The following is a 56831-nucleotide window of genomic DNA, read 5'->3' as shown; positions in this document are numbered from 1 at the left end:
AGCGCGGCCAGGCTGTCGGCGCGCGCCTGCGGCACGGCCGCGCCGGGGAACAGGTGGACCAGGCCATCGGCGCCGGCTTCCAGGACGGCGCGCGCATCCTGCTCGGTGCTGACGTGCACCACGGCCAGCTTGCCGCGCCGGTGGGCTGCCGCGATCACCGCTTTCACGGTGGGCAGGTCGAGCGTGTCCAGCTTGCGCATGCCGTGCCCGCCCGCCTCCATCACGATCTTGATGAAGTCCGAACCCTCGGCGATGCGGGCGTCGACAAAGGCCTGGGCATCCTCGGCGCGGGTCAGGGTCGGGATCGCCATGCCGAACTGGGTGCCGTGGCCGCCGGGCGCGGTCACCAGGGTGCCGGCCGAGAACATGTCGGCGCGCGTCTTGTTCTTGCCGGCCTTCATGGCGGCCTGCATTTCCTGCATCAGGGGCACGCCGGTGAACATGTCGACCTGGGTCGTAACGCCGAACATCAGCGGCAGCTCCTGGTCGCGGAAGGCGTGGGTATGGGCATCGATCAGGCCGGGCAGCAAGCTGCGCCCTGCCCCGTCGACCATGCGTGCGCCAGCCGGAACCGGTCCACGGAAATCCGCGTCGACGACCACGCCATCCTCGAACAGGACGGAGCGGCGCGCATGCGCGCTCTTGCCGTCGAAGACGCGGACGTCCTGGACCAGGGTGGCGGCGGCCAGTGCGGCGCCGCTCAGGAGGAAGCCGGCGGCGGCCAGCACGGCTTTCAGGGATGTGATGTTCATGGGGTCCTCGCAGGGTGGATAGTGCAGCCAGTATGCGAAGAAAGGAAAGCGCAAAATAGAAGCGGCTGCCATCAAAGCCGGATGACAATTGTCACAATGGCAGCTGCTCAGCCTTACCTATTAATTAATATTTAGTCAATATATTTCAAGCGTACTGTGGCGCACGAACTACAGGCCATGTGAAATCGAATATTGTCTTTATGCTATCTTCCACAGACTTGCCAATCGGGCAGGCCTATCATCTTTCAGCACCATTCCCATGAACGTCATCGAATTTGTTGCTTTAATGCAGGAAAAGGAGCGGCCATGATTTTTGTGCGCCTGCTGTGTTTGCTTGCCGGGATCATGATCCTGGTGGCCCCGCCCGTCATGCTGTACCCGAATGGCAACGTCATGCCGGACGCCTTCAGGGCCGCCGGCGTGCTGGTGGGCCTGACGCTGGCATCCTCGGGTTTCTTCCTGATCGGCATGGCGGGCCACCGCATGCGCCGGTCGCCGCAGCTGCGCTCGCTGGCAGGGCTGCTGCTGGCGGCGCCTTTGCTGGGCAGCCTGGCCATGATGTGGCGCGGCGGTTCGCCATTGATGCTGTGGATGTGCAGCGCGATGCTGAGCCTGACGATCGTGCTCTACATGACCTTCGTCATGCCACTCATGAGCGCGCAGGGCCACCGCCGCATGCGCGAACGCGAAGTCTGCGAGCCGCATTTCTGAACAGGCTTTCCGACAAACGACATCGACGGCGGCGCGGTCACTGATCCGCTGCCGCCGATGCGTACCCGCTGCATGGCGGCGCTTCCTCTCCGTTCCCCTGTCCTCCGCACCAGCATCTATCGCAGGATCGAACCGCGTATGACCCGCTTAACCGCCTCCCTCATGTCTTGACCCGATAAAGCACCGCTTTTGTAGCGTGCGCGTTTGAGATCGCGGTTCACTCGAACTATATTCGGCACCAGGCATGCATGAAACCGGACATCTCACACTTCGGAGGTTGACATGAACGTAAGGCATTTTCTGAAACTTGGGCTGGCTGCTCTGGCGCTGGCGACGGGACTGGCCGGGTGCGGCGGCGGCGATGACGACGATCCGCCGGCAGCGAACCAGGGGAATATCGCCGAGGTAGCGAAGGCACAGGGCTTCAACGCCTTGCTGGCAGCGGCCGCCAAGGCCGGCATCGCGAACACGCTGACCGATGCCAATGCCCAGCTGACGGTGTTCGCGCCCACCGACCAGGCCTTTACCGACCTGGCGAAACGGCTCGGCTTTGCCGATGCGACGGCCATGGTCAATGCCTTGCCGCCGGCCGCGCTGCAAAGCATCCTGACTTACCATGTGCTCGGCACGAAGAAGCTGTCCGCCGACCTGGCCGCCGGTGGCGCAACCCAGGCGACAGCCTATTCCTTCGAGAACGCGCCGGCCAGGCTGAACTTCGATTTCACCAGCGCCGTGAAAATCACGGATGCGGCGCTGACGAGCGCAACGGTGGTCACGGCCAATGTCCCGGCCAGCAACGGAGTCATCCATGCGGTCGACAAGGTGCTCATTCCGCCGGGCGTGCTGAACCTCGTCCAGATGGCCCAGGCGAATCCGCTCTTCAGCTCCCTCGTCGCCGCCGTGGTGGCGGCCGATCTCCAGGGAACGCTGAGCGGCAGCGGTCCGTTCACGGTGTTCGCCCCGACCGATGCCGCCTTCGCCGCCGCGCCCTCGAACCTGAGCACGGCGCAACTGCGCACCGTCCTGACCTACCACGTCCTGCCCAGCCAGGTACTGTCGACGCAGATTCCGTTCGGCACGCCGGTCGCGACGGTGTCCGGTCAAAGCCTCGTCTTCACATCGGGAACGCCGCCGACGATTCGCGATACGACGGCTGTCCAGGCCAGGATCAGCGCGGTCGACGTGCGGGCGAGCAATGGCGTCATCCATGTCATCGACAAGGTGCTGATTCCTGCGTTGTAGGGCAGCGCACGGCACGCCGGCGCGAGCGGCTGCGCTAAGCCAGCGGGAGGTTGTCCCAGAGATCGCCCGTGGGGCTGATGCGCGGCGCGGTGACGCCGAAATGCTGGTAGGCCAGCGGCGTGGCGATCCGGCCGCGCGGGGTGCGCTGCAGGTAGCCCTGCTGGATCAGGTAGGGTTCCAGCACGTCCTCGATGGTGTCGGCCGCTTCGCCGATCGCCGCCGCCAGGTTGCCGATGCCCACCGGGCCGCCGGCGAACTTGAACAGCACCGCTTCCAGCAGCTTGCGGTCCATGACGTCGAAGCCGACGGTGTCGACGTCGAGCATCTTCAGGGCGCGGTCGGCCATCTCTTTCGTGATCTCGCCGTTGCCCTTCACTTCCGCATAGTCGCGCACGCGGCGCAGCAGGCGGTTGGCGATACGCGGCGTGCCGCGGGCGCGCTTGGCGACTTCGCGCGCGCCCTCTTCGTTGATGGGCGCTTCCAGCAGCGCGGCGCTGCGCGCCACGATCTTGGTCAGCTCGTCGACGTTGTAGAACTCCAGGCGCGCCACGATGCCGAAGCGGTCGCGCAGCGGATTGGTCAGCATGCCGGCGCGGGTGGTCGCGCCCACTAGGGTAAACGGCTGCAGGTCGAGCTTGACCGAGCGCGCGGCCGGGCCTTCGCCGATCATGATGTCGATCTGGTAGTCCTCGAGCGCGGGATACAGGATCTCCTCGACCACCGGCGACAGGCGGTGGATCTCGTCGATGAACAGCACGTCGTTCGCTTCGAGGTTGGTCAGCAGCGCGGCCAGGTCGCCCGGGCGCTCCAGCACCGGGCCGGAAGTCTGGCGCAGGTTGACGCCCATCTCGCGCGCGATGATGTGGGCGAGCGTGGTCTTGCCCAGGCCCGGCGGACCGAACAGCAGGGTGTGGTCGAGCGCTTCGCGGCGCTTGCGCGCGGCGTGGATGAAGATCTCGAGCTGGTCGCGGATCTTTTCCTGGCCGACGTATTCTTCCAGGTGTTTCGGGCGCAAGGCGCGTTCGATCGCCTCCTCGTTCGGCGAAGCCGGCGCGGCATCGATGACGCGCTGTTCGGTGAAGTTGTCGGTCTGGATGCTCATGCCTTGGACAATGCCTTCAATGCGAACTTGATACCGTCGGAAACGCTGCTGCCGGCCGGCAGGTTCTTGATCGCCAGGAGCGCCTCCTTGTCAGAATACCCCAAAGCGACCAGCGCATTGAGCACGTCAGCCTGGGCGTCGTCGCGCACGGCGCCGCCTACCACGCCGATATCGGCGCCCAGCTTCCCCTTCAGTTCCAGCAGCAGGCGTTCGGCGGTCTTCTTGCCGATGCCGGGGATCTTCACCAGGCGCCCGGTTTCCTGCAGGGTGACGGCCTGCGACAGGTCGGCCACCGACATGCCGGACAGGATCGCCAGGCCCATGCGCGCGCCGATGCCGGTGATCTTGATCAGCTGGCGGAACAGCGCGCGCTCGGACGCGGTGCCGAAGCCGAACAGCAGGTGGGCGTCTTCGCGCACGATCAGGTGGGTGAACAGCACCACTTTCTCGCCGGTGTGCGGCAGGTTGTAGAAGGTGCTCATCGGCACGTCGACTTCATAGCCGATGCCATTGCAGTCCACCAGCACCTGGGGCGGCGTTTTTTCGAGCAGGATTCCGGAAAGGCGTCCGATCATCGTTGTTCTTCCTTGTTAGACGAGACGATTGCGTTTCATGCGCAGGCCCTGCATGGCGGGCGCGGCCGCGTGGACCATGGCCAGCGCATCCATCGTGTTGGCATGGCAGATCGCCACGCCGAGCGCGTCGGCGGCGTCGCTGCCCGGCAGGCCCGGCAGCTTGAGCAGGCGCGAAACCATGTCCTGGACCTGGGCCTTGGCGGCCTTGCCGGTGCCGACCACGGCCTGCTTCACCTGGACCGCGGTGTACTCCGCGACATCCAGGTCGGCGCCGACCAGGGCCGTGATCGCGGCGCCGCGCGCCTGGCCCAGCAGCAGGGTCGACTGCGGATTGACGTTGACGAAGACTTTTTCGATGGCCGCGCACACGGGGCCATAGGTGGCGACGACTTCGCTCACGCCGTCCAGGATGATCTTCAGGCGCGGCGGCAGCGCCCCCTCCAGGCCCGTCTTGATGGTGCCCGAGGCGATGTAGCGCAGCTTCGCGCCATGTTTTTCAATGACGCCGAACCCCGTCGTACGCAGGCCCGGGTCGATGCCGAGAATAATCATTGTGGAATGATATAGCGGCTGGGGGTGTTCGTGGGAAAAATACTGTAGAAAAACACAGTAAGTGGCGGTTTTGATCACACCACTTGGATGGCGGGATCCGCAGAAAGGATCCCGCCGGCAGGCAGATTAGTGGCGGAAGTGACGGGTACCGGTGTACAGCATCACGACGCCGCGCTCATCGGCCGCGTCGATCACTTCCTGGTCGCGCATCGAGCCGCCCGGGTGGATGACGCAGGTCGCGCCCGCATCGACCACCACGTCCAGGCCGTCGCGGAACGGGAAGAAGGCGTCCGAGGCCACGGCCGAACCGGCCAGGGTCAGGCCGGCGTTCTGGGCCTTGATCGAAGCGATGCGCGCCGAGTCGATGCGGCTCATCTGGCCCGCGCCCACGCCCAGGGTCATGCCGTTACCGCAGAACACGATGGCGTTCGACTTGACGAACTTGGCCACGCGCCACGCGAACATCATGTCCTGCAGCTGCTGCTGGGTCGGCTGCTTCTTGGTGACCACGCGCAGGTCGCCCAGGCCCACGTTCTTGGCGTCCGGCGACTGCACCAGCAGGCCGCCGCCGACGCGCTTGACGTCGTAGGGGTTCTGGCCGGCGCCCAGCGGAATTTCCAGCAGGCGCACGTTCTGCTTGGCCGACATGATCTGGCGCGCGTCAGGCGTGAAGCTCGGGGCGATCAGCACTTCCACGAACAGCTTGGCCAGCGCTTCGGCCGCCTTGCCGTCGACTTCGACGTTGAAGGCGATGATGCCGCCGAAGGCCGAGGTCGGGTCGGTCTGCAGGGCGCGGTTGTAGGCGTCGAGCGCGTCCGCGCCGATCGCCACGCCGCACGGGTTGGCGTGCTTGACGATCACGCAGCCGGCCGGCTGGCCCAGGCCGCCCAGCGACTTGACGCATTCCCAGGCCGCGTCGGCGTCGGCGATGTTGTTGTATGACAGTTCCTTGCCCTGCAGCTGGCGGTAGTTGGCCAGCGCGCCGGGAACTAGAGCGATGTCGCGGTAGAAGGCGGCGCCCTGGTGCGGGTTCTCGCCGTAGCGCATGTCCTGGACCTTTTCGAAGCTCATGTTCAGGGTCTGCGGATAGCCCGAACGGGTCGCGTGCTGGCGGTCTTCGCCCAGGCTGGTCAGGTAGTTGGTGATCGCGCCGTCGTACTGGGCGGTGTGGGCGAACACTTTCTTGGCCAGGCGGAACTTGGTTTCGTAGCTGACCGGGCCGGCGGCTTCGCCCGTGCCCTTCATCTCGGCCAGCACCACGCCATAGTCGGCCGGGTCGACGATCACGACCACGTCGCGGTGGTTCTTGGCCGCCGAGCGCAGCATGGTCGGGCCGCCGATGTCGATGTTCTCGATCGCATCTTCCAGCGAGCACTCTTCCTTGGCGACGGTCTGCTGGAACGGGTACAGGTTGACCACGACCATGTCGATCTGCGGAATGCCGTGCTCGTCCAGCTTGGCGACGTGCTCAGGCAGGTCGCGGCGCGCCAGGATGCCGCCGTGGACCTTCGGGTGCAGGGTCTTGACGCGGCCGTCGAGCATTTCCGGGAAACCGGTGTAATCGGCAACCTCGGTCACCTGGACGCCGTTATCCTGCAGCAGCTTGGCGGTGCCGCCAGTCGACAGGATGTTGACGCCGAGTGCGCTGAGGGCGCGCGCGAAGTCGAGCACGCCGGTCTTGTCGGAAACGGAAATGAGGGCTTGTTTGATCATGGTGTGGCCTGTGGTTAAGAATTCTTGCGGTCGGACGGCGGACCGATAGCGGCCACGCCCAACACGCGGCCACCCATTCCGCGCTGGATTAGAGCAGTCCGTGCTCTTGCAGTTTTTTTCGCAAAGTATTCCGGTTGATGCCCAGCATCTGGGCCGCATGCGACTGGTTGCCGTCGGCACGCGACATCACGACTTCGAGCACTGGCTTTTCAACGGTCAACACCATCATGTCGTAGATATTGGTCGGTTTCTGCTCGCCCAGATCGTTGAAATAGTCCTCGAGGCTCTTCTGGACGACTTCCTGGATACTTTCTTTGCTCATGTCTGCTGCTTCATCCTGGTTAATGATTGCTCCGCTGCATAGCAGCGTGTCCCCGTAATAATTCTTATTGTGATAACTGCTTATGCCGCGATCGCTTCATCGGCAGGACGCGCGGGGCGGTATTGTAACCGCTCGCCGTACTGATGTTGCGATTTGAAAAACTCGTCGACGGCCGCCAGCTGCTCGGCAGTCGATTCCATCAGGTTCATGCGCTGGCGGAATTCTTCCCCGCCCGGCAGATCCTGCACGTACCAGCCGATGTGCTTGCGCGCGGTGCGCACGCCCACGTATTCGCCGTAGAAGGCGTAGTGGGCCGGCAGGTGTTCGTTCATCAGGGCGCGCACCTCTTCCACCTCGGGTGGCGGCAGGTGTTCGCCGGTGCGCAGGTAGTGGTCGATCTCGCGGCAGATCCAGGGACGGCCCTGGGCGGCGCGGCCGATCATGACCGCGTCCGCGCCGGTGTAGTCGAGCACGAACTTCGCTTTTTCGGGGGTGGTGATGTCGCCGTTGGCGACCACCGGGATGCTCACCGCCGCCTTGACGGCGCGGATGGTGTCGTATTCGGCCTCGCCCTTGTAGCCGTCGGCGCGGGTGCGGCCGTGCAGGGTCAGCATCTGGATGCCGGCCTCTTCGGCCAGGCGCGCGATGCGCAGGGCGTTCTTGTTTTGGCGGTCCCAGCCGGTGCGGAACTTCAGGGTGACCGGCACGTCGACTGCGCCCACCACGGCGTGCAGGATGCGTTCGACCAGGTCTTCGTGCTGCAGCAGGGCGGAACCGCACCAGCTGTTGCAGACCTTTTTCACCGGGCAACCCATGTTGATGTCGATGATCTGGGCGCCGCGCTCGACGTTGAATTTGGCGCAATCGGCCAGGTCTTGCGGGTCGGCGCCGGCGATCTGGACGGCTTTCGGTTCCATTTCGCCCGCGTGGTCGGTACGGCGCGAGGTCTTTTCGCTGGCCCACAGGCGCGGGTTGGACGCGGCCATTTCGGACACTGCATAGCCGGCGCCGAGCTGTTTGCACAGCTGGCGGAAGGGGCGGTCGGTCACCCCGGCCATGGGGGCGACGAAGACGTTGTTACGCAGTGTGTAAGTACCGATTTGCACAGCGGAAAATGGGAGAAGTTTCTTGGGAACCTAGTATTTTACCCCAAGCGCTGCTCAAATTATCAGCAAATTTAATGGGATTGTTGCGTGTGCGATATTGGCAAGGTGTAAAAAAGGGGATTGGGAGCGGCGCTTGGGGGCGTGTCGAGGGTATCGCTAACAGGATGAGCTAACTCTGCGGTGCGAACTTGGGTCCCTCCCGAAGCCATCTACGTCAGATCATCCAGCACCGCCCGCCGAAGATGCTCCACCTCCCCCCAGCTGACCAGCTTCAAGCCGCCCTCTTCCACCACAAACCGGTTGACGCTCGCGTTATGCACCTTGAAGTCGCGCGGCGTCTCCAGCGGCAAGCCAAGCGCCGCCCGGTAGGCACATTCCAGCACCCCGCCATGCGCCACCAGCGCCAGGGTCTTGCCCGGATGCGCAGCCGCATGCCGCGCGATCGCCCCGGTCACGCGCTCGTAAAACTGGCGGAAAGTTTCGCCCCGGCTCTCCCCAGGGGGCACCTCCGCGTCCACATGCCGCGCCTGCCAGGCCGCGAACTCGAGCGGGAACCGGTCCGCGATCTCGCTGTACAGCAAGCCTTCGAAACCGCCATAGCAGCGCTCCCGCAAGGCCCGGTCCTGCGCCAGTTCCAGCGCCATGCCCGGCCCACGGCCGCGCGCGATGGCCTCGGCCGTCTGCCGCGCACGCATCAAGTCGCTCGACACCAGCACGTCGATGGTCTCGTCGGCCAGCGCCGCCGCCAGCGCGGCGGCCTGGCGTTCGCCCTCCGCGTTCAGGGCGATGTCGAGGTGTCCTTGCAGGCGGCGTTCCGCATTCCAGGCGGTTTCGCCGTGGCGGATCAATAGAATCGTGGTTGCGCCCACGGACGATTCGGGGTCATTCGACAACATGAGGTTCCTGCACCCGAACCTCGGGGCGATTGTTATTACTATTAATTAAGCAAACTGCCGATCAGGCTACCTGAGCACATCGGACGCGACTTCGGGATTCAGCGAATACACGCCGAACATCCGCGCCTCGTCCAGGATATGCCCCTGGATCGCCAGCCGCGCCTCGGCGCCGCTGAACTGCCCTTCCAGGGGCAGGTGCGCGATGTCGAGAGCGTACAGCGTGAATATATAGGTGTGCACGCGCTCGTCGTTCCAGGGCGGGCACGGTCCGTCGTAGCCGTAGAACTCGCCGGCCATGTCGGGATCGCTCGCGAACCAGCCGGTGTAGTCGTTCAGGCCGTGGCGCAGCTGGTGCTCGGTGCCGTTCTTGATGGTGAACGGCACCAAAGGACCCGGTTTGCCGTGCGGCGTGACCATGTCCGAAAACATGCCCTCGGCCAGCGACTTGAGGCAGACCGGGATGTCGACCAGCGTCCAGTGGAAGAAATCCACGCGCGGCAAGGATGCCGGCACCGTACGCCCTTCTTTATTGACGTCGGTTCCCTCGGACGGCACGTCCGGGTCGTGACAGATCAGCACCAGCGACTGGGTGCCGGCCGGCACCTCGTCCCAGGCGATATGCGGATTGCGGTTGCTCGACAGCTTGACGTGCGAGTCGGGGTCGATGACCGCGAACGCGCACTCGGGCGGGATTTCCCCGCCATCGCTAAATGACTCGCTCCAGATTCTCATACGTCCTCCCAGGCCCTGATGTTATTGACCCCGCCCGGCGCCGCTTGTTTCAGCGCGAAGTCCCGACCGGATCAACCTGCAGCCAGATCGTCACCGGGCCATCGTTTGTCAAAGACACCTTCATATCGGCCCCAAACCGGCCGGTTTCGACGATGCCATGACGCGCCCGCGCCTGGCGCACGACATGCTCGAACAGGCGCAGGCCGTCTTCCGGCGCGGCGGCCGGCGAAAACGACGGGCGCGTGCCGGACTTGGTGTCGGCCGCCAGGGTGAACTGCGGCACCAGCAGCAGGCCGCCCTCGGTGTCGGTCACGCTGCGGTTCATCTTGCCGGCCTCGTCGGAAAAGACACGGTAAGTCAGCAGCTTGGCCAGCAGGGCCTCGGCTTCGCGCTCGGTGTCGCCCTTTTCGGCGCACAGCAGCACCATCAGCCCGGGGCCGATGGCGCCGACGGTTTCCCCGTCGACACGTACCGCCGCCTCGCTGACCCGTTGCAGCAGCCCGATCATGCCAGAGTAACGCGGGCGAACTTGCGCTTGCCCACTTGCACCACCACACTGCCGGCACCCAGCTGCAGGCCCTTGTCGCTGACCACGCCGCCGTCGACGCGCACGCCGCCCTGGTCGATCATGCGCATGGCTTCCGAGGTCGAGGCGCACAGGCCGGCCTGCTTCAGCACCTGCGGCAGGCCCATCGGCGCGCCGGACAGCGCCACTTCCGGCACCTCGTCCGGGATGCCGCCCTTGGAGCGGTTGACGAAGTCGGCCAGCGCATCCTCGGCCGCCTGGGCCGAGTGGAAGCGCGCCACGATTTCCTTGCCCAAAGCCACTTTCGCGTCGCGCGGGTTGGCGCCGCCGGCGATCTCGGCCTTCAGGCGGGCGATGTCCTCGATCGAGCGGAAGGACAGCAGGTCGTAGTACTTCCACATCATCTCGTCCGAGATGCTCATCAGCTTGCCGAACATGGTGTTGCCCGGTTCGGTGATGCCGATGTAGTTGTTCTTGGACTTGGACATCTTCTCGACGCCGTCCAGGCCTTCCAGCAGCGGCATGGTCAGGATGCACTGCGGCTCCTGGCCATAATCTTTTTGTAACTCACGGCCAACAAGGAGGTTGAACTTCTGGTCAGTGCCCCCAAGTTCGAGATCTGCGTGCAAAGCGACTGAATCATAGCCCTGCATCAAAGGGTAAAGGAACTCATGCACCGCAATCGGAGTCCCACTCTTGTAGCGCTTGGTGAAGTCGTCGCGCTCCATCATGCGTGCCACGGTGTAACGCGAGGCCAGCTGGATCATTCCGCGCGCGCCCAGCGGATCGCACCATTCGGAGTTGTAGCGGATTTCCGTCCGTCCAGCATCCAGCACCAGCGATGCCTGGCGGAAGTAAGTCATGGCGTTGGCCTCGACCTGTTCGCGGGTCAGAGGCGGACGGGTCGCATTGCGGCCCGACGGATCGCCGATCATCGAAGTGAAGTCGCCGATCAGGAAAATCACCTGGTGGCCGAGGTCTTGCAGCTGGCGCAGCTTGTTCAGTACCACGGTGTGGCCGAGGTGCAGGTCGGGTGCGGTCGGGTCCAGGCCGAGCTTGATGCGCAGCGGTTTGCCGCTCTGCTCGGAACGCGCCAGCTTCTGGGCGAATTCGCTTTCGATCAGCAATTCGTCGACGCCGCGCTTGGCGATAGCGAGCGACTCGAGCACCTTGTCGGTCAGTGGCAGGGGTGTGGAAGGGGTCACCGGGTTGCCGTGTCCGGCCGATGCGTTGGAAGTCATAAATTCTTGTAGGAAAGAGGCTAAAACGGTTGTAGGACCATAACCTGTGGTATGATGCTCGATCTTGTTTCTGTTGCTTTGAAAAAACTTTTCAAAACGATAAGAAATGTAGGTCCCTAGAAGTTCAGCCGCAAATTTTAACTGATTGCATGAACCCTATACATAAAATCACTGGCAACAGCCTGCTGCAACTGCTCCCGAAGACCCGTAAGTCGCGCATCCTCAGCGCCGGCGCGGCCTTCCTGAGCCTGTGCGCGTTTGGCGCTGTTGGCGTGGCTCCTATCGCACCAGACGCGTCGGATCTCCCCGTCAAGCAAGTCGCCCAGGATCTCGAACTGCCGAACCTGGCAGACCAGATCGCCGCCCTCCAGCAGGACGAGCAGCAATTCATCCACGAAGAGCGCATTCGCCGCGGCGACTCGCTCGGTTCCGTCTTCAACCGTCTTGGCGTGAACGACGCCGAGGCCCAGAAATTCGTCCGCACCGATAAAACCGCCCGCCGCCTGCTGTCGCTCAAGACCGGCAAGCGCATCCAGGCCGAAACCGATGAGAACGGCCTGCTGCTGTCGCTGCGCGCCACCCTCACCGATGGCAAGGATGGCGATGCACGCACGATCACCGTGGCGCGCAAGGGCGAGGATTTCACCGTCACCGAGGCCCCTGCCAAGCTGGAGCGCCGCGTGGAGATGCGTTCGCGCGACATCACCACCTCGCTGTACTCGGCCACCGACTCCAACGTCGATGGCGGCAGCCTGCCGGATTCGATCGTCGGCCAGATCATCGAGATGTTCTCGACCAGCATCGACTTCCGTTCGGACCTCAAGCGTGGCGACCGCTTCAGCGTGGTGTACGAAACCTTCTGGCTGGACGGCGAACTGGTCAAGACCGGCCGCATCCTGGCGGGCGAATTCGTCAACCGCGGCGTCGCTCACCAGTCGGTGTGGTACGAAGACCCGGTCACCAAGCAGGGCGGCTACTACACCCTGGACGGCAAGTCCCTCAAGAAGGCATTCCTGAAGTCGCCGCTCGAGTTCTCGCGTATCTCGTCGGGCTTCTCGATGCGCGTGCACCCGATCTCGGGCAAGTGGAAGGCGCACAAGGGCGTCGACTACGCGGCCGGCATGGGCACGCCGATCCGTGCGGTCGGCGACGGCACCATCGACTTCGCCGGCGTGTCTGGCGGCTACGGCAACATGGTCGTCCTCAAGCACTGGTCGAGCTACAGCACCGCCTACGCCCACATGAGCCGCTTCGCTCCGGGCCTGCGCCGCGGCGCCAAGGTCAGCCAGGGCCAGGTGATCGGCTACGTCGGCTCGACCGGCTGGTCGACCGGCGCCCACCTGCACTACGAGTTCCGCGTGGCCGGCCAGGCCAAGGACCCGAACCAGTTCAAGTCGCTGGCCCAGCAACCGCTGAACCAGTCCGAACTGGCCCGCTTCCGCATGGCGGCTGCCGAAATGAACCACCGCTTCTCGCTGCTGTCGCCGAGCGGCGGCACGACGATGGCTGCGCGCTGAGCTTTACGTTCTGAATTGAAACGCCCTCCGCTGCCTCGTGCACCGGGGGGCGTTTTGTTTGGGGCCGATGGCTGAGCTGATAAACTTGGGTCCCGGCCACCCACGCCCGCCTACACCAAGTAATAAGAAACCATGAGCGAATCCTCCACCCTCTACATCGGCCTGATGTCCGGAACCAGCCTCGACGGCGTCGACGGCGTGCTGGCCGACTTCTCGAACGGCGCCATCCACACCCTGGCCGCCGCCTTCGCCCCCTTCCCGGCCGAGCTGCGCACCGAACTGATGGCCCTGCAAGCCGCCAGCCCGAACGAACTGGAACGTGAAGCCCTGGCCGCCAACGGCCTGGCCCTGGCCTACGCCGACTGCGTGCGCGCCCTGCTGCCCTCGGCCGCCGGCCCTGTGGCCGCTGTCGCCGTGCACGGCCAGACCATCCGCCACCGCCCGGAACTGGGCTTCACCCGCCAGACCAACAACCCCTCGCTGCTGGCCGAACTGACCGGCATCGACGTGATCGCCGACTTCCGCAGCCGCGACATCGCCGCCGGCGGCCAGGGCGCGCCCCTGGTGCCGGCCTTCCACGAAGCCGCCTTCGGCAAGCCAGGCACGCCGCGCGTGGTGGTCAACATCGGCGGCATCGGCAACATCAGCGTGCTGCACGGCGACGGCCGCGTGACCGGCTTCGACACCGGCCCGGGCAATGTCCTGATCGACCTGTGGATCGCCCGCCACCAGGGCCGCGCCTACGACGAGGATGGCGCCTGGGCCGCCAGCGGCACGGTCGACGCGCCGCTGCTCGGCATCCTGCTCGACGAGCCCTACTTCCGCCAGCCCGCCCCCAAAAGCACTGGCCGCGACTTGTTCCATGAACAATGGCTGGACGCAAAACTGGCGCAATGCCCGGGCTTGGCGCCTGTGGACGTGCAGGCCACGCTGACCCGCCTGACGGCGGTGACGATTGCGCGCGCGATCCGGGAGGAAGGGGTGAAGCCGGATGCCGTGTATGTCTGCGGCGGCGGCGCCTACAACGGCACCCTGCTGCGCGACATCAGCGCGGCGCTGGACGGGGGGAAGGTGGAATCGACGGCGGCGCTGGGCGTGGCGCCGAACCGGGTGGAGGCGCTAGCCTTCGCCTGGCTGGGCTGGCGCTTCGCCCAGCGCGAACCGGGCAACCTGCCGGCCGTCACCGGCGCGCGCGGGCTGCGCATTCTGGGCGCGCTGTATCCTGCGTAAACGGAAACGGCCCGCGAGGAGCGGGCCGTCTGGACCACCCGGCACTGCTGCCGGGGCCTGGGGAACTTAAGCCGAGAACGACGAACCGCAGCCGCAGGTCGAGGTGGCGTTCGGGTTCTTGATGACGAACTGGGCGCCTTCGAGGTCGTCCTTGTAATCGATCTCTGCGCCGACCAGGTACTGGTAGCTCATCGAGTCGATCAGCAGCTGGACGCCGTTCTTTTCCATCGTGGTGTCGTCTTCGTTGACGATTTCGTCAAAGGTGAAGCCGTATTGGAAGCCGGAGCAGCCGCCGCCCTGCACGAAAACGCGCAGCTTGAGGTCGGGATTGCCCTCTTCCTCGATCAGCTGTGCAACTTTCTGTGCGGCGCTGTCGGTGAAGTTGATCGGCGTGGGGATCGTGTCGTGCTCTTGCACTTCGGCGACTGCGGTCATGGATAAACTCCTGAATAAATTCAACTAGCGCCATTATAGACCGTTGGCGCAAGTCATGCTGCCGAGCCTTCGACAGCGTCGGCCAGATGAAACACCGGTTCGCCGGCTGGTTCGTGGGTCAGTTTCCCTGTTACCAAGGCCCCACCGTGCATCTCCAGCAAGCGGTAGTGTACATCTCCATGTATGCGGCCTTTCGGCTGTAATTCAAGCAGTTCCGACGAATATACCGAGCCGGCGATGTAGCCGTTGACCACCAAGCTGGCGCATCTCACCTCGCCCTCGATGCGGGCGTGCTCGGAGACGATCAGCATGCTGTCGGCCCCGTCCGCGGCCACCACGTTGCCGTGCACCTCGCCGTCGATCCGCAAGCCGCCCGTGAAGCACAGGTCGCCCTCGATCCGGGCCGAAATGCCGACCAGGCTGTCAATTTCGCTTTTCGCTTGTCGACCGAACATTGCGTCACCCCTGTAGAAAGTTGATCTGTGCATCGGTCAATTTACCGTGCTCAACAGGGTGCGCCTTGATCCAGGTCGTGTCGGGGGAGTTGCGGTTGCGCAACGTGAAATAAGGCGCCGGAGCGGCCGTGCATGAGCTGGCTGGACGCGTGGACGGGGAACCCGTCCACCCTACGTTGGCGTTCGCTGTAGGGTGGACGGCGCCGCCGTCCACGCGCCGTTTGCCAGGTGCGTTATCGAGCTGCTTACGGCAGCAGCGCGATCTGCTTCAGGCCCTTGGACTCTTCAAGCCCGAACATCAGGTTCATGCACTGCACCGCCTGGCCCGACGCGCCCTTCACCAGGTTGTCCTGGACCACCAGGATCACCAAGGTATTGCCCGGCTCCGGACGATGCAGCGCCAGGCGCAGCATGTTCGAGCCGCGGGTCGAGCGGGTTTCCGGATGCGAGCCGAAGGGCATCACGTCGACGAATTCGCTGTCCTTGTATTCCTCTTCGAACAACGCCTGCAGGGCGGCGTTGTCGATGTCCTTGGTCAGGCGCGCGTACAGGGTCGAGTGCATGCCGCGGATCATCGGCACCAGGTGCGGGGTGAAGATCAGGCCGACCTGCTGGTCGGTGTAGCGCTGCAGCTGGGCCGAGGTTTCCGGGGTGTGGCGGTGGCCATGCACACCATAGGCCTTGAAGTTGTCGCTGGCTTCCGAGAACAGGGTGCCGATCTCGGCCTTGCGGCCCGCGCCCGACACGCCCGACTTGGCGTCGGCGATCAGGTTACTTGCATCGATGATGCCGGCCTTGAGCAGCGGGTAGAAGCCCAGCTGCATGGTGGTCGGGTAGCAGCCCGGGTTGGCGATCAGGCGCGCCTTCCTGATGTCTTCGCGGTTCAGTTCCGGCAGGCCGTAGACGGCTTCTTCCAGCAGTTCCGGCGCGGTGTGCTCGATCTTGTACCACTTCTCGAAGGTGGCGCGGTCCTTCAGGCGGAAGTCCGCCGCCAGGTCGATCACCTTCACGCCCGCCGCCAGCAGCGCCGGCGCCTGGGCCATGGCCACGCCGTGCGGGGTGGCGAAGAAGACCACGTCGCACTGGGTCAGGTCGGCCTTGTCCGGGCTCGAGAACGCCAGGTCGACCACGCCGCGCAGCGAGGGGAACATGTCGGCGACCGGCAGGCCGTCTTCCTTGCGCGAGGTGATCGCGGTCAGCTGGACATCCGGGTGGACGGCCAACAGCCGCAGTAATTCCACGCCCGTATATCCGGTTCCGCCAACGATGCCAACTTTGATCATGTTCTTTCCTTCGGTAATTAATGAGGCCCCTGCCGGGACAAGGCTGAAGGCTGCAATTTTAACAGCCTTGTTCGCAAGGCGCGCCGGCCCGCCCCGCTTGCCGCCGGGCCCGCCACCGCTATAATTTCTCTATGAAAATGATGTCCATCGGTGAGCTGGCCAGGCAGACCGGCGCCAGCGTGCGCTCCCTCCGCCATTACGAGCAATCCGGGCTATTGAGCTCGGTACGGCGGGAGAACGGCTACCGGCTGTTCGACTCCTCGGCAGTCCAGTTCGTCGAGCGCATCCGCGTGCTGCTGCGAAATGGCTTCACGCTCGAGGAGATCCGGCCGGTGGTCTCCATGCTGGGCCCGCAGCCGCCGGACCTGCGCAGCATCTGCGGCGACGTCATCGCGCTCTACCACGACAAGCTGGGCGAACTGGACCAGCGTATCGAGGCCCTCCAGCAGATTCGGGACAGCGCCGCCGCGCGCCTGGCCTTCCTCGAAGAGCAGCGCCGCGGCGGCGGGCCCTGAATCAGGACTTCGGACGCTCGAGCGATGCCGGAATCGGGTGGGCCGGCGTTTCGGCATCCCAAGTGATCGACAGCACGCACCAACGTGCGCCGTCATGCATCAGCTGCAGGCTGTTCACGCCGCGGCGCTGGACCGGGCCATCCGGACGCTCGCGCGTCTCGTAGCTGCTGTGCATGTGCGCGATGTGGCCGAACTGGCTCACCTGGTGCGCCACTTCGCGCTCGAAGAAGCCGCGCTGGCCCAGCAGACGATCGTTGAGGGCCGCGAACTGGCGCGGCGTTTGCGGCGCGGCCTGGAAGCCGGGTTCACGGTGCGAAGTGGGTGTCACGATGGCGCCCGGCGCGAACAGCTTGTCCATGCGCTCCCAGTCTTTTTTGGCGCCGGCCGGGCCGGAGACGATCTCGTACAAGGCTTGCACGAGGGTCTGCGGGCTGCGGCTGTCGGGATTGTTGTCCTGGGCCGGGCCGCAGGCGGGCGAGGTGCCCAGGGGATTGTCGTCGGCGAGGACCGGAGCGGCCAGTGCCAGGGCGAACAGCGAGATGAGGAGATGCTTGCTTTGCATGCGGATTCCTTGGTTGAGGCGCACAACCTGCGCGGAACATCATCGTCGAGGCTGACACTAGTGGCAGAGTCAAGCGCGTTCTTCGCAAAAAAAGCCGCACAAACCGTTCGCTTTTTACCCGTCCGGCCTGAAACCTCGGCCTTGTCTTGAGTTCTGTTGCGAAAGCGCCTCGGAGTTTTCCGATTCGCGAAATTTGCCCAAAAAACATGGCGCATTTACGAACGAACGTTCGGACCTTACTTTTGTTATCCGCTGCGAACATGGATGAGAACGATCTCACCATTTCTCCGGCAGGAGCGTTCCTCCGCACATGGGTGCATGAAAGCAAGCAAGCTGGCGACGCTTGAGCGAGCGCGGCAGTAGCCGTACTCTGGTTTTTGCCGGCACCACACCAACCTACATCGGAGACACCCATGATCAAGCGGATCGTTCAATGGATCGGCATGGCCCTGCTCGCCCTTTCGCTCTTCCCTGCCCAGGCCTTGGCCCAGGGCTACACGCAAACCAAATACCCCATCGTGCTGGTGCACGGCTTCCTCGGCTGGGACACGATCGGCCCCTACGGCTACTGGTTCGGCATCGCCGACGCCTTGCGCCGGGACGGGGCCCAGGTCCATATCGCCCAGGTGACCGCGGCCAACAGCACCGAAGTGCGCGGCGAGCAGCTGCTCGCCTACGTCAAGCGGGTGCTTGCGGCCACCGGCGCCCAGAAAGTGAACCTGATCGGGCATAGCCACGGCGGGCCGACCGTGCGCTACGTCGCCTCGGTCGCGCCGCAGCTGGTCGCTTCGGTGACCAGCGTCGGCGGCGTGCACAAGGGCGCGCCGCTGGCGGACATCGTGCGCGGCTCGGTGGCGCCCGGTTCGTTCTCGGAAGCGGCGCTGGCTTCCATCGTCAACGGCGTGGCGGGCACGATCGCCTTCCTGTCCGGCGACGGCAGCACGCAGATGTCGACCGCGGCGCTGGCCTCGATGACGACCGCCGGCGCGGCCGCCTTCAACAGCAGGCATCCGCAGGGCGTGCCGCGCACCGCCTGCGGCGAAGGCGACTACCAGGTCAACGGCGTCCATTACTTCTCGTGGAGCGGCGCCCAGCCCTTCACCAACCTGCTCGACCCGCTCGACGGTTCGCTCGCCCTGCTCTCGCTGGCCTTCCATGGCGAGAAGAACGACGGGCTGGTCGGCAGCTGCTCGAGCCGGCTGGGGCGCGTGATCCGCGACGACTACGGCATGAACCACATGGATGAAGTCAACCAGGTGGCCGGCCTCGTCAACCTGTTCGAGACCAATCCCAAGACCGTCTACCGCCAGCAGGCCAACCGCCTGCGCGAGATGGGACTGTAAGCATGCGCCGCGTCCCGACCCTGGTATGGGAAGCGGCGGCCCTGCTGGCGGCCGCCGCGCTGTGCGCCTGGGTGTTCGCCTGGCTGCCGGCGCGGGACGCCGCAGCGCCCGCGGCGCCCGCGGCGACGCCGGCGAAGGCTGCGGGCCAGGCCGCTTCCTTTGCGCCTTCGCTCGCAGGCACGCACGCCGATGGCGGCGCCACTACCGGCGCGGACGGCCTGCTGGTGGCCAATGAAGACCTGGTCGAACTGTTCGACTACTACCTGGCGACCGTGGGCGAGAAGACGCCCGCACAGGTGCGCGCCGAAATCGAGCGCGAGCTGGAGCGGCGCCTGCGTCCGCCCGCATCGAATGCGGCCAGGCAGCTGCTGGGCCGCTATCTCGGCTACAAGGCGGCGCTGGTGGAACTGGAGCGCCGCAAGGACCTGGCGGGCGCCGGTGCGGCGGCCATCCGCAAGCGCCTGCAGGCCATGCGCACGCTGCGCGGGCGCTACTTCAGCGCGCAGGAGAGCCGTGCGATGTTCGGACGCGAGGACGCCGAACAGCAGGACATGCTGGCCCGCGTCGAAGTCCGCCAGGACCGGGCACTGAGCGCGGACCAGCAGCGCGAGCGGCTGGCCGAGCTGGACGCCGCCCTGCCGCCGGAGGTGCGCGAGGCGCGTGCGGCGCCGGTACGCATCGCGCGGCTGGAGGAATCGGTCGGGCAGATGCGCGCACGCGGCGCCGGGGACGAGGAAGTGTTCCGGGCGCGCGCCGAGGCGCTCGATCCCGATGCGGCGCGAAGGCTGGCCGAGGTGGACCGGGAAGAAGCGGAGTGGCGGCGCAGGATCGCCGCTTACCTCGATGCGCGCCGGAGCCTGCGGGATGCGCGGGCGCTGGCGGGACTGCGGGAGCGGATGTTCACGGCGGAGGAGCAGCGGAGGTTGCCGGCGTATGAAGGAAGCCTGCAGTAGAGGCGGCGCAAAGGATATTTGCACGGCTACTGTCTCATGCAAATATTGTTTGCATTAGCCCGTCGTTCCGGCGAAGGCCGGAACCCAAGTGTGCAAGCGTTCCACTAACGCTGGCATAAGTGGTTTGCATAGAAACTTGGATTCCGGCCTTCGCCGGAACGACGCGCTGAGGGACCGGACTGGCGGCCGCCCAAAACAAAAAGCCGCCAGCTTTGCAGCAGGCGGCTTTTGCAGCAGCGCACAAGGCGCTGTGAAGGCGATTAACGCTTCGAGAACTGCTTTGCGCGACGTGCTTTGCGCAGACCAACTTTCTTACGCTCGACTTCACGGGCGTCACGGGTGACGAAACCGGCACGTGCCAGGTCGCCCTTGAGGCCTGCGTCGTAGTCGATCAGAGCGCGGGTGATGCCGTGGCGGACGGCGCCTGCCTGGCCCGACTCACCACCACCGTGCACGTTGACCTTGATGTCGAAACGCTCGACGTTGCCGGTCAGTTCCAGCGGCTGGCGGATGACCATCAGGCCGGTTTCGCGCGAGAAGTATTCCGACGCCGGCTTGCCGTTCACGATGATCTGGCCGGTGCCGGCCTTGATGAACACGCGAGCGACTGCACTCTTGCGACGGCCGGTGCCGTAGTTGTAGTTACCGATCATGTCAGTTCCTTAGAGGGTCAGTGCTTGAGGTTGCTGTGCTGCGTGCGGGTGGGTGCCTTCCGCGTACACTTTCAGCTTCTTGATCATGGCGTAGCCCAGCGGGCCCTTCGGCAGCATGCCTTTGACAGCCTTTTCCAGGGCACGGCCCGGGAAGCGCTGTTGCATTTTCAGGAAGTTGGTTTCGTAGATACCGCCCGGGTAGCCCGAGTGACGGTAGTAGGTCTTGGCGGTGGCCTTGGTGCCGGTCACGCGCAGCTTGCCTGCATTGACGACGATGATGAAATCGCCGGTATCGACGTGCGGAGTGAATTCCGGCTTGTGTTTGCCGCGCAGTCGGAGTGCCACTTCGCTGGCAACACGTCCGAGGACCAAGTCCGTCGCGTCAATCACAAACCAGTCGCGCTGGACTTCATGGCCCTTAGCGGAAAAAGTTTTCATGTTGACTTCCTAATAAAGAAATTGCTCAAATGGTGGTTCCGCCCCAAACATCAGCGGACTCTGCCTTATTGTCTTTTCCTGAGCAAACGGAAAGCCCACGATGATAGCCCAACCGGGCATGCCACGTCAATCCGCATCCCACATGCTGTCGTTTTTTCCTTTCCCCGCACGCGCTAGCGCAAGATTATTTCTAGAGAGCTACCCCACACTCATAATTTCATGCACCGGTGGAACAATCGATTGACCCCGGAAAGAGGGCCAACTTACCATCATGGCAACCTCAAGGAGACTCAGTGAAGAAGCAATTCGTCCTATGCGCCCTGCCGCTGCTGTTGGCAGGCTCCGCCGGAGCCGCCGCACCTGCGTCGCCGTCCCAGGCGGCGGCCAGCACGCGCAGCTGCCACCTGCCCGGCGTCACCGAAGCCCTGCGCTGCGTCAGCGTGCCGGTGCCCCTCGATTACGCCGATCCGCGCGCCGGCACCCTCAAGCTGCACATCACCGTCGCCCCCGCCCTGCGCGAAGGCACCCGCGCCGACCCGCTGTTCGTGCTGGCCGGCGGCCCTGGCCAGGCCGGCAGCGACGTCCTGACCCTGCTCCCGGCGCTGCAGCGCGTGCGCGCCACCCGCGACCTGGTCTTCATCGACCAGCGCGGCACCGGCCTGTCGGGCAAGCTCGATTGCGAAAGCAAGCCGGAACACGAGCGCATGAGCGAGGAGCAGCTCGAAGCCGAGCTGCGCGCCTGCATTTCCAGCACCAAGGTCCGCTACGGCGCCTATACCACCGCGGCCAGCGCGCGCGACCTCGAACAGGTGCGCCGCGCGCTGCGCTATGGCCAGGTCAATCTCTGGGGCGGCTCCTACGGCACACGCCTGGCCCAGGTCTATGCGCGCGCCTTCCCGGCCAGCGTGCGCAGCCTGCTGCTGGACGGCGTCGCCGCGCCCGACCAGGTGATCCCGGCCGGCGCCAGGGACGCGCAGGCCGCGCTGGACGGCCTGTTCGCCCAGTGCGCCAAGGATGCGGGCTGCAACAAGGCCTTCCCCGCGCTGCGCGCCGAATTCAACGCGCTCGTGGCCAGGCTGGAACGCGGCGGCATTCCCGTGAGCCTGCCCGATCCGCGCACCGCCGAACCGGTCAGCTTCACCATGACGGCGCCGCGCTTCCTCGGCACCGTCCACAACATCCTGTATTCGCCGGCCGATGCGCGCCGCCTGCCCTTCCTGCTCCACAGCGCCAGCCAGGGCCGCTGGGGCCCCTTCGTCGCGCGCCAGAACCTGAGCACCGACTTCGGCATGGACGCCAGCATGTCGATGCTGCTGCACCTGGCGGTGGTGTGCGCCGAAGACGTGCCGCGCCTGACGCCCGAGCTGCTGGCGCAGGACACCGGCCAGCTCACCAAGACCCTGGCGGAAAAATTCCCGTCGATCTGCAAGACGATGAACGTGCCGGCCGTGCCCCTGGCGGCGCCGGCCAGGATCGAGGCCCCGGCCCTGCTGCTGTCCGGCGCGCTCGATCCGGTCACGCCGCCGCACCGCGCCGCCACCGCGGCCAGGTACATGGCGCGCGCCCAGCAGGTGGTGGTGGCCAATGCCGGCCACGGCGTCTCGCAGCTCGGCTGCGCGCCGCGCCTGCTGCGCGAATTCCTCGACAAGCCGCAAGCCGCGCTCGACACGGCCTGCCTCAAAAAGATCCCGGCCCCGACCTTCCAGCTCGGCAGCGCCGGGCCGCAACCCTGAATAGCGACCGACCATGATTGAAGTCCACGATGTCCGCAAGTCCTTCGGCGCCGTCCAGGCGCTGGGCGGCGTTTCCTTCACCGCGCGCGACGGCCAGATCACCGCGCTGCTCGGCCCCAACGGCGCCGGCAAAACCACCCTGCTGCGCACCCTGGTCGGCCTGCTCCGGCGCGACCACGGCAGCATCTCGGTCGGCGGCGTCGATCCGGAAAAAGACCCGATGGCGGTGCGCCGCGACATCGGCTTCCTGACCGACCAGTTCGGCCTCTACGAGCGCCTGACCACCCACGAATACCTCACCTATTTCGGTGAACTCAACGGCATGGGCGGGACGGCCCTCACGCGCCGCATCGAGGAAGTCTCCGAGCTGCTCGGCATGGACGATATCCTCGCGCGCCGCACCAAGGGCTTCTCGCAAGGGCAGCGCATCAAGGTGGCGCTGGCGCGCACCCTGCTGCACCGCCCGCGCCACCTGCTGCTGGACGAACCGAGCCGCGGCCTGGACGTGATGAGCACGCGCGCCCTGCGCACCGCGCTGGCCGCCCTGCGCGCTGACGGCTGCTGCGTGATCATGGCCACCCACGTGATGCAGGAAGTGATCCACCTGTGCGAGGACGTGATCGTCATCGCCAGGGGCCATACCGTGGCCCAGGGCTCGCCCGACGAATTGTGCCGGCGCACCGGCATCGCCAACCTCGAAGATGCATTCGTGAGCCTGGTCGGCACCGAAGAAGGGATCGCATGAACTCCAAACTCCTGATCGTGTTCCGCAAGGAGCTGCGCGAAACCCTGCGCGAGAAGCGCACCCTGGCCACCCTGGCCCTGGTGACCCTGCTCTATCCCTTCCTGATCGGCCTGACCCTGAACCAGATCATCAGCAAGAACACCAAGATCGAGCGCGAAGGCATCGAACTGGCGGTGATCGGCGGCGCCAGGGCGCCGACCCTGATGGCCCAGCTGGCGGAAAAGAACATCACCGCCAAGGACACGGCGCCGACCAGCGACGAAGGCATCGCCGAACTGCTGCGCGCCAAGCATGCGGTGGCCGTGCTGCGCCTGTCCGAGAACTTCGCCGACAACTACCAGGCGATGCGCCCGGCGCGCATCGAAGTCTGGTACGACTCGGCGGCCGAACGCGGCGCCCAGCGGCGCGAAGTGGAAGAGGTACTGGAAGCCTACAGCAGCAACATCGCCAGCGCGCGCCTGCTGGCCCACGGCGTTTCGCCGGCGGCCCTGAACCCGATCCAGGTGCAGCGCTACGACACCGGCACCAATGCCTCGCGCTCGGCGGCCGTCATCGGCGGCATGATCGGCGTGCTGTTCTTCCCGGCCTTCATGCTGTCGCTGTCCTCGGCGATCGACAGCACCGCCGGCGAACGCGAGCGCCGTTCCTTCGAAGTGCTGATGGCGCAGCCGGCCCATACCTGGGAACTCGTCGGCGGCAAGTGGCTGGCGGCCAGCCTGCTCGGCGTGATCGGCGTGACCTTCTCGCTGGTGCTCGGGCACGTCATCTTCAAGTGGCTGCGGCTCGAGGAAATCGGCCTGTCCTGGAGCATGGGCTGGGACACCCTGCTCGGGATGTGCGTGATCGCCGTGCCGCTGTCGCTGCTGGCGGCGGCGATGTACGTGGCGGTGGCGATGAATTCCAAGACCTTCAAGGAAGCCCAGACCTTGTTGAGCATCGTGCTGATCGTGCCGCTGGTTCCGGGCATGGTGGTGTCCTTCCTCGACCTCAAGACCGCGCAGTGGATGTACCTGGTGCCGATGCTGTCGAACCAGACCCTGGCCAAGGAGGCGGCCAAGGGCGGCGACGTCGGCGCCCTGCCCTGGCTGCTGACCTTCCTGTGCTCGCTGCTGCCGGCGCTGGTGATCGTCGCGATCGCGAGCTGGCGCATGCGCAGCGAGAAGTACGTGCTGTCGGTGTGATTGGACCGTCCCCGGCGCGATTCCGGGGGCTGCCTTACAATAGCCCGGGCATCTGTACCAACCGCGGAGAATCTACATGGAAGTGAAAGTCAGCTGGAATGGCCCGTCGGGCATGAGTTTCCGGGCCGAGACCGGCAGCGGCCACATGGTGGCCATGGATGGCGCGCCCGAAGGCGGCGGCCATAACCTGGCCCCGCGCCCGATGGAGATGGTGTTGTTGGGCACCGGCGGCTGCACCGCCTACGACGTGGTCCTGATCCTCAAGCGCAGCCGCGAGGATGTGCAGGGCTGCGAGGTGACCTTGCAGGCGGAGCGCGCGGAAACCGATCCGAAGGTGTTCACCAGGATTAACTTCCACTTCGTGGTCAGCGGGCGCAACCTGAAGCCGGCGACGGTGGAGCGCGCGATCAACCTGTCGCACGACAAGTACTGCTCGGCGTCGATCATGATGGCGAAGACGGCGGAGATGACGCACTCGTTCGAGATCGTCGAAGTCTGAGTTTTCGTACACTCAAATAACGTCATCCCCGCGCAGGCGGGGACCCAAGGTCATAGCGCAGACGAATTGCACGCAAACTTGGGTCCGCGCCTGCGCGGGGATGACGCTTTGGAGCAGCGGGCTAAGGTTTGACTCAGACGTAATACGCCGTCGTCGTCATCACCTTCGACATCGCCGTCATCGCCATGCGCACTGGCAGCGGCGTGTTCGCCGCCCCCAGCGCCTCGGCCTTGGCGCCGTGCGCCACCTCATCCACCCGCATCTGCTCGACGATCGCGCGCGACTTGGCGTCCTGCGGCGGCAGCAGGCTCAGATGGCTGTTCAGGTGCGCCTCCACCTGGCGCTCGGTCTCGACCACGAAGCCCAGGCTGTGCTTGTCGCCGATCTTGGCCGCGATGCTGCCCAGCACATAGGCGCCGGCATACCACAGCGGATTGAGCACGCTCGGCTGCGAGCCGAGTTCCGACAAACGCTGCGCGGTCCAGGCCAGGTGGTCTTCTTCCTCGCGGCCGGCCTGCTCGAACTGGGCGCGCATTTCCGGCGTCTGGGCGAAGCGCGCCTGCGAGTCGTACAGCGCCTGGGCGCAGACTTCGCCGACGTGGTTCACGCGCATCAGGCCCGCGCTGTGGCGGCGCTCCTCGTCGCTCAGTTCGCAGTCGACGGCATGCGCGCCCGGGTTCGGGCGCGACATCGAGGCCACGCCGCCCACCACGCGCAGGGCTTTGTCGAAGCCGACGATCAGGTGGTCCAAAGGAGATATAAAGCGGTTCGCTGACATAGGATTCACGGTACAAGTCGCCAAAGCGCCATTATATTCCCTGCGCCGCATCGAGGCCGCCGCCTTCCGGCGCTTCGGCTTTCCTGCGCGCGATCCACTCCGCCAGCGGCCCGACCGGCTCCAGCCCCGAGATGTTCTTCGCCACGCCCAAATTCAGTTCGAGCAGGAAGGGAATCGACTCCAGCGGCACTTCCGGGCAGTGGCGCTGGAACGCCTCCAGGAAGCGCTCGGACTCGACCACCGGCATCACCTTCTCCCCGCTCATGTACTGCAGCACGCTGGCGATGCTGTGCCCCTTGCCGAGGGTGTGGTAGATGAAGCGGTTGAACTCGCGGTCGACCTTCTTGAAGTCGATCGTTTCCTTGGTCATCAGCCCGGCCAGGTACACCAGGCCCAGCGCGACGCGGAACCAGTCGGTCGATTCGACCCGGCCGCGCCCTTCGCGCATCAGGATCAGGAGCCTGTCTTGGGTGGCAGTGTTCATATGTCCATTATCCATATTTCCCGCCGGAGCGTGAGAAGTGTTTACATGGAGAAATATAATATGCCGCGAACCATCGGTTTTTTGCAGTCCAGGTAGCGGATTCGCCCGCGCGTCGCATTAGCACCACGTTGTCAGTGACAATTTAATACAATGCAAGTGTCGAAAAAGTGCTTGCAATAAATACATACGTGCTTGCGCACAGGGTTCAGGAGTCTTCATGGAATTACGCATCCGCAATTTGTCCAAGACCTACGCCAATGGCGTGGTGGCCCTGGACCGTGTCACGCTGACCATCCCGGCCGGGATGTTCGGCCTGCTCGGCCCCAATGGCGCGGGCAAATCGACCCTGATGCGCATCCTGGCCACCCTGCAGGAATGCGACTCCGGCTCGGTCTTCCTGGACGATATCGACGTCCTCGACGAAAAGGACGAGGTGCGCCGCATGCTGGGCTACCTGCCCCAGGATTTCGGCGTCTATCCGAAAGTGACCGCTTACGAACTGCTCGACCATTTCGCCCAGCTCAAGGGCGTGTCGAACAAGGCGCGGCGGCGCGAAGTGGTCGACGGCCTGCTCCAGCAGACCAACCTGTGGGAAGTGCGCGAGCAGCGCCTGGGCACCTTCTCGGGCGGCATGCGCCAGCGCTTCGGCATCGCCCAGGCCCTGCTGGGCGACCCGCGCCTGATCATCGTCGACGAGCCGACCGCCGGCCTCGATCCGCAGGAGCGGGTGCGCTTCCACAACCTGCTGTCCGACATCGGCGAAGACCGCACCGTGCTGCTCTCGACCCACATCGTGTCCGACGTGGCCGACCTGTGCGCCAACATGGCCATCATCAACAAGGGCCAGGTGCTGCTGTGCGGCGAACCCCAGGACCTGATCTACGGGATCGAGGACTATATCTGGGCGCGCGTGGTCACCAAGCAGGAGCTGCCCGAGTTCCAGAAGCGCTACGCCGTGATCTCGACCCGGCTGCTGAGCGGCCGCACCCTGATCCACGTGTATTCCGAGGACGATCCGGGCGAGGGCTTCGAGCCGGCCCGCGCCAGCCTGGAGGACGTCTACTTCGCCACCATCGCCGGCCGCTACAACCCGGCCGCGGGGACCTGCTGACGTGAGTCCTTTGTTCGCCATCGCCCGTTTCGAGGCGGGACAGCGCCTGCGCCTGCTGTCCACCTGGGTGTATTTCGGGGTCTTCCTGGCCCTGGCCATGCTGTGGATGGCCGCCGCCGGCGGCGTGTTCCGCGACGCCGTGGTGTCCTTCGGCGGCCGGGTCCTGCTCAACGCCCCGCGCCAGATCGCCCTGACCACCGCCTTCCTCGGCTGCTTCGGGGTGGTGGTGACGGCGGCCGTGATGGGCCGCTCGGTGCAGCAGGATTTCGAATACCAGATGCACCACTTCTTCTACAGCGCGCCGATCCGCAAGTACCACTACGTGTTCGGCCGCTTCCTCGGCGCCTTCGTGGTGCTGGCGGTGATCTTCTCCAGCATCCTGCTGGGCGCCTGGCTGGGCAGCTTCATTCCGGGCATCGCGCCCGACCGCCTGGGGCCGGCCAGCCTGGCCAGCTTCGTGCAGCCCTACCTGTACACGCTGCTGCCAAACATCTTCATCTTCGGCGCGATCTTCTTCGTGCTGGCGGCCCTGACCCGGCGCATGCTGCCGGTCTATGTGGCCAGCGTGGTCATGATGATCGGCTATGTCGTCGCGCCCGGGCTGGCGCGCGACCTCGACTACAAGACCCTGGCGGCCCTGATCGACCCCTTCGGCACCACAGCCCTGATCCGCCTGACCGAGTACTGGCCGATCGCCGAGCGCAATACGCGCGCGATCGGGCTGGAAGGCGTCTACCTGGTCAACCGCCTGATCTGGGCCGCCCTGGGCGCGGTCGTGCTGCTGCTCGGCTACTGGCGCCTGCACCTGATCGGCGACCTGGACCCGCGCGGCCGCGGCCGCGGCCCGGCCGAGACGCCGGTGGAACTGGCCCACAGCGCCGTCGACACCCGCGAAGCGCCCGACTTCGCCGGCCGCAGCCTGGCGATCCTGCTGGTCACCACCGCCTGGACCAACCTGCGCGAATCGGTCAAGAACATCTACTTCGCCGTGCTGACCCTGGCCGGCGTGCTGGCCCTGGTGGCCAGCTCGCTCGACCTGGGCTCGATCTACGGCACGCCGACCTATCCGGTCACCTACATGGTGCTGGACATGATCCGCGAAGTGTTCGAGCTGTTCCTGCTGGTGGTCACCATCTTCTACGCCGGCGAACTGGTCTGGCGCGACCGCGACCAGCGCATCGCCCAGATGCTCGACGCGCTGCCGGTGCCGACCTGGCTGCCGCTGGCCGCCAAGACCCTGGCCCTGGTCGGCCTGCAGGCCTTCCTGCTCCTGATCGCCATGCTCGCCGGGATGCTGATCCAGCTGTTCAAGGGCTACTTCGGCCTCGAGCCCGGCCTCTACCTGCGCACCCTGTTCACCGTGATGCTGCCGGAGTACGCGCTGATCGCGGTGCTGGCGATCGCGGTGCAGGTGATCGTCAACCACAAGTACCTGGCCTACTTCCTCCTGATCGCCTGGTACGTGCTGGTGGTGACCCTGGGCGCCCTCGGCGTCGACCATCCGCTGGTCCTGTACGGCATCAGCCCGGAAGCCAGCTATTCGGCGATGAACGGCTTCGGCCACTACCTGCTGCGCGAACACCTGTTCCAGCTGTACTGGGCCGGCGCCGCGGTCATGCTGCTGGTGGCCGCGCGCGTGCTGTGGCCGCGCGGCGTCGACACCGGCCTGCGCGAGCGCCTGCGCCTGGCGCGCCGCAACCTGTCGCCGCTGGTGCTGGCCGGTTTCGGCGCCGGCTTCGTGCTGTTCGCCGGCGTGGGCATCCTGCTGTGCTACGAAATGGCGGCGGCGGGCTGGCAGACCCCGTGGCAGAAGGAAGCCACGCGCGCCCGCTACGAACAGCGCTACCACCGCTACGCCGCCCTGCCGCAGCCGCGCATCGCCGACGTCAACGTGGAAGTCGCGATCCGTCCGGAAGAGCGTTCCCTGCGCATCAAGGGCTACTACCAGCTCGAGAACCGCACTGGCGGGCCGCTGGCCGACATCGTCCTCTACCAGCAGCGCGGCGCCGCCCTGTCGGCCAGGTTCTCGCAGCCGGCGACCCTGGCGCGCGCCGATGTCGACCACGGCTTCTACCACTACCGCCTGGCCACCCCGCTGGCGCCGGGCGCGCGCCTGGCGCTGGAGTTCCGGGTCGACTACGTGCCGGGCGGGCTGCTGGGCGTGATGCAGGACACGCCGGTGGTCGGTAATGGCACTTTCTTTACCAATGCCGTCATGCCGCGCATCGGCTACCAGCCCTCGGTGGAGCTGGACGACGAGCGCGAACGCCGCCGCCACGGCCTGGCCCCGCGCGAGCGCATGGCGGCGCGCGACGACGCGGCCGCGCGCGCCAACAACATGGCCGGCAACGACGCCGGCTGGGTCAGTTTCGACGCCGTGGTCAGCACCAGCCCGGACCAGATCGCGATCGCGCCCGGCACCCTGGAGCAGGAATGGATAGCCAATGGCCGCCGCTACTTCCACTACCGGATGGACAAGCCGATCCTGAACATGGTCGCCTTCCAGTCGGCGCGCTACGAGGTGCGCCACGACCGCTGGCGCGACGTGACCATCGACGTCTACTACCATCCCGGCCACGAGTACAACGTCGACCGCATGATCAAGGGCGCCCAGGCCGGCCTGGACTACGGGTCGCGGCGCTTCAGCCCCTACCAGTTCCGCGAGCTGCGCATCGTCGAATTCCCGCGCTACGAGCGCTACGCCCAGGCCTTCCCCGGCACCATCCCGTTCTCCGAGAGCGCCGGCTTCATCGCCAAGGTGGATTCCGGCTCGCCGAAGGACATCGACTATCCGTTCTACGTCAGCGCCCACGAAACCGCGCACCAGTGGTGGGGCCACCAGCTGGTGGGCGCCGAGACACGCGGCGCGACCGTGCTGTCCGAGAGCCTGTCGGAGTACACGGCGCTGATGGTGATGAAGCGCGCGGTCGGCCCGAACAAGATGCGCCGCTTCCTGCGCTACAACCTGGACGCCTACCTGATGGGCCGCGCCACCGAGCCGCGCAAGGAGCTGCCGCTGGGGCACAACGAGAACCAGGACTACGTCCATTACCGCAAGGGCAGCCTGGCGCTCTACCTGCTGCAGGACCTGCTGGGCGAGGACGTGGTGAGCGGCGTGCTGCGCCAGCTGCTGGCCACCCACGCCTACCAGGGCGCGCCCTATCCGACCGCCAGCAGCCTGATCGACGCCCTGCGCGCGGTGACGCCGGCGGACAAGGCCTACCTGATCGACGACCTGTTCGAGCACATCGTCCTGTACGAGAACCGCGCCGAGAGCGCCACGATGCGCCAGCGCCGCGACGGCAAGTTCGAGGTGACGATCCGCGCCCATGCCGCCAAGGTGCGTGCGGGCGAGCTGGGCGACGAGAAGCCGGCGCCGCTGCGCGACTACATCGAATTCGGCGTCGACGACCGCAACGGCAACGCCCTGGTGCGCGAGCGGCGCCTGGTCGACAAGGCGGAACAGACGGTGGTCCTGGTGGTGGACGTGCGTCCGGGACGGGCCGGTATCGACCCGGACAACAAACTGATCGACAAGAAACCAACAGACAACATGGTCGCAGTCGACAACCCATGATTCTCACGTTATGATCGACTCACTACACTCCGGAAGGAAAATCATGTCGAACGTGGTTGCCGAGATCGCAGAAAAGATCCAGACGCTGAGTGCTTCGGAAAAGCACGAGCTGCTGCGCCTGCTGCTGCAGGATATCGATGGTGCCGACGAGGACGCGGACGAAGCCTGGCGCAACGAAGTGGTGCGCCGCGTGAAGGCGATCCGCAACGGCGAAGCCGCCATCCGCGCGCTGCAAGAGTGGCAGGATTAAGCTTCCCTGATCACAGGGAATGAAAACCGCGGCGTGACCGCGGTTTTTTGCATGGGGCTCGCGGGGTGCGGGCCCTTTTCATTTTATGGTGGTGTGCGTGCACTTAGGTTCCGGCCTTCGGCGGAACGACGTGCTAACCGAAGTGCCAAGCTCAGAGACCGTCGTTCCGGCGAAGGCCGGAACCCAATTCAGCAGCGCACCACGGACGCTTTCTTAAGCTGCCTTCGCCACGCTACGCTGCTTCCCCGGCAAGGCCTTGCGCGCCACCGGCGCCGCAAGCGCCTCCTGCCCACGCGCCAGCTTGAAGGTCCCCACCAGCTGCGACAAGCCCCCCGCCTGCTCGCGCATCGCTTCCGCCGCAGCCGCCGCCTGCTCCACCAGCGCCGCATTCTGCTGCGTCACGTGATCCATCTGCACGATCGCCTGGTTCACCTGCTCGATGCCGGAGCGCTGCTCGTCGCTCGCCGCCGAGATCTCGCCGATGATGTCCGACACCCGGCGCACGCTGGCCACCACTTCGTCCATCGTGCGGCCGGCCTGGTCCACCAGGCGCGAGCCCGCTTCCACGCGCGAGACCGAATCGCCGATCAGGCCCTTGATTTCCTTGGCCGCGTTGGCCGAGCGCTGGGCCAGGTTGCGCACCTCGCCCGCCACCACAGCGAAGCCCCGTCCCTGCTCGCCGGCGCGTGCCGCTTCCACCGCGGCGTTCAGCGCCAGGATGTTGGTCTGGAAGGCGATGCTGTCGATCACGCCGATGATGTCGACGATCTTGCGCGCCGACTCGTTGATCGAACCCATCGTGGTCACCACTTCCGACACCACCGCCCCGCCGCGGGTCGCGGTCTCGGCGGCGCTGGCCGCCAGCTGGTTGGCCTGGCGCGCGTTGTCGGCGTTCTGCTTGACGGTCGAGGTCAGTTCCTCCATCGAGGACGCGGTCTCTTCCAGCGAGCCGGCCTGCTGCTCGGTGCGCGCGGACAGGTCCTGGTTGCCGGCCGAGATCTCGGTCGACGCCGCCTCGATGCGCTCGGTGCCGCCGCGCACCTCGGACACGATGGCCACCAGGGCGGCGTTCATGTCCCTCAGCGCGCCCATCAGCTCGCCCGTCTCGTCCTTCGAACGCACCCTCACCTCGGCGCTCAGGTCTCCCTCGGCCACCTGCTTGGCCACCTTGACGGCGCGGCGCAACGGGATGCTGATCGAGCGCATCAGCTGGAAGGCCATGAAGCCCGCCATCAGCACCGACAGGATGCCGCCGCCGACCAGGACCCGGCTCAGGCTCGCCTGCAGGCTGGCCGCGTCGGCACGGCGCTGTTCCAGCAGCACGGTCTCGGCCTTGCCGACATCGGCGAGCAGGCTGCGCATGGCGTCCATGCCGGCCCTGCCCTTGCCCTGCTGGACGAAGGCGACCACTTCGCCGACGTTGTCGTCGACGCTGGCGCGGCGCATGGCGATCACCGGATCGATGGCCTGGGCCAGCCAGTTGCCCTGGAGCTGGCCGAGCAGCTTGAGGCGCTCCTGCTGGGCCGCGTTGTCGGCGGTCAGGGCCAGCGCCTTGTCGAGATGCTGGCGGAAGGCCTGCTTGCCGCCCTGGTAGGGCTGGAGCGAGGCCTCGTCGCCGGTCAGCGCATAGCCGCGCTGGCCGGTTTCGGTATTGATCAGGGCTTCGGTCACGGCGTCGACTTCGGCCAGCACCTCGTAGGTGTGGAGGTTCATGTCGTTGGCCGTGCCGAGGCGGGCGAAGTTCACGTACGAAATGGCGACCATGAGGACGGTCATGCTGGCCAGGACGCCGAAGCCCAGGTAGATCCGGGTGGCGATTTTGAGATCGGATAGCTTCATGTGCAGTTTCAGAACTGTTCGTCTAGTTGGAAGATGGCTCGTCTCCGGGAGCCGCCGTACCTGAAACAATGACCAAAGGTACTCGATGATTATTACTTGAACATCGGTTACAGGGAAGAAAAATATTGAACGGTTGGAAAGAAGTGTTGCGGATGCTCATGCAAACGTAGGTTCCGGCCTTCGCCGGAACGACGGTTTTACAGCTAACGGGTTACGGACAAGTTTATGGCCTGCGCCTTGCCCCGTCGTTCCGGCGCAGGCCGGAACCTAAGTTTTCACGCATCCCGCGAGCGCAAAAAAAACGCGAGCCGAAGCTCGCGTTTTCACCACCGGCCAAAGCCAGTCTTATTTCTTCGCCGCCGAAGCCGTCTTCTTGGCCGGCGCCTTCTTCGCAGCTGGCTTCTTGGCGGGCGCCTTCGCCGCCGCCTTGCGCGCCGGCTTCACGGCCTCCGCCGCACCGTCGGCACCGTCGGCGCCATCGGCCGCAGCCGCCTTGCCCTTGGCGCCAGGCTTGGCCTTGCGCTCCTCGAACTCGAAGCTGATCTTGCCGTCCTTGCCGCGCACCAGGAAGGCCTTGAAGGCCCGGCGGGTACGCTGCGAGACGAAGCCCGGCAGCAGGTCGGTCTTGCCGTCGTTCAGCAGCTTGCCCATCTGCTCAGGCAGGATCTCCTGCTGCAGGATGATGCGGCCGCTGCGGAAGTCGCAAGTCTTGGGCTTGGCCACGCTGTGCTCGCACACATAGGCCAGCGGCATCTCGTACACGCCGCCCTGGCACTTCGGGCAGGGGCCGACCGGGGTCTGGCCGCTGAAGTCCACGCCCTCGCCTTCCTCGCCCTCGTCCTGATCCTGGCCGAAGTCGAATTCCAGCTTGAAGTTCTTGACCTCTTCGTCGCGCACGATGCGCAGGATCGCCGCGAACGGACGGCCCATCTTGGAGCGGAAGCCCTGCAGCGGACCGATGGTGCGGTTCTTCAGCAGCTCCTCGACTTCCTCGATCTCGAACTGGCGGCTGCCCGGCGTCTTCGACATCGAGAAGTCGCATTTGGTGCAGGCGAAGCGGCGGTAGTTTTCCTTGACCACGCCACTGCAGTTCGGACAAGGCGTCTGCAGGGTCGCGTACTCGCCCGGGATCGTGTCGTTGTCGTATTCCTTGGCGCGCTTGACGATGATCTGGGTCATCTGCGCGATCTCGCGCATGAATTCCTCGCGCGAGATCTTGCCCTTCTCCATCTGGGCGAGCTTGTATTCCCATTCGCCGGTCAGCTCGGGGGCGGTGAGTTCGTTCACGCCCAGGCCGCGCAGCAGGGTCATCAGCTGGGACGCCTTCGCGGTCGGCATCAGCTCGCGGCCTTCGCGCAGCAGGTATTTCTCGGTCAGCAGGCCTTCGATGATGGCCGCGCGGGTCGCCGGCGTGCCCAGGCCCTTGCCGGCCATGGCGTCGCGCAGCTCGTCCGAGTCGACCAGCTTGCCCGCGCCTTCCATCGCCGACAGCAGGGTCGCTTCGGTGTAGCGCGCGGGCGGCTTGGTGACCAGGCCGTTGGCGCTGAGCTTGTCGGCCAGGACCTTCTCGCCCTTGGCCACCGGCACCAGGGTGGCGCCGTCCTTGTCGTCGCCGGTGGTGTCCTTGCCGTACACGGCCAGCCAGCCGGGGTTGGTCATCACCTTGCCCTCGGTCTTGAACTGGTGGCCCGAGACTTCGGTGAAGCGGGTGGTGACCAGGAACTCCGCGGCCGGGAAGAACACGGCCAGGAAGCGGCGCGTGACCAGGTCGTAGAGCTTCTGTTCCGGCTCGCTCAGGTTCTTCGGGATCACGCCGGTCGGGATGATGGCGAAGTGGTCCGAGATCTTGGTGTTGTCGAAGATGCGCTTGTTCGGCTTGACCCAGCCGTTCTTCAGCACCTGCTTCGAGAACTGCTGGTAGTTGTTGGTGTCGTTCAGCGCTTCCATCGTGCTCTTGACCGTGCCGACATAGTCTTCCGGCAGGTGGCGCGAATCGGTACGCGGATAGGTGAGCACCTTGTGCTTTTCGTACAGCGCCTGGGCCAGGCCCAGGGTGTTCTTGGCCGAGAAGCCGAAGCGGCCGTTGGCCTCGCGCTGCAGCGAGGTCAGGTCGAACAGGGCCGGCGCCATCGAGGTGGTCGGCTTCGATTCCTCGGTGACCACGCCCTGCTTGCCGCGGCAGGCGGCGACGATCGAATCGGCGGCGGCCTTGCTCCACAGGCGCTCGGCGCGCTTCTCGGGATCGTTCTCGTCCTTCTTGAAACCGGTGTCGAGCCAGCGGCCTTCGTAGACGCCGGCGGCGCACACGAACTCGGCGCGCACTTCCCAGTAGTCGCGCGGCACGAACTTCTTGATCTTCTCTTCGCGCTCGACCACGATCGACAGGGTCGGCGTCTGCACGCGGCCCACGGTGGTCAGGTAGAAACCGCCCTCCTTCGAGTTGAAGGCGGTCATGGCGCGGGTGCCGTTGATGCCGATCAGCCAGTCGGCTTCCGAGCGGCAGCGCGCGGCGTCGGCCAGCGGCAGCATCTCGTCGTCGGTGCGCAGGTGGGCGAAGCCCTCGCGGATCGCGGCCGGGGTCATCGACTGCAGCCACAGGCGCTTGACCGGCTGCTTGGCCTTGGCGTTCTGGGCGATCAGGCGGAAGATCAGTTCTCCTTCGCGTCCCGCGTCGCATGCGTTGATCAGGGTGGTGACATCCTTGCGCTTGATCAACTTGTTGAGCACCTTGAGGCGCGATTCGGTCTTGGCGATCGGATTCAGCGCGAAGTACGGCGGAATCACGGGCAGGTGCTGGAAGCTCCATTTGCCGCGCTTGACGTCGTATTCCTCGGGCACCGTGATCTCGAGCAGGTGACCGACGGCGGACGAGAGAATGAATTCGTCGGATTCGAAGTACTCATCGTGCTTGGTGAAGCCGCCCAGCGTCTTCGCGATGTCGTTCGCGACCGAGGGCTTCTCCGCGATGATGAGGGATTTGGTCATAGGGTTTCTCGTCGTACTTACTATATAGAGTGGTGTGGCTCGGCTTGCGCATCATACATGCTTCGAGCCGGACGGCCTTGTTTGCCGTAGTGTCTGAATGGTAACAGTCTGTTTTGAGCGGCCAATGATAAGCGGGTTCTCGCCGTCCCTGCAAGTACGCCTTGTGCCGGACTTGTGCTGGACCATGGTGCGAAACGGCCGTGCGGCCGCCTCGAAAACGGGCAGCGCCAATGAAAAACGGGGCTGAAGGCCCCGTTTTGGTATGGTGTAAAACTTTGTGCTGGATCAGTGGAGCAGACGCGGCTCCTGCTCGTCCTCGTCGCTGAACAGGTCGTCGAACATGAGGGCGTCGGGCTCCTTGCCCTGGCTCCACATGACCATCAGCACGATGATCTTGAGCTTGCCCAGGGTAACGGGCGATTCGTCGACCGCCAGCGCGCGCTCGATGACGATCTCGCGCTGCACGGGGCCGAGTACGCCGGCGCTTTCCAGGAACTGGATGAAGCCGATCGCTGCGCTGCCCAGCTCGATGTATTCCTCGTCCACGTAGTAGCGGGTGCCGGTCGAGGCTTCGATCTGCTCGGTGGTCGCCATCTCGGTCAGGCCGGTGAGCCAGTCGAGGGCTTCCGAGATTTCAATGTCGTCGAAACCGACGGCGGACAGCTTGCGAGCCAGGGCTGCCGGCTCGGGGCAGGCGTCGGGACGGTAGTACGTCTCGTAGAGGTAGACCAGGATGTCGAACATAGTGACGCTACTGTAGCAGTTAAGTTCGTCGCGGCACAAGTCTCGCGCGCGCGCACGAACCCTCCCCGAAAAAAACGTTGTTTCGCGGCCTTATCCGTTCAATCAGCTTACTCGATTCCCAATGAAAACAAGAGCATACATTTCGCAAACACCCTCTTGCTAAGGATAGATCTTTGCAACTCAGCAGTATGTTTTCCGCTGCTTGATACGGCTCAGCGAACGAGCCTTTGCACCCGTCCGCCGGGCAGTTGTTCGACCAGGCCGGCCAGCTCCAGCGCCAGCAAACGGCCGCCCAGCAGGCCGGCGTCGCCGCCTACCCGCTCCAGCAAAGCATCGATGCCGACCGGGTCGTGGCCAAGGGCGGCAAGGAGCTCGTCGTCCGGTTCGGCTTCCGCAGGCACCGCCGGGGCGGCCAGGGGCGAGCAGCGCATGGCCGCCAGCACGTCGTCCACGGTCTCGACCAGTTGCGCCCCTTCGCGGATCAGCTGGTGGCAGCCCTTGGCCAGGGCCGAATGGATGGAACCGGGGATGGCGAACACCTCCCTGCCCTGCTCGGCCGCCAGCTGGGCCGTGATCAGGGAGCCGGACCCGGCCGCCGCCTCCACCACCAGCACGCCGGCCGCGAGGCCGCTGATGATGCGGTTACGGCGCGGAAAGTTGCCCGCGACCGGCGGCGTGCCGAGGGCGTATTCGCTGACGATGCAGCCTTCGCCGGCGATGCGGTGGGCCAGTTCGCGGTTGCGCGCCGGATAAACGCGGTCGATGCCGGTGCCGATCACGGCGATGGTCGCGCCGGCGCCGTCGAGCGCGCCCTGGTGCGCGGCCGTGTCCACGCCCAGCGCCATGCCCGACACGACGCACAGGCCGGCCTGCGACAAGGCCCGCGCGAAGCCCTCGGCATTGGCCCTGCCCTGCATGCTCGCGTTGCGGCTGCCGACCACGGCCACCAGGGGCGCCGCCAGCAAATCGATGCGCCCTTTTATATAGAGCATCAAAGGCGGGTCGGGAATCTGGGCCAGCAGCGCCGGATAGCCGGGGTCGTGCAGGGTGAGGATGTGGTGGGAGGGCTGCCGCAGCCAGACCAGGGTGGCCTCGATCAGCCGGGCCAGCTCGGGAGATGGCGGTGCGCACAGAGCGCGCGCCTGGGCGGGAGAAACCAGCTCGGCAAGTAGGCCCTGGCTGGCGGAGAAGATCGCGGCTGGAGCGCCCAGGCGCTCCAGCAGGTGCCGCGCAGTCCGGCCGCCCACCCCGCTGGCCTGTTCCAGGCGTATCCAGTCGGCGATGTTATTGGCGACGGAAGCGGTGGTGTGGGGGTCCGTGTCCTGCACGGCGGTGTTACTCCGGTGATTTGGCCACGTCGCCGACTTGCACCGGCTCCGTCACTTGCATGATCAAGCCGTACGAGACGTTCTTGAACACACGGAAGATGAACAGGTTGCCGTATTGCTCGTCCGGCAGCTTGATCTGCGTCTTGCCGAAGCCCAGGAAGCCCTTGCTGGCCGGATCCGGCACCGTCTTCCCGAGATGATAGAGCTGCAGCACGGCGCCGACATCGAGTCCGTCAAGCGAACCCCGGTTGACAGTCACGACCTGGCTCTGGCCGGCATAGCTGACGCCGGCATAGATCGACATCACGCGCGCATCGACCGGCTGGGCCGGGGCGTGCGGCATGTAGTTGCGCACCGGGGTCGGCGGGGCCGGCACCAGCAGGTCGCCCACGCCCATTTCCTGCAGGGTGTCGGTGACGCGGAAGGTGTGGGCGTCGACGCCGGGCCTCGCTTCCGTCACCAGGGTGACGGTGCCGAGGTAGGCGGCTTCGTGGGCCAGCACCTTGCCGGTCTGCGGATCCTTCAGGACCGTGCCCGGACGGAAGACCTGGAAGCTGTTGCCGCCGCGCAGGTCGCCCTTGACATAGACCTTGTCGCCCTTGCCCAGGTAGACCCGGCCTTCCTGCGAGGCGATGATGCGCGGCGCGGCGGCCAGTTCGTTGGCCTCGACCACGAGCGGCTGGGTCAGGTAGGGTTCGATGGCGCCGGCCGGGATCGACTGCACGGCGTCGCGCTCGAGCGATTCGCTGCGCAGCTGGGGCGAAAGGCGGGTCAGCGGAGGCTCGCCGCGGCCGTCGCCGCCCGGCGGCGTCAGCGACAGGCGGCCGCGCGTGCGGTCGAAATAGATGACCTGGCCCGGATAGATCCAGTGCGGGTTGCGGATTTCGTCACGATTCATGCCCCAGACCTGGGGCCAGCACCAGGGGTTCTGGAGGAAGGCGCCGGAAATGTCCCACAGGGTATCGCCCTTGACCACGACGTGCTGGTCGGGGGCATTGGGGCGGAAGCTGCAGTTGGCGGGGGCTACCGGTGCGGCCAGGGCCGCGCCGGCCGTGGCACATGCGACGAGCGCCGCCGCAGCAGCGCGAGTCACGACTGTGCTAAAATTTTTCATCGAAGACGTCCGTAAAATGGAGCGTTGAGACCAATTGCTGACTGTCCGGAATGCATCCCGCCCAGTCACGGCACGAGAATCAGGACGAAGAAAGAACCATGCGTCCGTTCCCGGTTTCCTTAAAAGGTTGCCGTAGTGAATCAAATTCTGCACACAAATCCCTGAACTAGCAAGACAAACCGCGTCCTGCCAGGCGCTTCGTGTGTTGCGTTTATGTCTGTGCCACACATCCGTAGCTGAATACTGAACCCACTTTATTACCTGATTGATATGGCCTTACTGAAGATTCTCCGCTATCCCGACCCGCGCCTGCACAAGGTGGCCAAGCCGGTGACCGAATTCGGCACTGAACGCCTGCGCAAGCTCGTCGCCGACATGGCCGAAACCATGTACGACGCACCCGGCGTGGGCCTGGCGGCGACCCAGGTCGATGTCCACGAGCGCGTCGTCGTCATCGACGTCACCGAAGATCAAAGCCAGCTGATCGTCTTCATCAATCCGGAAATCACCTGGGCCAGCGACGAAAAGCAGGTTTACGACGAAGGCTGCCTGTCGGTGCCGGGCATCTACGACGGCGTCGAGCGCCCTTCCCGCGTGAAGGTGCGCGCCTGGGACGCCGACGGCAAGGAGTTCGAGGTCGAGGCCGACGGCCTGCTGGCCGTCTGCATCCAGCACGAGATGGACCACCTGATGGGCAAGGTCTTCGTGGAATACCTGTCGCCGCTCAAGCGCAACCGCATCAAGGCCAAGCTGCAGAAGGAAGAGCGCGGCATGGAGCGCGAGGCTGCGCAGCGCGCCGCCGGCCGCCGTTGATGACGGCGCCGCCGATGAAAGTCGTCTTCGCGGGTACACCCGAGTTCGCCGCCGTCGCCCTGCGCGCCCTGCACGAGGCCGGTTTCCAGATTCCCCTGGTCCTGACCCAGCCCGATCGGCCGGCCGGGCGCGGCATGCAGCTGCAAGCCTCCGCGGTGAAGCAATATGCCGTGGCGCAGGGCATGGAAGTGCTGCAGCCGCTGTCCCTGCGCATGGACAGCAAGGACCCGCAGCGCGCCGAGGAAGCGCGCGCCGCCCACGAACGCCTGCAGGCGCTCGACTACGACGTGATGGTGGTGGCGGCCTATGGCCTGATCCTGCCGCGCAGCACGCTCGACATCAAGCCTTGCATCAATATCCACGGTTCCCTGCTGCCGCGCTGGCGCGGCGCCGCGCCGATCCACCGCGCGATCGAGGCGGGCGACGCCGAGACCGGCGTCACCATCATGCAGATGGAAGAAGGCCTGGACACGGGACCGATGATGCTGATCGAGCGCGTGGCCATCGAGGACACGGACAGCACCGGCAGCCTGCACGACAAGCTGGCCGCGCTGGGCGGACGCATGATCGTGGACGCGCTGCGCAAGATGGCGGCGGGCCAGCTGGAAGCGGTGCCGCAGCCGGAAGAAGGCGTGACCTACGCCGCCAAGATCAGCAAGGAAGAAGCGAAGCTGGACTTCGGCCTGTCCGCCGAGGCGCTGGGCCGCAAGGTGCGCGCCTTCAATCCCTTCCCGGGCGCGCATGGGCAGGTGAACGGCGTGGCGGTCAAGATCTGGCAGGCGGAACCGGTTGCCGGCAAGGGCGAGCCGGGCCAGGTGCTGGCGGCCGATGCGCAAGGCATCGTCGTGGCCTGCGGCGAAGGCGCGCTGCGCCTGGACGAGCTCCAGAAGCCGGGCGGCAAACGCCTGGCGGCGGCGGAATTCCTCAAGGGCTTCCCGCTGGCGGGGCTCAGCTTCGGCTGAAATCCACGGCCCAAAACACAAAGGCAGCCTTGCGGCTGCCTTTTTTATTTCCAATCCTGATAGTGGCGCCCATCATGCCGGCATCAAGCCGCATGGTAAGAGCCGCCAAGACAAAATCGACTGCGCCGCCCTGCTGCCGGCGGCGCGCCGCCCATCAGTGTTCCTGCGGAGCGCGTGCGCGCTGGGCTTCCATGTGCTCGCGCAGCACCTGGTTGATGCGGGTCTGGTAACCCGGACCAGCTTCCTTGAACCATTCCAGCATGTCCACGTCCAGGCGAATGGTGACGATTTGCTTCACGCCGCTGGCGGCGTGGGGCTTGGACGATACTGCCGGTTCCTGGTTGCGGAGGGTTTGGTCCCAATCCGGTTCGTATTCTTTGTTCATGCGTTTTTCCCATTTAATGCATACGCCGCTTCGTGACGGCGGAACTGATTGTGGTCCCGGTATGTATCGTAAAGATTGCGGATGAGCTGGTTTTTGTAACGTCGTGTAACAACATGCCTCTTACATACAAAACGATACATACACGGATCGGCCGCGAAGTCCTCACAAAACCATCTTTTCCGCATGACGTATAATGGCAGACCGCCTAAATATCATCGGCTTGGTGGAGCTCCTGCCTCAAGCCGCGTATCCACAAAGAGACCCCACCATGACCGCCCAATCGCAAGCCTTCTCCCCGATCGATTCCCAGTTGCGCGAGATCCTGTCGCGCCGCATCATGATCCTGGACGGCGCGATGGGCACCATCATCCAGCAGTACAAACTGGATGAAGCCGCATACCGCGGCGCCCGCTTCGCCGACTTCGCCGCCCCGGCCGGCGGCGCCCAGCGCGAGCTCTTCGTGAAGGGCAACAACGAGCTGCTGACCCTGACCCAGCCGCAGGTGATCCAGGAAATCCACGAACGCTACCTGGCCGCCGGCGCCGACCTGATCGAGACCAATACCTTCGGCGCCACCAGCGTGGCGCAGGAGGATTACCACATGGCCCACCTGGCCTACGAGATGAACGTCGAGGCCGCCAAACTGGCGCGCGCCGCCTGCGCGAAGTACAGCACCCCGGACAAGCCGCGCTTCGTGTGCGGCGCCCTGGGCCCGACCCCGAAGACCGCCTCGATCTCCCCCAGCGTGAACGACCCGGGAGCACGCAACATCACCTTCGACCAGCTGGTCGCCAGCTACCACGAACAGGTGCGCGGCCTGGTCATTGGTGGCGCCGACGTGCTGCTGGTCGAGACCATCTTCGACACGCTGAACTGCAAGGCCGCGCTGTTCGCGATCGATATGTACTTCGACGAGCACCCGGAGACGCCGCGCCTGCCGCTGATGATCTCGGGCACCGTCACCGACGCCTCGGGCCGCATCCTGTCGGGCCAGACCGTGGCCGCCTTCTGGAACTCGGTGCGCCACGCCAGGCCCCTGACCATCGGCCTGAACTGCGCCCTGGGCGCGGCCCTGATGCGCCCCTACGCCGAAGAACTGGCCCAGATCGCCGACACCTTCGTCTGCATCTACCCGAACGCCGGCCTGCCCAACCCGATGAGCGACACCGGCTTCGACGAACTGCCGGCGGATACCTCCGCCCTGCTGCGCGAATTCGCCGACGCCGGCTTCGTCAACATCGCCGGCGGCTGCTGCGGCACCACGCCCGAGCACATCAACGCCATCGCGAAGATCCTGGAAAACCACACGCCACGCCAGGTGCCGCAGATTCCGGTGGCCATGCGCCTGTCGGGGCTGGAGCCCTTCACCATCGACGAGAGCTCGCTGTTCGTCAACGTGGGCGAGCGCACCAACGTCACCGGCTCCAAGGCCTTCGCGCGCATGATCCTGAACGAGCAGTTCGACGAGGCGCTGTCGGTTGCGCGCCAGCAGGTCGAGAACGGCGCCCAGGTCATCGACATCAACATGGACGAGGCGATGCTGGATTCGCAGGCGGCCATGACGCGCTTCCTGAACCTGATCGCGTCCGAACCCGACATCTCGCGCGTGCCGGTGATGATCGACTCCTCCAAGTGGTCGGTGATCGAGGCGGGCCTGAAGTGCGTGCAGGGCAAGGCCATCGTCAACTCGATCTCGCTCAAGGAAGGCGAAGAGGAATTCATCCGCCAGGCGCGCCTGTGCCGCCGCTACGGCGCGGCCGTGATCGTCATGGCCTTCGACGAACAGGGCCAGGCCGACACCTTCGCGCGCAAGACCGAGATCTGCAGCCGCGCGTATAAAGTGCTGGTGGAGAAGGTCGGCTTCCCGCCGGAAGACATCATCTTCGACCCGAACATCTTCGCGATCGCCACCGGCATCGAGGAACACAACAACTACGCGAACGACTTCATCGAAGCGACCGCCTGGATCCGCGCCAACCTGCCGCACGCAAAGGTGTCGGGCGGCGTGTCCAACGTCTCGTTCAGCTTCCGCGGCAACGACCCGGCGCGCGAGGCGATCCACACGGTCTTCCTCTACCACGCGATCAAGGCCGGCCTGACCATGGGCATCGTCAACGCCGGCATGGTCGGCGTCTACGACGACCTGCCGCCGGAGCTGCGCGAGCGCGTCGAGGACGTGGTGCTGAACCGCCGCCCGGACGCGACCGAGCGCATGATCGAATTCGCGGGCAGCTTGAAGGCCGGCGGCGCCAAGCAGGAACAGAACCTCGAGTGGCGCAACGCCCCGGTCGAGAAGCGCCTGGCGCACGCGCTGGTGCACGGCATCACCCAGTGGATCGTCGAGGATACCGAAGAAATGCGCCAGCAGGTGCTGGCCGCGAACGGCCGCCCGATCCACGTGATCGAAGGCCCGCTGATGGACGGCATGAACATCGTCGGCGACCTGTTCGGCCAGGGCAAGATGTTCCTGCCCCAGGTGGTGAAGTCGGCGCGCGTGATGAAGCAGGCCGTGGCCCACCTGGTGCCTTTCATCGAAGAGGAAAAGGCCGAGGAAGAACGCCGCACCGGCATCGTCGCCAAGCCGAAGGGCAAGATGGTGATCGCCACCGTCAAGGGCGACGTGCACGACATCGGCAAGAACATCGTCTCGGTGGTCCTGCAGTGCAATAACTTCGAGATCGTGAACATGGGCGTGATGGTCCCTGCTTCCGACATCCTGGCCAAGGCCAAGGAAGAGAACGCCGACATCGTCGGCCTGTCTGGCCTGATCACGCCTTCGCTGGAAGAAATGGCCCACGTGGCACGCGAGATGCAGCGCGATCCGTGGTTCCGCGAGCGCAAGACCCCGCTCCTGATCGGCGGCGCGACCACCAGCCGCGCCCACACCGCGGTCAAGATTGCGCCTCACTACGAAGGCCCGGTGGTCTACGTGCCGGACGCCTCGCGTTCGGTCTCGGTCGGCCAGGCGCTGGTGACCGAAGACACGCGCGACGCCTACGTGATCGAACTGGCCCAGGACTACGAGCGCATCCGCATCCAGCACGCCGGCAAGAAAGCCCTGCCGCTGCTGTCGATCGAACAGGCGCGCGCCAACAAGGCGCGCCTGGCCCATGCGCCGGTCAAGCCGAAGTTCGTCGGCCGCCGCGTATTCAAGAACGTCGACCTGGGATTGATCGCACGCTACATCGACTGGGGTCCCTTCTTCCAGACCTGGGACCTGGCCGGCCCCTTCCCCGCCATCCTCAAGGATGAAGTGGTGGGCGAAGCCGCATCGAAGGTCTATGAAGAAGGCCAGGCGATGCTGAAGAAGATCATCGAAGGCCGCTGGCTGAGCGCCAACGGCGCCATCGCCCTGCTGCCGGCCAACAGCGTCAACGACGACGACATCGAGATCTATACCGACGAATCGCGCAGCGAAGTCGCCTTCACCTACTACGGCCTGCGCCAGCAGGGCGTGAAGCCGGTGGTCGACGGCCAGCAGCGTCCGAACCAGTGCCTGTCCGACTTCATCGCGCCGAAGAGCTCGGGCGTGGCGGACTACATCGGCATGTTCGCGGTGACCGCGGGCCTGGGCATCGAGAAGCACGAGCAGCGCTTCGAGGCCGCGCACGACGACTACTCCTCGATCATGCTCAAGGCCCTGGCCGACCGCCTAGCCGAAGCCTTCGCCGAGTACATGCACCAGCGCGTGCGTACCGACCTGTGGGGCTATGCGCCGGACGAAGACCTGAGCAACGAGGCCCTGATCGCCGAGGAATACCGCGGCATCCGCCCGGCGCCGGGCTATCCGGCCTGCCCGGAGCACACGGTGAAGGCCGACGTCTTCCGTACCCTGCAGGCGGACGAGATCGGCATGCAGCTGACCGAGTCCTTCGCCATGTATCCGGGCGCGGCTGTGTCGGGCTTCTACTTCGCGCATCCGGACTCGAAGTACTTCGTGGTCGGCAAGATCGGCGACGACCAGGTCGAGGACATGGCGCGCCGCCGCGGCATGGACAAGGCCGAGCTCGAGCGTCACCTGGCGCCGAACCTCTAAGCCTCCAGCGCATGCATGGGAACGCCGCGAACTTCGCGGCGTTTTTCTTTTCTAAGACAGTGCAACTTCATCATTTCCAACGCTAGGAAAGGAGAACGGACATGGCACTGCGCGGTGGATTCCATTATTCAGCGAAGCGCTGGCAGGATCAGGTGATCCTCTTGACCGGGATCTGGCTGATCGTTTCGCCCTGGGTATTCAACTATCCGGTTTCCTCCCCGCCGGCGATCAACGCGACGATCACGGGCATCATCCTGGCCGTGCTGGCGGCCTTCGACTTGTACAAGACCTATGTGTGGGCGGTGCTGCTGAATGTCGTGGCCGGGGCCTGGGTGGCGGTATCGCCCTGGCTGCTGGATATCATTCCGGACAGGACCATGACGACCAGCTTGCTGGTGTCGGGGCTGGCGACGGTGGTGCTGGGATTGTGGGAGCTGCGCAGCGATCCGGAGCTGCACAGTCAGTGGACGAAGTCGGGGGCAACCGGCTAGGGCGACCGGCTAGGGCAACCGGCTAGGGCGACCGGTGGCTCAGCTCAAGTGAACTTGGGTCCCGGCCTCCGCCGGGACGACGTGCGGAGGGAGCGGACTGCGGAAGTACATGCGGCTGCTAACCTAAAAACCGTCGTACGCGCCACTGGCGCCTACGACTTCCGGCGAAGACCGGAACCTAAGTTTGCACGATCAGAGTTAGCTCAAATCGCGTACCGCACCACCTTATCGCTCCACTCGAACGCCGATACCTCGAGCTCCGCCAGGTCATCGCCATCCAGCGCCAGCTCGTGCAGCGCCGGCAGCACCGCATCGTCGGCGTCGCCCATCTGCTCGATCGATTCCGCCAGGCGCAGCAGCTCGCCGAAGAAGCCCTTGCGCAACAGCAGCGCGTGGCGCACTTCGTCGATCACGGGAATCTGCTCCACGATGTCCTGCATCGGAATGCAGAACAAGGTATCCATCAGGGACATCATGCCCACCGTGAAGGCGACGTCGGCCACATTGCGCTGGCCCGGACGCAGGCGCTGGGCCAGCAGTTCCATCAGGCGCGCGCGCGTGGTGGCCAGCATCAGCAGCGGACTCTGGCTGTGGCCGCGCACGCCCGGTTCCGCATACAGCAGGATCTGCAGCCAGCGCTGCAGCTGGCGGCGGCCCAGCAGGATCAGGGCCTGGCTAACCGACTCGATGCGGCGCGTGGCGCCCACGGCCGGCGTGTTCACCAGGCGCAGCAGGTTCAGGCCCAGGGTCACCTCGCGCTTGACCACCTTCTCGATCTCGCTGTTATCGGCTTCCGAGGTCACCAGGTTCATCAGGTCCAGCACCGTCGTCTGCGAAGGCGACAGCTTGCGGCCGGTCATGACGGTCGGCTTGGCGAAGTAATAACCCTGGAAGTAGTCGAAGCCGATGTCCAGGCAGGTGCGGTATTCGCTGTGGGTCTCGACCTTCTCCGCCACCAGGCGCTTGCCGGTGGTGCGCAGGCGCGGCGCCAGCGACAGCAGGGTCACGACCGGCAGCTCGCGCAGGTCCATCTTGACGAAGTCGATCACCGGCAGCAGGCGCGCCAGCGAGGCGCCGTGGGCCGAGGCCTCGGCGGCGAAGCGGAAGCCGTGCGAGGCGAGTTCGGTCATGCGCCCGATCACCGCGTCGTCCGGCTCGACCGAGCGCACGATCTCCAGCACCGTCCGCTCGCGCGGCAGGAAGGCGAACATGTCGCTCATCAGGACTTCCTTGTCCACGTTCAGGAAGGCGGTGGCGTCGCCGATCGCGCGCGGCAGGCCGAGCTGGGAAGCATGGTGGATGACGCTGGCGCTGGCCGACAGGCCCGAGCCGATCGCGGACGGATCGATGCCCGCCGCGCCCTGGGCGCTGCCGCGGAACAGCAGTTCGTAGCCGTACAGCGCCTGGTTGCGGTCCAGGACCGGCTGGCGCGCGAGGTAGAAGTTGCGCATGCGCAGCGGCTGGGACGCGTGGTCGAGGCTTGCGGAATCGGTCATCTCGTCTCTTTCTGTCGGCGAATCGGGATACTTTACCGCATCCGCAACCGTTAGTGGCTTTAAGACATTAATTTATCGTCGGAACCTTAGCTTTTATGCATCAGTTATGCCACTTATTGTGGCAAGCCATCCACGAACATGATCAGCTCGCCGGGCGCGAACTGGGTCCATTGTTCGTTGGTGGTCAGCGGTTCGGTCACGATGATGGCCACCCGGTCGTTCGGCGTGGTCACCTGCGAGAAGTCGACCGACAGGTCTTCGTCCGACAGGCAGGCGGTCACGAAGGGATACTTGCGCACCACGTAGCACAGCTTGGTCGAGCAATGGGTGAACAGGGCCGTGCCGTCGGACAGCATCATGTTGAAGGTGCCATGCGCGGCAATCGCCGGCACCAGGCGTTCGAGCGCGGCGCGCAGGGCCGCGCGCTCGGGCGCCTGGTCGCCGAATTCGCGGCGCAGGCATTGCAGCAGATAGCAGAAGGCCAGCTCGCTGTCGGTGTTGCCGACCGGGCGGAACGCCCCGTCCAGCACCGGCTGGAATTCCTTGAGGTCGCCGTTATGGGCGAACACCCAGTAGCGTCCCCACAGCTCGCGCACGAAGGGATGGCAGTTCTCGAGGGCGACCTGCCCTTGCGTGGCCTTGCGGATATGGGCGATGACGTTGGTGGACTTGATCGGATAATGCTTGATCAGTTCGGCGATCGGCGAGGCGATGGCGGCCTGGTGATCGACGAAGTGGCGCACACCCGCGCCTTCGAAGAAAGCGATGCCCCAGCCGTCATGGTGGGTATCGGTGCGGCCGCCGCGATGGGCGAAGCCGGTGAAAGAGAAGACAATGTCGGTAGGGACATTGCAGTTCATTCCGAGTAGCTGACACATGGATGCAGCTTACCATGCCGTCAGACCAGGGCGCCATCGTTCGGAAGATCGATGGCGCCCGGCAGGGCGCTATGCGGTGAGGGGAGCACCCTTATGCAGCACCTTTCGTGCAGTAGCTCAGTGGAGAACGACAGGTTGGCTCATCAGGGTGTCGTAGGACCCCAGGAAGTCGTCGATTTCTTCCATGGTCGGTTCGCTGGCGATCAGGTTGTTCACATCACGCCGGAAGGACTGAGCCAGTTTGCCGCCGATGAACGCTTCGCGCCGGCCGGCCTTGTCGACGATCTCGAAGCCGCCGAAACGCAGGGCCTCGAGTTCGCGGTCGACACCGAACTCGACGACGCTGTACTGTTCGCTGTTATAGATCATGTTCATGATGACTCCTTCTCTCGATCAGAGTTTGTGAAACCTGCCGCGCGGCGGCGGGCGGCGGGCTCTTCACTTCGCTTAAGAGGTGGGGCTGGCCGAACCGATTTCAAGAGACCTTGGATTCACCGGGAGTGCCGGCCGGTGTTCAGGTCTGGATGTCCGGGTTCAGCGCCAACAGCTGATCGTATGGTGCGTCTTGCAACCACGATCGCAACTGATCAAGGTGCTCGCTGCGCGCCAGGCCGATGTACAGATGTCGCGGGCGCTGGCGCAGCAGTCGATTTAATGTTACACGCAAAACGAGATTGCCGTCGCAGCACAGGCACCCGGGGGCGATGCGCACGACCTGGAGAGAGGGAGTGGAGACCAGCGGCGTGCTGGAGGCGGCCATGCCTTCGAGGATGACCGCGCTTTCCAGGCGCGCCGTGGCGGCGCCGGAAGCGGAAGAGGATGACGAATCGATATGCGCGCCGGCGGGCGCGTCAGGATGGTGCGTAGCGGCTTGACCGGGCAAACGAGCAAGCAAGGTGGAGATGGCTTGCTCGCGCGCGCTGGCGGAGGCGCCGGTGACCAGCGTGGTGGCCACTTTGGCGCTGGTGGACGACACTGCCCTTCACTGCCCTTTCTTGGCCAGCTTGCCCGGCTCGACGCCCAGCTGCTTGAGCTTGCGGTACAGGTGGGTGCGCTCCAGGCCGGTCTTTTCGGCCACGCGCGTCATGCTGCCGCCTTCGCGGCCCAGGTGGTGTTCGAAATACATGCGCTCGAAGGCGTCGCGCGCTTCGCGCAGCGGCAGGTCGAAGGACAGGGTATAGCCCGTGCCTTCGCCGTGCGAGATCGCATGCACCACGCGCGCACCGTTGGGCGGCGGCGGCGGAGCGAACATCGGCGCTGCGGACACCGGCTCGGCGGCGGCGCTCTGCATGCTCGGCACACTCGGCGCGATCGGACGCGGCGGCACCAGCGGCGCGCGCGCCACTTCCTGGGCGCGCGACAGGCCCTGCTGCACGGCCTTCAGCAGTTTTTGCAGGGCGATCGGTTTTTCGAGGAAGTTCAGGGCGCCGATGCGGGTCGCTTCGACGGCCGTGTCGATGGTGGCATGGCCCGACATCATGATGACCGGCATGGTCAGCAAGCCGTCGCGCTGCCATTCCTTGAGCAGGGTCACGCCATCGGTATCCGGCATCCAGATGTCCAGCAGCACCAGGTCGGGGGCCCCGACCGCACGTGCTTCGCGCGCCTGCTGCGCATTCTCGGCCAGGGTGATGGCATGGCCTTCGTCGCCAAGAATCTCCGACAGGAGTTCGCGGATGCCCATTTCATCATCGACTACGAGTATGTTCGCCATCTTTGTGCCTTCCCTGATCTATTTCTTAGAACTCCTACCCGTCACAGCGTGATTCTATGCGTCTTTTACACTTCGGCCAAGTTCGTCTCCACACCGGCCTCAGGGGCCAACTTTAGCAGCAAAATGAATATGGCCGCGCCAGATCCGTCCGTCCGGTTCGCGACGTCGATCCGGCCACCGTGCTCATCCACAATTTTCTTGACCATCGGCAGCCCCAATCCCGTGCCGCGGACCTTGGTGGTGACGTAGGGTTCGAAGGCGTGCGCCAGGATGCGCGGCGAGAAACCGGGGCCGTTGTCGACGATCGCCAGGCGCACCGCGGTGCCGGCCGAGCCGTCCGCGCCTTCGTAATGGATGGCTTCGGTGGTCACGTCGACCCGCGCCGGCGGCTCGCAGGCGCCGCGGTCGCACAGGGCGTCCTGGGCGTTCTGGATCAGGTTGTGGACCACCTGGCGCAGCTGGGTCGGGTCGCCCATCACGCGCGGCAAGTCGGGCGCCAGCGCGGCATGGATGATGTCTGAACCGTCCTCGGCCAGGTAGAGGCGCAGGATCTCGTCGATCAGGTCGTTCAGGTCGAGCGGCTGCAGCACCGCCGGCGGCGTGCGCGCGTAATCGCGGAAATCGTCTACCATCCGCTTCATCGCGTCGACCTGGTTGACGATGGTATTGGTGCCCCGGCGCAGCAGCTCGGCCTGCGGCGGCGGCAGGCTGTCCTCGAGTTTCATCTGCATGCGCTCGGCCGCCAGCTGGATCGGCGTCAGCGGGTTCTTGATCTCGTGGGCCAGGCGCCGCGCCACCTCGCCCCAGGCCACCGAGCGCTGGGCCGAGATCACGTCCGAGATATCGTCGAACACCACGATGAAGCCGCTGCCCGCCCCCACCGGCAGGCGCGAACCGCGCGCCAGCAGGGTGATGTCGTGGTCGTGCTCGTCGCCGCCCGGACGGCGCGGGATCTCGATCTGCTGCTGCCAGTGGGCGCGCTTGCGTCCGCTGCCCGCGGCCGTGTGCGCGTTCTGCGCCGAGAAGGCGCGCGTGATGCAGTTCGAAAAATGTTCCAGGCCGGCGATGCGGTTCAGCGGACCGGCCATCGCGCCCGGTTCCACCTGCAGGATGCGGTAGGCCGCGTCGTTGGAATTGACCACGGTGCCGTCGGCATCGAGCACGATCACGCCCGCCGACATGTTGGCCAGCACCGACTCCAGGTGGGCCTTGGCGCTTTGCAGCGCGGCGCGGTTGCGCTCGACGGCGCTGCGCGCCTCGAACAGCTGGCCGGTCATGGCGTTGAAGGACTGGGTCAGGGTGCCGAGTTCGTCGTTGGTCTCGACGATCGGACGCGGCGACAGGTCGCCCTCGGCCACCGCCTGGGTGCCCTCGGCCAGCACCAGCAGCGGCTGGGCCAGGTTGCCGGCGATCAGGAAGGCGCTGCCGATGGCGCCGAAGATCGCCAGCAGCAGGGTCAGGGTCAGGGTCTCGATGTACATCTTGCGCAGCCCGGTGCGGGCCGCGAAGCGTTGCCGGTATTCGGTATAGGCGGTGCTCAGCACCTCGGCGTTGGAAGCCAGGTTGACCGGCACTGACTGCAGCAATTGCAGGTAGCGCGGCGCCACCCCGGGCGGCTCCGGCACCGCCAGCACCACCCTCAGGCGCAGGCCGGTGACGGCATCCAGTGCGTTCTGCTCGGTCTGTTCGCGGAAGTCGCGGTCGATGCCGCCCTCGGCCCGCGCATACCCGCCGGGAATCGCGGCGGCCTTGAGCATCTGCGCATTCGGCGCATCGGCCGCCAGGTCCGGACGGCGGTCCTCGGCCGCGATCGACACGATGGCGCCGTTGGCGTCGATCAGCATGGCGCTCTGCAGGCCGCTGGTCTCGGCCAGCAGGCGGCTCAGAACGGTCTGGGCCATGGTGTCGTTCTGCCCCGCCAGCGCCGCGGCCGCGGTCTGGCCGGTGGCGCCCAGTTCCACCAGGGCTTCGTCGAGGGCGGCGTGGCCCAGGTTCAGGCCGGATTCCAGGGCCGCCTCGATCTTGACGTCGAACCAGGATTCGATCGAGTGCGAGACGAACTGCACCGAGACCATGAAGATGACCAGGCCCGGCAGGATGCCGATGCCCGCGAACAGCAAGACCAGGCGCGCCATCAGGCGCGAGCCGAACTTGCCGGCCTTGTAGCGCGAGTAAAGACGGGCCAGCGCCACGATCACGAGGACCAGCAGCAGGAAGGCCATGCCGGCGTTCAGCCCGAGCAGCCAGCCATAGTAGCGGTCGAAGAAGCCCGAGTTGTCCGACGCCGAAGCGAGCAGGAACAGCAGGATGGAGACGACGGCGCCGCCGACGACCAGCGCGTAGCGCAGCGCCTGATTGACCGATTTACTCCGCACGGTAGGTGAAGGTCTTCTTGTTCGAGGCGAGGCGCCAGTCGGAATCGTTGAAGGCGTTGACCTGCAGCGGCTTCTGCAGGTACTCGCGGTCCATGAACATGCGCAGGGACACGTTGTACACCTCGCCGCGCTTGAGCGCGCCGCGCGGCGCGATCAGCCAGCGGTTCGGCCGGCGGATCAGGAACATGGCTTCGTCCAGGGTCTGGAAGCTTTGCTGGAAGCCGCCCATCTGCTGGCTGCCGACCACGTGCACATAGTACTGGCGCGTCAGGACATCGTAGGAGATGCGGATGGTGCGCCGCTCGGAGACGGCCTTTTCGTCACGCCACCACCAGCGCGGCCGGGTCAGCTCGACCTCGGTGGTGAAATGCAGCTGCACGCCATGCTGGATGGCGTCCTTGAGTCCGTGGTTCAGGTCGAATGCATAGGCCGTGTCGAGACGATAGCCGTCTTCGCTGGCTTCGATGGCGGCCTTGGTGATCTCGATCCCGTCGGCCGCCTGCGCCGTCGCGCACGCGAAGACCAGCAGCAGCTGGCAAGCGAGGAGGCGTAAAAATCGTAACGTCACAAGTGAGCCGGAGCCTTAAAAATTGAGCGTATCGTTCGGGGAGCGCAGCAATATGCTTATTGCGCTCTCTTCTGGAACAGGGCGTAGAACAAACCGTCATGATCCTCCCCGGCACCGCTGGCTGGCAGCAGTTGGCCCGGCGCGTCGAGGCGGATGGCGTTGTGGCGCACCGCGAAAGCGGCGGCCTGCGCCTCCGATTCCTGGGGCCAGAGCGAACATGTCACGAACAACAATTTACCATTGGGCAGCAACATCTGCCAAAGGTTGTCGAGTATTTTGGAAGAAAGTGTTGCAAGTTGGAGCGTGTCCGACTTCCGGCGCAGCCAGCGGATGTCCGGGTGGCGCCGCACGATACCGGAAGCCGTGCACGGCACGTCGGCCAGGATGCGGTCAAAAGCACGGCCGTCCCACCAGCCCTGGTCCTGGGCTTCGGCCGCGATCAGCTTCGCCTGCAAGCCAAGGCGGCCCAGGTTGTCGCCCACGCGCGCCAGGCGCGCCGGGTCGGCGTCCACCGAGGTCAGGTCGACCTCGGCCGTCTCCAGGATGTGGCCGCTCTTGCCGCCCGGCGCCGCACAGGCGTCCAGCACGCGCATGCCGTCCTGCAGGTCGAGCAGGGGCGCGGCCAGCTGGGCGCCGGCGTCCTGGACCGAGACCACGCCTTCGTGGAAGCCCGGGATCTGGCTGACGTTGATGGCCTGGTCCAGGCGCACCGCGTCCGGGCCGATCTGCCTGGCGGCGATCCCCGCCTGCTCCAGCGTGCGCAGGTAGCTGGCGCTGTCGGCCTTCCTGCGGTTCACGCGCAGGGTCAGCGGCGGATGCTCGTTGCCCTCGTCGAGGATGCGCTCCCAGTCCTGCGGATAGGCAGTGCGGGTGGCGTCGATCCACCACTGCGGGTAGTTCCAGCGCGCCAGCGGCTGGCGCAGCGCTTCCTGCACCAGCTGCGCACGCTCGCGCAGGAAACGGCGCAGCACGGCGTTGACCATGGCCTTGGCGTGGGCGAAATCGGGATGGGCGGCGGCGGCGGTCACGGCCTGGTCGACCACGGTGAAGGCCTCGTAGGGCGCGGGCCTGCCCTCGGGCGGGTCGAGCAGGGTCAGCGCGGCCTGCAGCAGGCCGCCCAGCATCGCCGGTTCCGGCGCCTTGGTAGTCATCAGGCCGAGCAGGACCTCGGTGCGTCCCAGCTGGCGCATGGTGCGGTAGGCGATGTCCTGGATCGCGCCGCGCGCCTGGGGCGCCGCGTCGTAGGCCGCGAATACCCCGCTCAGGGCCTGGGGCAGCGCGGCGCCGGCGCGCACCCGCGCCACGGCGTTGGCCGCGCCCAGCAGGGCCAGGGCCAGCGAGTCGGGCTTGAGCTCGGGACGGTAGTCGCGCTGGGGCGCCACCTTCACCTCATGGCTCTGGCGCAGCTGGGGCCGGGCTTGGTCCGGCATGCGCTCCTGGCGCGGCTGGGCCGGAGCCGGACGCTGGTCGCGGCGCGGCTCCCTGCCCTGCTCCCGCTGCGGTCCACCCTTCGCAGCACGCTCAGGGCCGGACGAGCGCGCCGGGCCTGGCTTGGCCGCGGACGAGCGGGCCGTGGAGGCCTTGGCCTTGGGTTTCAGGGTGAGCGTCGGGCGCTTGTCGGTCATGGCGGTTGGGTGATCAAAAAAATGGCCTCCATTGTAACGGCTGCGACTTTGGCGAACCTTAACAATATGGACATCGCAGCATGCTAAGCCGGACGCGGCCACGTGTTGGCGCCGCGCCAAACCAGTATAATGGACCCTTATTGCCTGCGAATCAGGCATCCGCTTTTCTTCGAATTTTCATTATTATTTCGACCACTTCCCCATGCTCGCCCAACAAAAACAACAGATCGTTGCCCTGTTCCAGGCCGCCCTCGCGCCGATCGTCGCCGGCAGCGACCTGACCCCGAACGTCGTCCTGGAGCGCCCGCGCGACCCGTCCCACGGCGACATCGCCTGCAACATCGCGATGCAGCTGGCCAAGCCGCTCAAGACCAACCCGCGCGAACTGGCCACGCGCCTGGTCGCCGCCCTGCTGGCCGATCCGGCCGCCCAGGGCCTGGTGGAATCGGCCGACGTGGCCGGCCCCGGCTTCATCAACCTGCGCGTGGCGGCCGGCGCCAAGCAGTCGGTGGTGCGCACCATCCTCGAGCAGGGCGAAGCATTCGGGCGCGGCGCCTCGGGCGACGGCCATCATGTGATCATCGAATTCGTCTCGGCCAACCCGACCGGCCCGCTGCACGTGGGCCACGGCCGCCAGGCCGCGCTGGGCGACGCCCTGTCCTCGCTGTTCGCGTCGCAGGGCCACCAGGTGACCCGCGAGTTCTACTACAACGACGCCGGCGTGCAGATCGCCACCCTGGCCACCTCGGTGCAGGCGCGCGCACGCGGCTTCAAGCCGGGCGACGCCGAATGGCCCGAATCGGCCTACAACGGCGACTACATCGCCGACATCGCGGCCGATTACCTGGCCAGGAAGACCGTCTCGGCCAGCGACGGCCTGCCGGCCACCGCCAGCGGCGACGTCGACGATATCGAATCGATCCGCCGCTTCGCCGTGACCTACCTGCGCAACGAGCAGGACATGGACCTGCAGGCCTTCGGCGTCAAGTTCGACAACTATTACCTGGAGTCCTCGCTGTACGCGGACGGCAAGGTGGAAGCCGCCGTCCAGGCCCTGGTCGATGCCGGCAAGACCTACGAGCAGGAAGGCGCGCTCTGGCTCAAGACCACCGAATACGGCGACGACAAGGACCGCGTGATGCGCAAGTCCGACGGCACCTATACCTATTTCGTGCCGGACGTGGCCTACCACATCCAGAAGTTCCGCCGCGGCTTCGACCAGGCGATCAACGTCCAGGGCAGCGACCACCACGGCACCATCGCGCGCGTGCGCGCCGGCCTGCAGGCGGTCGGCATCGGCATCCCGCAGGGCTACCCCGACTACGTGCTGCACAAGATGGTCACCGTCATGAAGAACGGCGAGGAGGTCAAGATCTCCAAGCGCGCCGGCTCCTACGTGACCGTGCGCGACCTGATCGAATGGTCGGGCAACGGCGACATCACCCGCGGCCGCGACGCCGTGCGTTTCTTCCTGATCTCGCGCAAGGCCGACACCGAGTTCGTGTTCGACGTTGACGTCGCGCTCGCGAAGAGCGACGAGAATCCGGTCTACTACGTGCAGTACGCCCACGCGCGCATCTGCTCGGCGCTGGCCAACTGGGGCGGCGACGTCGCCTCGCTGACCAATGTCGACCTGGCGCCGCTGACCGAATCGCACGAATCGCAGTTGCTGGCCAAGCTGTCGTCCTATCCCGAGATGCTGCAGCGCGCGCTGGTCGAGCTGGGCCCGCACCAGGTCGCGTTCTACCTGCGCGAACTGGCCGGCGAGCTGCACAGCTACTACTTCGCGCACAAGTGGCTGCTCGACGATAACGAGCAGCTCAAGCTCGCCCGCCTGGCCCTGGCCGCCGCCATCCGCCAGGTGCTGCGCAACGGCCTGGCCCTGATCGGGGTCTCGGCGCCCGAGAAAATGTAAGCAGCAGACCTTCGCACATCGTCATTACACTGAAAGCGACATGACCGTCACCCGACCTTTTTCTGCGCTGCGCCAGCGCGGCAGCACCCTGACCGGCATCATCATCGGCCTGATCATCGGCCTCGGGATCGCGGTGGCGGTCGCCCTCATGATCACCAAGGGCGCGTCTCCGTTCACCGACCGCTCCAACAAGGCCGGCCGCCCGGCCGACCTCGATCCGAGCAAGGCGACCGATCCGAACAAGCCGCTGTACGGCAACCGCGAGGCCGCGCGCGAAGCGAACCGCGAGCTGAACGAGCGCGCCAAGCCGGCCGCCCAGGCGCCGACCGCTAATCCTGCCGCTCCTGCCGC

General features: G+C 65.6%; 52 protein-coding genes and 1 pseudogene (1 of these 53 running past the window's edge). 20 read left to right on the top strand and 33 right to left on the bottom strand.

All coding sequences use genetic code 11. From position 1 onward, the window contains the following. Positions 1 to 752, bottom strand: partial view of a CIA30 family protein gene (locus tag J8847_RS15305; RefSeq protein WP_211525574.1) — the 5' end (the start) only. Its footprint begins 1069 nt before the window's first position; 752 of the gene's 1821 nt are visible here — the first part of the coding sequence; it begins with the start codon at positions 750 to 752; its stop codon lies beyond the left edge, outside the window. 306 nt (positions 753 to 1058) lie between these two features. Here J8847_RS15305 and J8847_RS15300 point away from each other — a divergent pair, with 306 nt between their 5' ends. Next, positions 1059 to 1463 carry a hypothetical protein gene (locus tag J8847_RS15300; protein ID WP_211525573.1) on the top strand — a complete coding sequence of 135 codons (405 nt, stop codon included), beginning with the start codon at positions 1059 to 1061 and terminating at the stop codon, positions 1461 to 1463. Between the two features lie 282 nt (positions 1464 to 1745). After that, positions 1746 to 2705, top strand: coding sequence for a fasciclin domain-containing protein (locus J8847_RS15295; RefSeq protein WP_229512873.1), 960 nt, complete (start codon positions 1746 to 1748; stop codon positions 2703 to 2705). 34 nt (positions 2706 to 2739) lie between these two features. On the opposite strand, the gene ruvB is transcribed toward J8847_RS15295, so the two are convergent. From ruvB to tyrS, 10 genes are all read right to left on the bottom strand, one after another. Next, positions 2740 to 3807 carry a Holliday junction branch migration DNA helicase RuvB gene (gene ruvB / locus J8847_RS15290; RefSeq protein WP_211525572.1) on the bottom strand — a complete coding sequence of 356 codons (1068 nt, stop codon included), beginning with the start codon at positions 3805 to 3807 and terminating at the stop codon, positions 2740 to 2742. After that, positions 3804 to 4382, bottom strand: coding sequence for a Holliday junction branch migration protein RuvA (ruvA, locus tag J8847_RS15285; protein ID WP_211525571.1), 579 nt, complete (start codon positions 4380 to 4382; stop codon positions 3804 to 3806). Before ruvA ends, ruvB begins: the two co-directional genes overlap by 4 nt. A 15-nt stretch (positions 4383 to 4397) precedes the next feature. Continuing rightward, positions 4398 to 4934, bottom strand: coding sequence for a crossover junction endodeoxyribonuclease RuvC (gene ruvC / locus J8847_RS15280; protein ID WP_211525570.1), 537 nt, complete (start codon positions 4932 to 4934; stop codon positions 4398 to 4400). A 126-nt stretch (positions 4935 to 5060) separates the two neighbouring features. Next, positions 5061 to 6647: a bifunctional phosphoribosylaminoimidazolecarboxamide formyltransferase/IMP cyclohydrolase gene (purH, locus tag J8847_RS15275; RefSeq protein WP_211525569.1), complete on the bottom strand. Its 1587-nt coding sequence runs from the start codon at positions 6645 to 6647 to the stop codon at positions 5061 to 5063. Between the two features lie 88 nt (positions 6648 to 6735). After that, the gene (locus J8847_RS15270; RefSeq protein WP_005667930.1) at positions 6736 to 6969 is read right to left on the bottom strand and encodes a helix-turn-helix domain-containing protein; all 234 of its coding nucleotides are present in this window, start codon (positions 6967 to 6969) and stop codon (positions 6736 to 6738) included. Positions 6970 to 7049: 80 nt separating this feature from the next. Continuing rightward, on the bottom strand, positions 7050 to 8075 hold the full coding sequence (gene dusB, locus J8847_RS15265; protein ID WP_211525568.1) for a tRNA dihydrouridine synthase DusB: 1026 nt from the start codon (positions 8073 to 8075) through the stop codon (positions 7050 to 7052). Between the two features lie 209 nt (positions 8076 to 8284). Further along, positions 8285 to 8971 (bottom strand): histidine phosphatase family protein, encoded by a 687-nt coding sequence (locus J8847_RS15260; protein ID WP_211525567.1) that lies wholly within the window; start codon positions 8969 to 8971, stop codon positions 8285 to 8287. Between the two features lie 66 nt (positions 8972 to 9037). Continuing rightward, entirely contained in the window at positions 9038 to 9703 is a 666-nt protein-coding gene (locus J8847_RS15255) for a YbhB/YbcL family Raf kinase inhibitor-like protein (RefSeq protein WP_211525566.1), read from the bottom strand. A gap of 49 nt (positions 9704 to 9752) precedes the next feature. Beyond that, entirely contained in the window at positions 9753 to 10211 is a 459-nt protein-coding gene (dtd, locus tag J8847_RS15250; protein WP_211525565.1) for a D-aminoacyl-tRNA deacylase, read from the bottom strand. Next, positions 10208 to 11470, bottom strand: a complete 1263-nt coding sequence (tyrS, locus tag J8847_RS15245) for a tyrosine--tRNA ligase (RefSeq protein WP_211525564.1) — start codon at positions 11468 to 11470, stop codon at positions 10208 to 10210. Before tyrS ends, dtd begins: the two co-directional genes overlap by 4 nt. A 149-nt stretch (positions 11471 to 11619) precedes the next feature. Here tyrS and J8847_RS15240 point away from each other — a divergent pair, with 149 nt between their 5' ends. Together J8847_RS15240 and J8847_RS15235 are read left to right on the top strand one after the other, a co-directional pair. Next, entirely contained in the window at positions 11620 to 12987 is a 1368-nt protein-coding gene (locus J8847_RS15240) for a M23 family metallopeptidase (RefSeq protein ID WP_211525563.1), read from the top strand. A gap of 132 nt (positions 12988 to 13119) precedes the next feature. After that, positions 13120 to 14217, top strand: a complete 1098-nt coding sequence (locus tag J8847_RS15235; RefSeq protein ID WP_211525562.1) for an anhydro-N-acetylmuramic acid kinase — start codon at positions 13120 to 13122, stop codon at positions 14215 to 14217. A 66-nt stretch (positions 14218 to 14283) separates the two neighbouring features. Here J8847_RS15235 and erpA read toward each other — a convergent pair whose 3' ends face one another. From erpA to argC, 3 genes are all read right to left on the bottom strand, one after another. After that, positions 14284 to 14652: an iron-sulfur cluster insertion protein ErpA gene (gene erpA, locus J8847_RS15230; RefSeq protein ID WP_036247772.1), complete on the bottom strand. Its 369-nt coding sequence runs from the start codon at positions 14650 to 14652 to the stop codon at positions 14284 to 14286. Positions 14653 to 14705: 53 nt separating this feature from the next. Further along, positions 14706 to 15107, bottom strand: coding sequence for a polymer-forming cytoskeletal protein (locus J8847_RS15225; protein ID WP_211525561.1), 402 nt, complete (start codon positions 15105 to 15107; stop codon positions 14706 to 14708). Positions 15108 to 15352: 245 nt separating this feature from the next. Then, positions 15353 to 16390 (bottom strand): N-acetyl-gamma-glutamyl-phosphate reductase, encoded by a 1038-nt coding sequence (gene argC / locus J8847_RS15220; protein WP_211525560.1) that lies wholly within the window; start codon positions 16388 to 16390, stop codon positions 15353 to 15355. A 131-nt stretch (positions 16391 to 16521) separates the two neighbouring features. Here argC and J8847_RS15215 point away from each other — a divergent pair, with 131 nt between their 5' ends. Continuing rightward, positions 16522 to 16905 (top strand): MerR family transcriptional regulator, encoded by a 384-nt coding sequence (locus J8847_RS15215; protein ID WP_211525559.1) that lies wholly within the window; start codon positions 16522 to 16524, stop codon positions 16903 to 16905. Between the two features lies 1 nt (position 16906). On the opposite strand, the gene J8847_RS15210 is transcribed toward J8847_RS15215, so the two are convergent. Next, entirely contained in the window at positions 16907 to 17467 is a 561-nt protein-coding gene (locus tag J8847_RS15210; RefSeq protein ID WP_211525558.1) for a hypothetical protein, read from the bottom strand. A gap of 413 nt (positions 17468 to 17880) precedes the next feature. Between J8847_RS15210 and J8847_RS15205 the strand changes: the two genes are divergently transcribed. Further along, entirely contained in the window at positions 17881 to 18810 is a 930-nt protein-coding gene (locus J8847_RS15205) for a triacylglycerol lipase (protein WP_211525557.1), read from the top strand. A 2-nt stretch (positions 18811 to 18812) separates the two neighbouring features. Beyond that, complete coding sequence (locus tag J8847_RS15200; protein ID WP_211525556.1) at positions 18813 to 19763, top strand: lipase secretion chaperone; 951 nt, start codon at positions 18813 to 18815, stop codon at positions 19761 to 19763. Positions 19764 to 20023: 260 nt separating this feature from the next. On the opposite strand, the gene rpsI is transcribed toward J8847_RS15200, so the two are convergent. After that, entirely contained in the window at positions 20024 to 20416 is a 393-nt protein-coding gene (gene rpsI / locus J8847_RS15195; protein ID WP_005667904.1) for a 30S ribosomal protein S9, read from the bottom strand. A gap of 9 nt (positions 20417 to 20425) precedes the next feature. Next, entirely contained in the window at positions 20426 to 20854 is a 429-nt protein-coding gene (rplM, locus tag J8847_RS15190) for a 50S ribosomal protein L13 (protein WP_211521586.1), read from the bottom strand. A gap of 293 nt (positions 20855 to 21147) precedes the next feature. Between rplM and J8847_RS15185 the strand changes: the two genes are divergently transcribed. From J8847_RS15185 to J8847_RS15170, 4 genes are all read left to right on the top strand, one after another. Continuing rightward, positions 21148 to 22587, top strand: coding sequence for an alpha/beta fold hydrolase (locus tag J8847_RS15185; protein WP_211525555.1), 1440 nt, complete (start codon positions 21148 to 21150; stop codon positions 22585 to 22587). A 13-nt stretch (positions 22588 to 22600) separates the two neighbouring features. Continuing rightward, on the top strand, positions 22601 to 23332 hold the full coding sequence (locus J8847_RS15180; RefSeq protein WP_211525554.1) for an ATP-binding cassette domain-containing protein: 732 nt from the start codon (positions 22601 to 22603) through the stop codon (positions 23330 to 23332). Further along, complete coding sequence (locus J8847_RS15175) at positions 23329 to 24513, top strand: ABC transporter permease (protein WP_211525553.1); 1185 nt, start codon at positions 23329 to 23331, stop codon at positions 24511 to 24513. The genes J8847_RS15180 and J8847_RS15175 overlap by 4 nt, the downstream gene beginning before the upstream one ends. A gap of 76 nt (positions 24514 to 24589) precedes the next feature. Then, positions 24590 to 25012, top strand: a complete 423-nt coding sequence (locus tag J8847_RS15170; RefSeq protein ID WP_211525552.1) for an OsmC family protein — start codon at positions 24590 to 24592, stop codon at positions 25010 to 25012. 133 nt (positions 25013 to 25145) lie between these two features. Here J8847_RS15170 and coq7 read toward each other — a convergent pair whose 3' ends face one another. Next, entirely contained in the window at positions 25146 to 25790 is a 645-nt protein-coding gene (coq7, locus tag J8847_RS15165) for a 2-polyprenyl-3-methyl-6-methoxy-1,4-benzoquinone monooxygenase (RefSeq protein WP_211525596.1), read from the bottom strand. A 31-nt stretch (positions 25791 to 25821) separates the two neighbouring features. Beyond that, complete coding sequence (locus J8847_RS15160) at positions 25822 to 26274, bottom strand: hypothetical protein (RefSeq protein WP_211525551.1); 453 nt, start codon at positions 26272 to 26274, stop codon at positions 25822 to 25824. A gap of 217 nt (positions 26275 to 26491) precedes the next feature. Here J8847_RS15160 and J8847_RS15155 point away from each other — a divergent pair, with 217 nt between their 5' ends. Genes J8847_RS15155 through J8847_RS15145 form a run of 3 tightly spaced genes read left to right on the top strand, consistent with a single transcriptional unit; the run spans position 26492 to position 31212 of the window. Next, positions 26492 to 27385 carry an ABC transporter ATP-binding protein gene (locus J8847_RS15155; RefSeq protein WP_211525550.1) on the top strand — a complete coding sequence of 298 codons (894 nt, stop codon included), beginning with the start codon at positions 26492 to 26494 and terminating at the stop codon, positions 27383 to 27385. A gap of 1 nt (position 27386) precedes the next feature. Further along, entirely contained in the window at positions 27387 to 30962 is a 3576-nt protein-coding gene (locus J8847_RS15150; protein ID WP_373999912.1) for a M1 family aminopeptidase, read from the top strand. A gap of 43 nt (positions 30963 to 31005) precedes the next feature. After that, positions 31006 to 31212, top strand: coding sequence for an addiction module protein (locus tag J8847_RS15145; protein WP_211525549.1), 207 nt, complete (start codon positions 31006 to 31008; stop codon positions 31210 to 31212). Positions 31213 to 31425: 213 nt separating this feature from the next. Here the strand turns inward: J8847_RS15145 and J8847_RS15140 are convergent, their stop codons facing one another. The 5 genes from J8847_RS15140 to J8847_RS15120 all read right to left on the bottom strand — a co-directional run bounded on the left by J8847_RS15140 (position 31426) and on the right by J8847_RS15120 (position 39222). Next, positions 31426 to 33051, bottom strand: coding sequence for a methyl-accepting chemotaxis protein (locus tag J8847_RS15140; RefSeq protein ID WP_211525548.1), 1626 nt, complete (start codon positions 33049 to 33051; stop codon positions 31426 to 31428). A 345-nt stretch (positions 33052 to 33396) separates the two neighbouring features. Continuing rightward, positions 33397 to 36036, bottom strand: a complete 2640-nt coding sequence (locus tag J8847_RS15135; protein ID WP_211525547.1) for a DNA topoisomerase III — start codon at positions 36034 to 36036, stop codon at positions 33397 to 33399. A gap of 285 nt (positions 36037 to 36321) precedes the next feature. Beyond that, positions 36322 to 36780 carry a DUF494 family protein gene (locus tag J8847_RS15130; protein WP_211525546.1) on the bottom strand — a complete coding sequence of 153 codons (459 nt, stop codon included), beginning with the start codon at positions 36778 to 36780 and terminating at the stop codon, positions 36322 to 36324. A gap of 212 nt (positions 36781 to 36992) precedes the next feature. Then, the gene (gene dprA, locus J8847_RS15125) at positions 36993 to 38108 is read right to left on the bottom strand and encodes a DNA-processing protein DprA (protein WP_211525545.1); all 1116 of its coding nucleotides are present in this window, start codon (positions 38106 to 38108) and stop codon (positions 36993 to 36995) included. A gap of 7 nt (positions 38109 to 38115) precedes the next feature. After that, positions 38116 to 39222, bottom strand: a complete 1107-nt coding sequence (locus J8847_RS15120; protein ID WP_211525544.1) for a LysM peptidoglycan-binding domain-containing protein — start codon at positions 39220 to 39222, stop codon at positions 38116 to 38118. Between the two features lie 270 nt (positions 39223 to 39492). On the opposite strand from J8847_RS15120, the gene def reads away from it, so the two are divergent. Together def and fmt are read left to right on the top strand one after the other, a co-directional pair. Continuing rightward, positions 39493 to 40035, top strand: coding sequence for a peptide deformylase (gene def, locus J8847_RS15115; RefSeq protein WP_211525543.1), 543 nt, complete (start codon positions 39493 to 39495; stop codon positions 40033 to 40035). Positions 40036 to 40049: 14 nt separating this feature from the next. After that, a complete protein-coding gene (fmt, locus tag J8847_RS15110) occupies positions 40050 to 40997 on the top strand; it encodes a methionyl-tRNA formyltransferase (protein WP_211525542.1) in 948 nt (315 codons plus the stop codon). Between the two features lie 154 nt (positions 40998 to 41151). Here fmt and J8847_RS15105 read toward each other — a convergent pair whose 3' ends face one another. Then, positions 41152 to 41382 carry a BrnA antitoxin family protein gene (locus tag J8847_RS15105; protein WP_211525541.1) on the bottom strand — a complete coding sequence of 77 codons (231 nt, stop codon included), beginning with the start codon at positions 41380 to 41382 and terminating at the stop codon, positions 41152 to 41154. Positions 41383 to 41650: 268 nt separating this feature from the next. Here J8847_RS15105 and metH point away from each other — a divergent pair, with 268 nt between their 5' ends. Both metH and J8847_RS15095 read left to right on the top strand, forming a co-directional pair. Next, positions 41651 to 45418 (top strand): methionine synthase, encoded by a 3768-nt coding sequence (metH, locus tag J8847_RS15100; RefSeq protein WP_211525540.1) that lies wholly within the window; start codon positions 41651 to 41653, stop codon positions 45416 to 45418. Between the two features lie 101 nt (positions 45419 to 45519). Continuing rightward, on the top strand, positions 45520 to 45909 hold the full coding sequence (locus J8847_RS15095; protein WP_211525539.1) for an SPW repeat protein: 390 nt from the start codon (positions 45520 to 45522) through the stop codon (positions 45907 to 45909). Positions 45910 to 46112: 203 nt separating this feature from the next. Here J8847_RS15095 and J8847_RS15090 read toward each other — a convergent pair whose 3' ends face one another. The 8 genes from J8847_RS15090 to rsmB form a co-directional block, all read right to left on the bottom strand. Further along, entirely contained in the window at positions 46113 to 47405 is a 1293-nt protein-coding gene (locus J8847_RS15090; RefSeq protein ID WP_211525538.1) for an EAL and HDOD domain-containing protein, read from the bottom strand. 113 nt (positions 47406 to 47518) lie between these two features. Then, entirely contained in the window at positions 47519 to 48283 is a 765-nt protein-coding gene (locus J8847_RS15085; protein ID WP_211525537.1) for a class II glutamine amidotransferase, read from the bottom strand. A 117-nt stretch (positions 48284 to 48400) separates the two neighbouring features. Continuing rightward, a complete protein-coding gene (locus J8847_RS15080; protein ID WP_020656370.1) occupies positions 48401 to 48658 on the bottom strand; it encodes a DUF3567 domain-containing protein in 258 nt (85 codons plus the stop codon). Positions 48659 to 48797: 139 nt separating this feature from the next. After that, the gene (locus J8847_RS15075; protein WP_373999911.1) at positions 48798 to 49238 is read right to left on the bottom strand and encodes a GTPase; all 441 of its coding nucleotides are present in this window, start codon (positions 49236 to 49238) and stop codon (positions 48798 to 48800) included. A 27-nt stretch (positions 49239 to 49265) separates the two neighbouring features. Next, entirely contained in the window at positions 49266 to 49997 is a 732-nt protein-coding gene (locus J8847_RS15070; RefSeq protein ID WP_211525535.1) for a response regulator, read from the bottom strand. A gap of 65 nt (positions 49998 to 50062) precedes the next feature. After that, positions 50063 to 52372, bottom strand: a complete 2310-nt coding sequence (locus J8847_RS15065) for an ATP-binding protein (protein WP_211525534.1) — start codon at positions 52370 to 52372, stop codon at positions 50063 to 50065. Beyond that, positions 52362 to 52940 (bottom strand): DUF4390 domain-containing protein, encoded by a 579-nt coding sequence (locus J8847_RS15060; RefSeq protein ID WP_211525533.1) that lies wholly within the window; start codon positions 52938 to 52940, stop codon positions 52362 to 52364. Before J8847_RS15060 ends, J8847_RS15065 begins: the two co-directional genes overlap by 11 nt. A 56-nt stretch (positions 52941 to 52996) precedes the next feature. Further along, a complete protein-coding gene (gene rsmB / locus J8847_RS15055; RefSeq protein WP_211525594.1) occupies positions 52997 to 54370 on the bottom strand; it encodes a 16S rRNA (cytosine(967)-C(5))-methyltransferase RsmB in 1374 nt (457 codons plus the stop codon). A 397-nt stretch (positions 54371 to 54767) separates the two neighbouring features. Between rsmB and argS the strand changes: the two genes are divergently transcribed. Then, complete coding sequence (gene argS / locus J8847_RS15050) at positions 54768 to 56480, top strand: arginine--tRNA ligase (protein WP_211525532.1); 1713 nt, start codon at positions 54768 to 54770, stop codon at positions 56478 to 56480. 40 nt (positions 56481 to 56520) lie between these two features. After that, positions 56521 to 56831 (top strand): annotated as a pseudogene (locus J8847_RS15045) (SPOR domain-containing protein); the annotation flags it as partial.

Source organism: Massilia sp. AB1 (assembly GCF_018119385.1).
GTDB lineage: Bacteria > Pseudomonadota > Gammaproteobacteria > Burkholderiales > Burkholderiaceae_D > Telluria.
This window is presented reverse-complemented; position numbering and strand designations above follow the sequence as displayed.

Bases quoted from the DNA above. Each gene is read 5' to 3' on its own strand.
- J8847_RS15090 (WP_211525538.1), bottom strand. From the start codon at position 47,405: ATGACCGATTCCGCAAGCCTCGACCACGCGTCCCAGCCGCTGCGCATG.
- J8847_RS15160 (WP_211525551.1), bottom strand. From the start codon at position 26,274: ATGAACACTGCCACCCAAGACAGGCTCCTGATCCTGATGCGCGAAGGG.
- J8847_RS15235 (WP_211525562.1), top strand. From the start codon at position 13,120: ATGAGCGAATCCTCCACCCTCTACATCGGCCTGATGTCCGGAACCAGC.
- J8847_RS15080 (WP_020656370.1), bottom strand. From the start codon at position 48,658: ATGAACATGATCTATAACAGCGAACAGTACAGCGTCGTCGAGTTCGGT.
- J8847_RS15105 (WP_211525541.1), bottom strand. From the start codon at position 41,382: ATGAACAAAGAATACGAACCGGATTGGGACCAAACCCTCCGCAACCAG.
- rsmB (WP_211525594.1), bottom strand. From the start codon at position 54,370: ATGCCGGACCAAGCCCGGCCCCAGCTGCGCCAGAGCCATGAGGTGAAG.
- J8847_RS15240 (WP_211525563.1), top strand. From the start codon at position 11,620: ATGAACCCTATACATAAAATCACTGGCAACAGCCTGCTGCAACTGCTC.
- J8847_RS15295 (WP_229512873.1), top strand. From the start codon at position 1,746: ATGAACGTAAGGCATTTTCTGAAACTTGGGCTGGCTGCTCTGGCGCTG.
- J8847_RS15130 (WP_211525546.1), bottom strand. From the start codon at position 36,780: ATGTTCGACATCCTGGTCTACCTCTACGAGACGTACTACCGTCCCGAC.
- dtd (WP_211525565.1), bottom strand. From the start codon at position 10,211: ATGATCGGGCTGCTGCAACGGGTCAGCGAGGCGGCGGTACGTGTCGAC.
- J8847_RS15215 (WP_211525559.1), top strand. From the start codon at position 16,522: ATGAAAATGATGTCCATCGGTGAGCTGGCCAGGCAGACCGGCGCCAGC.
- ruvC (WP_211525570.1), bottom strand. From the start codon at position 4,934: ATGATTATTCTCGGCATCGACCCGGGCCTGCGTACGACGGGGTTCGGC.
- ruvB (WP_211525572.1), bottom strand. From the start codon at position 3,807: ATGAGCATCCAGACCGACAACTTCACCGAACAGCGCGTCATCGATGCC.
- J8847_RS15260 (WP_211525567.1), bottom strand. From the start codon at position 8,971: ATGTTGTCGAATGACCCCGAATCGTCCGTGGGCGCAACCACGATTCTA.
- J8847_RS15095 (WP_211525539.1), top strand. From the start codon at position 45,520: ATGGCACTGCGCGGTGGATTCCATTATTCAGCGAAGCGCTGGCAGGAT.
- argS (WP_211525532.1), top strand. From the start codon at position 54,768: ATGCTCGCCCAACAAAAACAACAGATCGTTGCCCTGTTCCAGGCCGCC.
- J8847_RS15140 (WP_211525548.1), bottom strand. From the start codon at position 33,051: ATGAAGCTATCCGATCTCAAAATCGCCACCCGGATCTACCTGGGCTTC.
- J8847_RS15200 (WP_211525556.1), top strand. From the start codon at position 18,813: ATGCGCCGCGTCCCGACCCTGGTATGGGAAGCGGCGGCCCTGCTGGCG.
- J8847_RS15180 (WP_211525554.1), top strand. From the start codon at position 22,601: ATGATTGAAGTCCACGATGTCCGCAAGTCCTTCGGCGCCGTCCAGGCG.
- rpsI (WP_005667904.1), bottom strand. From the start codon at position 20,416: ATGATCGGTAACTACAACTACGGCACCGGCCGTCGCAAGAGTGCAGTC.
- metH (WP_211525540.1), top strand. From the start codon at position 41,651: ATGACCGCCCAATCGCAAGCCTTCTCCCCGATCGATTCCCAGTTGCGC.
- J8847_RS15270 (WP_005667930.1), bottom strand. From the start codon at position 6,969: ATGAGCAAAGAAAGTATCCAGGAAGTCGTCCAGAAGAGCCTCGAGGAC.
- erpA (WP_036247772.1), bottom strand. From the start codon at position 14,652: ATGACCGCAGTCGCCGAAGTGCAAGAGCACGACACGATCCCCACGCCG.
- purH (WP_211525569.1), bottom strand. From the start codon at position 6,647: ATGATCAAACAAGCCCTCATTTCCGTTTCCGACAAGACCGGCGTGCTC.
- J8847_RS15170 (WP_211525552.1), top strand. From the start codon at position 24,590: ATGGAAGTGAAAGTCAGCTGGAATGGCCCGTCGGGCATGAGTTTCCGG.
- J8847_RS15120 (WP_211525544.1), bottom strand. From the start codon at position 39,222: ATGAAAAATTTTAGCACAGTCGTGACTCGCGCTGCTGCGGCGGCGCTC.
- def (WP_211525543.1), top strand. From the start codon at position 39,493: ATGGCCTTACTGAAGATTCTCCGCTATCCCGACCCGCGCCTGCACAAG.
- J8847_RS15300 (WP_211525573.1), top strand. From the start codon at position 1,059: ATGATTTTTGTGCGCCTGCTGTGTTTGCTTGCCGGGATCATGATCCTG.
- J8847_RS15175 (WP_211525553.1), top strand. From the start codon at position 23,329: ATGAACTCCAAACTCCTGATCGTGTTCCGCAAGGAGCTGCGCGAAACC.
- coq7 (WP_211525596.1), bottom strand. From the start codon at position 25,790: ATGTCAGCGAACCGCTTTATATCTCCTTTGGACCACCTGATCGTCGGC.
- J8847_RS15225 (WP_211525561.1), bottom strand. From the start codon at position 15,107: ATGTTCGGTCGACAAGCGAAAAGCGAAATTGACAGCCTGGTCGGCATT.
- J8847_RS15085 (WP_211525537.1), bottom strand. From the start codon at position 48,283: ATGTGTCAGCTACTCGGAATGAACTGCAATGTCCCTACCGACATTGTC.
- J8847_RS15145 (WP_211525549.1), top strand. From the start codon at position 31,006: ATGTCGAACGTGGTTGCCGAGATCGCAGAAAAGATCCAGACGCTGAGT.
- ruvA (WP_211525571.1), bottom strand. From the start codon at position 4,382: ATGATCGGACGCCTTTCCGGAATCCTGCTCGAAAAAACGCCGCCCCAG.
- J8847_RS15210 (WP_211525558.1), bottom strand. From the start codon at position 17,467: ATGCAAAGCAAGCATCTCCTCATCTCGCTGTTCGCCCTGGCACTGGCC.
- J8847_RS15205 (WP_211525557.1), top strand. From the start codon at position 17,881: ATGATCAAGCGGATCGTTCAATGGATCGGCATGGCCCTGCTCGCCCTT.
- rplM (WP_211521586.1), bottom strand. From the start codon at position 20,854: ATGAAAACTTTTTCCGCTAAGGGCCATGAAGTCCAGCGCGACTGGTTT.
- J8847_RS15070 (WP_211525535.1), bottom strand. From the start codon at position 49,997: ATGGCGAACATACTCGTAGTCGATGATGAAATGGGCATCCGCGAACTC.
- J8847_RS15135 (WP_211525547.1), bottom strand. From the start codon at position 36,036: ATGACCAAATCCCTCATCATCGCGGAGAAGCCCTCGGTCGCGAACGAC.
- J8847_RS15255 (WP_211525566.1), bottom strand. From the start codon at position 9,703: ATGAGAATCTGGAGCGAGTCATTTAGCGATGGCGGGGAAATCCCGCCC.
- argC (WP_211525560.1), bottom strand. From the start codon at position 16,390: ATGATCAAAGTTGGCATCGTTGGCGGAACCGGATATACGGGCGTGGAA.
- fmt (WP_211525542.1), top strand. From the start codon at position 40,050: ATGAAAGTCGTCTTCGCGGGTACACCCGAGTTCGCCGCCGTCGCCCTG.
- tyrS (WP_211525564.1), bottom strand. From the start codon at position 11,470: ATGACTTCCAACGCATCGGCCGGACACGGCAACCCGGTGACCCCTTCC.
- J8847_RS15155 (WP_211525550.1), top strand. From the start codon at position 26,492: ATGGAATTACGCATCCGCAATTTGTCCAAGACCTACGCCAATGGCGTG.